This window comes from Aquimarina pacifica (assembly GCF_000520955.1).
Taxonomy (GTDB): Bacteria; Bacteroidota; Bacteroidia; order Flavobacteriales; family Flavobacteriaceae; genus Aquimarina; species Aquimarina pacifica.
Genome location: NZ_JACC01000008.1, coordinates 1 through 57671, shown reverse-complemented (window position 1 = coordinate 57671; position 57671 = coordinate 1). Strand labels below are relative to the sequence as shown.

Sequence of the window (57671 nt, the reverse complement as noted above, 5' to 3'; positions counted from 1 at the left end):
GGGGATGAGGACGCAAAGCGAGTCGGAATGTTTTTGGGGCATGAATTACGAGTAAATAAAATTTCTGTTCTTACTCAGCTTGGTTATTATGTGTATTATCCATATGATTTTGAGGGACGAACATACCTGAGGGCAGGGTTGCAGTGCTATTTTACTAAAAATATTTTTGGTTCATTTACTGTAAGATCACATGCGGCTAAAGCCGAAGTAATGGAGTTTTCTATAGGATATCGATTTTAAAAAAACAATACGATGCACAAAGTCATTTATGTTATTCTGATACTATTCGTTTTTGGTTGTGATTCAGAAAATGCCGCGGATTGCTTTCAAAGGACAGGTAATGTCGTTCAAAAAGAAGTTGAGGTTCCCGATTTTACAAGGATATTAGTAAATTCTAATGTGGCCCTTGTTTTGAGGCAGGGAGAAACAACTTCTGTGCGTATAGAAACTGGTGATAATTTACTAAATGAGGTTACTGCAGTAGTAGAGGGTGATCAACTTGTTCTTAGTGATACAAACGATTGTACATTTTTTAGGGCGATAAATCAAACTAAAATTTTTGTAACTTCTCCTAATATAACAGAAATTAGAAGTGCTACACAATTTGATATTTCATCTGATGGCCTATTAACTTATCCATCATTACTACTGCAATCTGAAGATTTTACAGAAAGTACAGGTACCACTACAGGTACTTTTAGTTTAGAAGTTAACTGTGAAAATTTGCGAATTTCAGGAAATAATATTACTTCCTTTTTTCTTACCGGAGAAGTAAATAATCTGAACGTTGCCTTTTTTTCTGGTACGGGAAGATTTGAAGGCGATAATCTAATTGCAGAAAATGTTCAAATATACCACCGAGGTACTAATAAGATTATTGTAAACCCTCAGCTATCAATTCGAGGAGAGATACGCAGTACGGGAGATGTCATTTCGACAAACAAACCATCTGTGATAGAGGTAGAGGAATTTTTTACGGGTAGTTTACTGTTTTGGTAATACCAATTGTATTAATTACTACTTAATTTGAAATTAGTTTAAAACCCATACATTTTTTTGATAGTTATAAATTCTAAGAATGGATATGAATTTATTTTTGTAGTATTAGCAAGCTTCGAAGAAATAGAATTAAGGGGATTTTAACGTAATTTTTAGTTTTAACACCTTTGTAATCAGGGTGTTATTCCGTAATAATATTGAGGTTTTGTTCCTGTTGTATGTTGTTTAGAATTCTTAAATTGAAATGTTACTTAATCAGTGACTGACTTCCTTTTTTTTATACCCCAAAATATAGAATTATGAAAGAATATACAGGCAGTGATGTGGATTCTACTTTGGAAAATGAAGAGCATTATCTAAAAAAAGAATTGTATGCATTAATAAAAGGTGAAAGTTTAATTTTCGATTTTCTGCAGGAAGCCGCTACAGATGGGTTGTGGTTTTGGGATCTTAATGATCCTGATAATGAATGGATGAGCCCCAAATTTTGGATAACATTGGGATATGATCCAAACAAGAAGCCTCACAAAAGCTCAGCTTGGCAGGATATAATTTTTGAAGAAGATCTCAAGTTAGTATATGCAAATTTTGCCAAACATTCTAAGGATCCTTCATATCCTTATGATCAGATTGTAAGGTACAAACATAAATTAGGGCATACTGTTTGGATCAGATGTAGGGGGCTTATTATTCGAGATGAAAACAGAAAACCAACACGAATGTTAGGGACTCACTTCGACATTACAAAAATCAAAAAAACCAAAAAAAGGTTATTTAGACAAATTAACTATTTTCAGCATATTATTGACGGAACTGATTTAGGTACTTGGCAATGGAATGTGCAGACAGGCGAAATTATTTTCAATGAGCGTTGGGCAGAAATAATAGGGTATACACTTACAGAATTATATCCATTATCCATTGATACTTGGAATAAAAATACGCATCCTGAAGATTTGAAAAAGTCAAATAAACTTCTACAAGATCACTTTGATAAAGTTACTTCGGTATATGAGTGTGAAGCACGAATGAAGCATAAAAATGGGGAATACGTATGGATTTTAGATAAAGGAAAAGTGGTAAGTTGGGATAGCGAGGGGAAACCAGAATGGATGATAGGCTCACATCAGGAAATAACAAAACTAAAAAAAGCATTCGAGAAAAATCGACTTTTTATCGAGCAAGCACCAACTGCAATAGCGATGTTTGATACAAATATGTGTTATTTGGCAACCTCTCTTAAGTGGTTCGAAACTTACAATATTAAAGATAAAGATATTATAGGAAAATCACATTATGATGTTTTTCCAGAAATAAATGATAAGTGGAAAGCAGATCATCAAGAAGGGCTTAAAGGGAAGGTGTTAAAAAGTGATGAATATCGTTTTGAACGATTAGATGGATCAGTACAATGGCTTACTTGGGAGTTACGCCCCTGGTATACTGATGATGATAAAATTGGGGGAGTTATAATATATACAGCAGATATAACTCGAATTAAAGAGGTAGAAACTCGTTTACGAATGAGTGAAGAGGTTTTTAGAAGAAACTTTGAGAATGCTGCAATTGGTATGGCGATGATGGATGATAAAGGTGGGTTTACTAAAGTGAATTATCAACTTTGTAACATGTTAGGGTATACCAGTAGTGAGTTAACAAACATGTCTTTTACAGATATTATTCATTCTGATGATATAAAATTGAGTCATGACTTATACAAAATGCACTTTAAGGGAGAACGACTGTATAGTAATGCAGAAAAAAAATGTATTCATAAGAATGGAGAAATAGTTTATGTAAACTTTTCGACCTCTATTATCAAGGATGAAAATGGTGCGCCCGCATATTGTATAGCCCAAATTTTGGATATTAGTCATAAGATTGTTGCTAGGCAAAAATTAGAGGAAGCGATTACCAAATTAGAAAATATAATAGATGATATTACCAAAGTATCAATTATTGGAGCCGATAAAAGCGGTGTGATTACCACTTTTAATAGAGGGGCAGAAAATTTATTGGGGTATACCAAGGAAGAAGTGATGTTTAAGAAGCCTTTCGAGATATTGTTTAATGCAGATGAATTAAAGGAACGAGAAAAAGAACTATCAATTTTATTAAACCGTCCTGTAAAAGGTTTTGAAGTTTTTATATGCGCAAATGAAAAAGAATATGAGACTAAAGAATGGACTCATATGCGTAAGGATGGTACAGGTTTTCCTGTTCAATTAACAGTATCTACGATAAAAGAAAATGATGAAATTATTGGTTATCTAAGTGTTGCAACTGATATTAGTGAGATTAAAAAAGCAGAAAAAGAATTAAAATCATTATTAGAAGTCGCAGAAGATCAGAACAGAAGACTCAAAAATTTCGCACATATTGTATCTCACAACCTGAAGTCTCATTCTGGTAATTTTGAAATGCTATTGGATCTGTATATTCAGGAAAACCCTGAAATCGAAAATAATGAGATTATGCAGCTTTTTAGAACTGCCTCCAAAAACCTTTCTGAAACCATTTCCCATTTAAATGAGGTTGTCTCAATCAATACCTCTTTAGAACAAAATTTAGTGCCCATCCATTTAAAAAAAGCCATAGATGAAGTTGTACAGAGTATATCGGCGATTGCATTAGAGTCTAATGTGTCTATTGAAAATGAAGTGGATACGGATATCCAGGTTATGGCTATTCCTGCATATCTCGATAGTATATTGCTTAACTTTATTACTAATGGGATTAAGTATCACTCACCCAAAAGAGATAGTTACGTAAAATTAAGGGCTAGCATAAAAAGAGAAGAGGTTGAGCTAAGTATAGAGGATAATGGATTGGGTATTGATTTGAACAAACATGGAGCTAAGTTGTTTGGTATGTATAAAACGTTTCATCCGAATATAGAAAAATCAAGAGGAATAGGATTGTTTATAACCAAAAATCAAGTTGAGGCAATCGATGGTCGAATTGAAGTAGAAAGTAAAGTTGATTTTGGAACTACTTTTAAAATTTATATGCAATATGAGAAAAATTGATACCGCTTGTATCATTGATGATGATTCTATTTATGTTTTTGGTATGACCAAAATAATGGAATTAACAGGTTTTTGTAATAAAACACTTGTTTTTAGAAATGGAAGAGAAGCTTTGAATGAGTTAATAGCAATAATAGAAAATAATCAGGAATTACCAGATGTTATTCTATTAGATCTTAATATGCCAGTGTTGGATGGATGGCAATTTCTTGAAGAGTTTATGAAAGTTGTCTATCAAAAAAAGATAGTAATTTATATTGTCTCTTCGTCTGTTGATTCAGAAGATGTGCTTAGAGCTAAATCTTATGAAAATGTGAGAGACTATATTGTTAAACCAGTTACAGTAGAAAAAATCAAAGAAATTCTTTATGATTTTGAAAATGCAAGTTAACAGCCTTTATGTTGTTAATTCTCTGAATAAACTTTCTAAATTCTTATTTTTTCTTGACAGCTGTAATATCTTTAACTCATGATCATGGGCAAAATCAAATACTTTTGGGCGCATATCAATGGAAGTGCTAAAGGTAATCAGGTACGTAAAGTTATGTGTGTTTTTTACTGCTACAACATTGGGTAGTTTCATAAGAAAAGCGTCTTCAACTCGGTAATCAAATTCTACTTCAATGATTTGTTCAGTCTCTGTGTTTAAAGAAGAAAGATTCTTATCTGCAACAATAGTACCCTTATTAATGATAATTACACGATCACACATCGCTTCTACTTCTTGCAGAATATGAGTAGAAAGAAATACTGTTTTTTCTTTACCTACCGATTTGATGAGTTCTCTTATTTCTACTAATTGGTTAGGATCTAAACCTGTGGTGGGTTCATCTAAAATTAAGATCTGAGGATCATGAAGTAATGCGCAGGCCAAACCGACACGTTGTCGATATCCTTTTGATAGTTGGCTGATTTTTTTATTAGCTTCGAGGGTGAGTCCAGTTAATTCTATAACTTCTTCTATTCTCGGTGCACTAATCTTATATACTTGGGCATTGAATTTTAAATATTCACGAACATACATTTCTAGATATAAAGGATTGTGCTCAGGCAAATACCCAATACTCTTTTGTACATCAATTGGATTGGCATCAATATCAAAATTATTTACTAGGGCCGTGCCTTCTGAAGGAGCAATGTATGTTGTTAGGATTTTCATTAATGTCGACTTACCGGCACCATTTGGACCCAAAAAACCAACAATCTCTCCTTTTGTAATTTCGAATGAAATCGAAGTAAGTGCTTTTTGATCCTTATAAAGCTTAGAAATATTAGAAACTGAAATTGACATACATCATCGAGTAAAAACTATTCATTATCAAAAGTACATAATTCAAAATTTATTGTAGAGTAAAGAAATAAAAATGATTTTAGTCTAAGACGATATGGGGTTGTTTGGGGTTTTTTAATGCTGTTTTTGTTTGCGTAACTATTTGTTTTTAAGTGTTTTATTTATGCATTGAGTTTTTATAGAGGATTGATCAAATAAAAAACTCTGAAGTATGCTTAATTTCTTTAAGGACAAAAGTACTATTCAAAACACCTATATTTTCAATTTTCGAAAGTTTTGTCTTGATAAAATCATGATATTCCTCTAAGCTTTTGGTGTGAATTTTTAATATGAAATCTACTTGGCCTGCCATGTGGTAACATTCTTGTACTTCTTGTAACTTTTGAACTTGCTGCTCAAAGTCTTCGATAAATGCTTCATTGTGGTACCGCATAGAAACTTGACATATAGTGGTTATTGATCTGTCAATTAGTTTTTTGTCGAGGATGGCAACATATTTTTTGATGTACCCCTGTTTTTCTAGACGGCGGATGCGTTCATAGATGGGCGAAGATGTTAAATTGAGAATAGCTGCAATCTCCTTTGCAGTTTTTTTAGCGTCCTCCTGAAGCAATCTTAAGATTGTAATATCGATATGGTCTAATTCTTCCATAATTTAAGGCGTAAAATTTACTGTATTATTGATTTTTTTGGTTTTTAAAAAGTGAATTTAGCTTAAAATTTTATAATATAAAGTAATTATTTCTTAATTAGTCTATTTAATTGGCTTTAAAAGTGGTGTTTTGTAATTTTAGTAGTGAAAAAAGCTTTTTAGTGTTAAAATTTTAAGATGTTATGAAAAATATGGTGTTGGTAATAGGAGCAAATGGTCAATTAGGTTCTGTATTGGTAAAAGCATTAAGGCGCACATTTGGTGTCAAAAACGTGATTTCTTCAGATGTTTATTGCAAAAATAAAAGTGAAGATATTTTTGAAGTAATTGATGCAACAGATATGACAAGAATCCAAGATGTTGTAATAAAGTATAAGGTTACTCAGATTTATCATTTGGCGGCAATACTTTCTGCAAAAGGAGAAGAAAATCCATTGGCAACATGGCAAGTAAATATGAAAACACTATTTAATGTACTAGAGGTTGCGCGAAAAAATAATCTTGATAAAGTTTTTTTTCCTAGTTCTATAGCTGTTTTTGGTCAAGGAGCTCCTGCAGAAAATACGCCAAATAATGTAAGTCTTGATCCTACCACGGTATATGGGATTAGTAAAGTTGCCGGAGAAAACTGGTGCAATTATTATTTTAATAAGTATGGACTTGATGTACGATCTATTCGCTACCCAGGCATTGTGGGGTATCAATCATTACCAGGAGGAGGGACTACGGATTATGCAGTAGATATTTTTCATAAAGCTGTGCTAAACAAAAAGTTTCAATGTTTTCTAAAAAAAGACACAACGCTTCCAATGCTATTTATAGATGATGCTATACGAGCAACTTTAGAAATAATGAGTGTTCCCAAAACTGATATTTCTGTTAGAACTTCATATAATCTTTCCGGAATAAGCTTTTCGCCAGAAGAAGTAGTTCATGAAATTCGTAAATTATATCCTGATTTCGAAGTGACTTACCAACCAGATTTCCGTCAGGAAATAGCGGCAACTTGGCCAAAATCAATAGATGATGATAAGGCCAGAAAGGATTGGGGATGGAAACCTCAATATTCCTTAGAAGAAATAGCAAAAATTATGATCAAAAAATTGAGAAATTACTATCATACAGACATAAGGAGTCTGGAGTCTTTATCGGTATAAAGAATAATGCTATCTCAAAAAAAATAACAATCAAAACAAAAAAAATATGTTTTCAGCTATCAAAGAAAATATGCAAAAAGAGCTTGCAGAAATAAAACAAGCAGGATTGTATAAAACAGAGCGGGTTATTACAACACCTCAAGGAGCCAAAATTGATACTGTTGGTACTAAGGACGTTCTAAATTTTTGTGCAAATAATTATCTAGGACTTTCTACACATCCTGATATTATAGAAGCCGGTAAAAAGGCTATCGACTCTCATGGATTTGGATTGTCATCGGTACGGTTTATTTGTGGTACTCAAGATATCCATAAAGAATTAGAGCACAAGACAGCAGCCTTTTTAGGAATGGAAGATTGTATTCTCTATGCCGCTGCGTTCGACGCAAATGGAGGAGTTTTTGAGCCAATTCTTGGTGCCCAGGATGCTATTATATCTGATGCATTAAATCATGCTTCTATTATTGATGGTGTTAGGTTATGTAAAGCTAAACGGTTTAGGTATGAGCATAATAATATGGTTGACCTTAAGAAACAGTTAGAGATGGCCCAAGGAGCTAGAAGAATACTTATTGTAACTGACGGGTCCTTTTCTATGGATGGAACAATTGCGCAATTAGATAAAATATGCGATCTAGCAGATCAATTTAAAGCTATGGTGATGGTAGATGAGTGCCATTCGACAGGCTTTTTAGGAAAAACAGGGCGAGGTTCACATGAGTTTCGTAATGTAATGGGCCGAATAGATATTATTACCGGAACCTATGGTAAGGCTTTAGGTGGTGCATCAGGAGGCTTTACGGCTGCCAGAAAAGAAATTGTAGCTATGTTGAGGCAACGTTCAAGGCCATATTTGTTTTCTAATACGCTGGCACCATCTATTGTTGGTGCGTCAATTAAAGTATTAGACATGTTAGAGACTTCAACAATACTTAGAGACACTCTCGAAAAAAATACAAAGTATTTTAGGTCAAAAATGACCGAGGCAGGATTTGATATCATTAAAGGGGAGCATCCTATTGTTCCAATAATGCTTTATGATGCTAAAGTAGCGCAGGAGTTTGCGGCAAAATTACTTAAAGAAGGAATTTATGTGATTGGTTTTTTCTTTCCCGTAGTACCACAAGGAAAAGCTAGAATTAGAGTACAACTTTCTGCTGCTCATACTCAAAGTCATTTAGAAAAGGCAATTGCTGCTTTTATAAGCGTAGGTAAATCGATGGGAGTTATATCATAAAGTAATGATTAACCGAAATTAGGGAGGTATATGCTTTAATAAGAAATGTATTGATAAAATATACCCGTATTGCAGATGATTTTCACCTTAGTTTGTCTGTATAAGTGTTTGATATAGAGTTGACAAACGTTTGTTAGTGTTGTGTATTGTAGAAAATTCTTAGTGTTATATGGCTTTTGCTTAGAATATTTTAAGAATTAGACTTAAAATTTAAAAAATCCATGATAATACTTGTTTATTGATGAAAAAGAAATAAAAATTATTTAGAATAGCAATAGTTTTACCTAATTTAGCAGCGTATTAAAAATGCAACAATGATCAATTTATTTGCTTTTAACCGATTTTACTTTTTCTTCTTTTATTTTAAAAGGAAGTAAGGGATCGCTATGTAAGTAAATAAATAGAATTTATAAAATAGAATCCCGATTTAAAAGTCGGGATTTTTTTTTGCCTTTTCTCTGGCAATATTGATTCAAGAGAAAATGAAATGAAAATAGTAAAAGCTTAAATAAAAAATAAAAACAGTTGAAACAAAAAGTAGCTATACAAGGAGTAAGGGGGTCGTATCATCATGGGGTTGCTCAGGCATATTTTGGAGAAGATGTAGTAGTTGATGAGTGTATGTCGTTTTTAGAATTAGTTAATAGCTTAGAGGGGAAAAAGAGTACAGATGCAGTAATGGCGATAGAGAACTCTATTGCAGGGTCAATTATCCCTAATTATGCATACGTAGATGAGCATAACTTGACTATTAGTGGTGAGTATTTTTTGCCAATTCACCACTGTTTAATGGCATTAGCGGGGCAAAAAATTAGTGATATCAAAGAAGTGTATTCTCATCCGATGGCTTTGTTACAATGCAAGGATTTTTTTAGAAAACATCCACATATTAAGTTGGTAGAAGATGCGGATACGGCTGATGTGGCGAAGAGAATTTATGAACAAAAATTATCAGGGGTAGCAGCGGTAGCAGGTGAGACTGCAGCAAATATTTATAATTTGGATGTTTTGGAAAGAGAGATTCAAACCATTAAAACAAATAGTACTCGTTTTTTTATTTTAAATACTCGCGAAGATTCAGGAGTGCCGAAAGAAGAAATAAACAAGGCCTCATTAAAATTTATGGTAGATCATAAAAGAGGGAGTCTTGCAACGGTATTAAATGTTATGAGTGATTGTAATCTTAATTTAACCAAAATTCAATCATTGCCAGTTATTGATATGCCTTGGAAATATTCTTTCTTTGTAGATGTGACTTTTAAGGATTATTCTGAGTACGAAAAAGCCATTTCTATATTAAAAATAATGGCATTAGGATTAAAAATATTGGGTGAATATAAAAACCAAAATGGATGAACATTCAAACCGCAAAAAGACTAGAGACCGTAGAGGAATATTATTTTTCTAAAAAATTAAGAGAAGTTAGAGCACTTGTGGCTTCGGGAAAACCAGTTCTTAATATGGCTATTGGTAGTCCTGATTTAGACCCGCCAAAAGAAGTGTTACAATCTATTCGAGACGCAGTCGGTAAAGAGGGAGCTCATAAGTATCAAAGCTATCAAGGATTGCCAGAACTGAGAAGAGCAATAGCTGATTTTTATAAAGATAAATATCAGGTATCCCTAAATCCCGAAAATGAAATTTTACCATTAATGGGATCAAAAGAAGGGATTATGCATATATCATTGGCATATCTTAATGAAGGAGATGAGGTGTTAGTACCTAACCCTGGATACCCAACATATACTTCTGTTACTAACTTAGTGGGAGCAACCCCTGTTTTTTATGATTTAAAAGAGGATACGAATTGGGAACCCGATTTTCATAGTCTTTCAAAAATGAATTTGAGCAAAGTGAAAATTATGTGGGTCAATTATCCCAATATGCCAACTGGAGCATCAGGTAGTGTTGAGTTGTTTAAAAAAATGATCGATTTTGCTAAAAAACATAGCATTCTATTAGTGCATGACAATCCGTATAGTTTTGTCCTAAATGATAGCCCTTTAAGTATTTTGTCGGTAGAAGGGGCAAAAGACGTAGCCTTAGAGTTAAATTCTTTGAGCAAAACTTTTAATATGGCAGGATGGCGTGTAGGAATGGTTAATGGGAGTGCTGATAAAATAGAAGCCATTCTGAAAGTTAAAAGTAATATGGACAGTGGGATGTTTCAAGGGATTCAGCGGGGAGCGATTTCGGCATTGCATATTTCTGATGATTGGTATGATAAAATGAATGCCATTTATACAAAAAGAAGGGTGTTAATATGGGAGTTAGCTTCTTTATTGGGCTGCACCTATGATGAGAATGCAAAAGGCATGTTTGTATGGGCTAAACTTCCTCGAGGTATAGATGCTATTGAGTTCATCGATGCAATCTTATATCAGCAGGATATATTCATTACACCAGGAGATATTTTCGGAAGTAACGGCAAAGGATATATTAGATTCTCTCTTTGTGTAACAGTAGAAAATATAAATGAAGCAATAAGAAGGTTTAAGCATAAAGAATTGCAGTTTACTAGTAATACTATATCAAAATCGTAAATAAATGAATGTATTCATAACCGGAATAGGATTAATAGGAGGCTCTTTTGCAATAGATATAAAGGCAACATTTAATGAGGCTTCGATCTATGGTATAGATAAAAATGAAGATAATCTTGATGAAGCATTAGCATTAGGTCTTATTGATTATAAGTCGAGTATTGATGATATAAAAAGTGCAGATGTAGTTATTATTGCAATACCCGTAGATGCAACTGTCGAAGTTTTACCTATAATATTGGATAAAATCAATGAAGACTGTTTGGTTTTTGATGTTGGCTCAACGAAAGAAAAGTTATGTCAAACAGTTTCTGATCACGTAAAAAGAAGAAATTATCTTGCAGTACATCCTATTGCAGGTACCGAATTCTCAGGCCCTCAGGCTGCTATTGCAAATTTGTATAGAGGTAAAACTAATATTATTTGTGAAGTAGAAAAAACAGCATTTAAATTGCAAGAACGAGGAATGGAGATTTTCTCGAGATTAGGCATGCGAATTCGATATATGGATCCGGCATCGCACGATAAACATATTGCATATGTTTCTCATTTATCACACATCAGTTCTTTTATGTTAGGTAAAACCGTGATTGATAAAGAAAAAAATGAACGAGATATTTTTGATATGGCAGGTAGTGGTTTTGCATCCACCGTTCGGTTAGCAAAAAGTTCACCAGCCATGTGGGCACCAATTTTTAGGCATAATAAAGATAATGTAATCGAAACATTAGAAGAATATATCGCCAATTTAGAAAAGTTTCGAAGACTGATGAAAGAAGATGCTTTTGATCAGATTTATCAAGAAATGGAAGACACGAACCATATTAAAACTATTTTGAAAGGAATTAATTAAAAAGATATGATATGCAATAAGAAAAATCTAGTATACAATAAACCCAATATATTAACACAGATAAATAATAAAAGAATAAAATAAAAAATGGAAAATAAGAAAGAACTTAGAAATTGGCTTGATGATTATAATCTCGAACACCCATTAGTAATTGGTGGTCCTTGTAGTGCAGAAACTGAAGATCAGGTACTTAAAATAGCGCATCAATTAAAGGATTCTGATGCAACGGTATTACGTGCTGGGATTTGGAAACCAAGAACTCGACCTGGAAATTTTGAAGGTGTTGGAGCATTAGGGTTGAAATGGTTGCAAAGAGCAAAAGAAGAAACAGGGATGAAGATTGCTACAGAAGTCGCAAATCCGCATCATGTAGAATTGGCATTAGAACATGGAGTAGATGTACTTTGGATTGGTGCAAGAAGTACAGTGTCACCTTTTATTGTTCAGGATATTGCTGAAGCATGTAGAGGCATTGATAATCCAGTATTAATTAAAAATCCAATCAATCCAGATTTGTCACTTTGGTTAGGTGCGGTTGAGCGTTTTTATACATGTGATGTCAAAAACCTTGGTGTAATCCATAGAGGATTCTCTACCTATGAGAAAACAAAATATCGTAATATTCCAGAATGGCAAATACCTATCGATTTGCAAAATCGTTTTCCTGATTTACCTCTGATCCTTGATCCGTCGCATATTGCGGGAAGAAGAGATTTGATTTTTGATCTTTCTCAAACAGCATTAGACCTTAACTTTGATGGGCTTATAGTAGAGACTCATTATGATCCTGATAATGCTTGGAGTGATGCAAAACAACAAATTACTCCAGAAACTTTAGTTCAGCACATGAAAGATCTAAAAATTCGAAAGGAAGTAGGTGTTGATGAAGCGTATCAAAAGGCTCTGGGAGAGTTAAGAGCAAAAATTGATATTGCTGATAATCAATTGTTAGAGGTGTTGTCAAAAAGAATGAAAATTTCTGACGAAATAGGTAAAGTAAAAGCAAAACAAAATGTGGCTATTTTACAATCAAAAAGATGGAATGAAATTTTAGGGAAAATGATTCTCGAAGGAGAAGAAAATGGATTAAGCGAAGAGTTTATTCTTAGAATTTACAAAGCCATTCACCAAGAATCAATTAATCATCAAGAAAAAGTAGCCCGAGGATAAAACTCTGAATGTTACTTAGAAAAAAGAAATCCCCTGTTATCTGTATAACAGGGGATTTCTTTGTAATATCAAAAAAATGTTATTGTTTGTTTCTCGAAAAAGTATAACGAGTTACATAGATTCCATTTTTGTCATCTTTTCCTCCAACACTTTCTACACCAGAATTAACAAAGTCTAATGACCAACCTTCGGCTGACATGGCATTAAGCTTAGAAGTGACAATAGCGTCATTTGCTACTATGTTCTGAAAACGAATTCCTCCGATATTGTAGAAGTTTAAAAGTTTAGTTTCATCAAAACCTTTTACACGAATTTCTCCACGATCCGATTTATTTCTTTTATCATCTTCTCCCGTACGAGTAGATGTATACTCTTTGTAATCTCTAGCTTCATTAGAAGATAGCATTCTTGATCTACCTAACCCATTAGGTACAATAGATTCTATGACCGTTATTATTTTGTATTCTTTTTGTGCAAAAGAAGAATTGAAACCAAGAACGATTAGTGCAAGAAATAATAAAGTTTTTTTCATAATGTTTTAGATTTATTAGATTAATTTTTGATTATTCTACAATAGCTGTGCCAAAAAATTGTATATCAAGGTTACGTTTTTTTTAATTAGAAAAAAAATTAACCCTACAAAAATATTAATATTCGCATCTTTGTACTCATGACAGGAATTGTTTATAAATCTACAGGAAGTTGGTATACCGTTAAGAGTACCACAGGAAGAGTGTACGAATGTCGTATTAAGGGGAAATTTCGGATTAAAGGTATTAAGAGTACAAATCCGGTTGCCGTTGGTGATTTGGTGGATTTTAAGGTCGAAACGAATAATGATTCCGAAACGGGAGTGATAGAGTATATTCATGAGCGACAGAATTATATCATAAGAAAATCAGTAAACCTTTCTAAACAGACACATATTATTGCATCTAATATTGATTTAGTGTTTTTATTAGTGACTTTAAACAATCCCACAACATTTACAACATTTATAGATCGTTTTTTGGTTACTGCAGAAGCATACGGAATTAGAGCTGTGTTGCTTTTTAATAAAATCGATTCCTATACAGAAGAGGAATTGTTAGAAATCAAATATCTAGCAGCACTTTATAGAAAAGTAGGATATGAATGTATAGGTATATCGGCTAAAACAGGAAAAAATGTAGATAAAGTAAAAGAGGTAATGCAGGATAAGGTAAGTATGTTTTCTGGACATAGTGGTGTTGGTAAATCTACATTGGTAAATGCCATAGAAGATGGGATGTTTTTAAAAACAGCAGAGATTAGTGATCAACATCAACAAGGTCAGCACACAACCACTTTTGCAGAAATGTATGACCTGAGTTTTGGAGCTAAAATAATTGATACCCCAGGAATTAAGGGGTTTGGAGTGGTTGATATGGAGAAAGAAGAATTAGGAGATTATTTTCCCGAATTTTTTGAATTAAAAAGTGAGTGCAAGTTTAACAACTGTCTTCATATTAATGAACCAAAATGTGCTGTTAAACAAGCTCTGGATAATGAGGAGATAGCCTGGTCTAGATATAAGAGTTATTTGCAGATTCTTGAAGGAGAAGAAGAACACTACAGGAAAAATAATTATACCGAAGAATAATTTTTTTAAGGTTTGATGGTAACAATTTTGAAAGTACTGACACTTACTTTATAGAAACAGGATTTTAATTGTAAAAAAAATAGATGAAAGCGGTAATTCAAAGAGTGTCTGAAGCTTCTGTAACTGTTGATCATAAGGTAATCTCAAAAATAAATCAAGGATTGCTTATTCTTGTTGGTATTGTCAATGAGGATACACAAGAAGATATTGATTGGTTGTCAGGAAAGATAGCGCGTTTAAGAATATTTGGCGACGAAAGCGGTGTTATGAATAAGAATGTGAAAGAGATTAACGGAGGTGTGATTGTTGTTAGTCAATTTACATTGCATGCGAGTACTAAGAAAGGGAATAGGCCAAGTTATATCAGGGCGGCAAAGCCTGATATTGCGATACCTAGATATGAAAGTTTTATAAAACAGTTAGAAATAGATTTGGATAAAAAAGTTGGCACAGGTATCTTTGGCGCCGATATGAAAGTATCCTTGCTTAATGATGGTCCTGTTACGATAGTCATTGACACAAAAAGTAAAGAATAAAAAAGTCCTACCCCCCAAAATAAATTTATATGCAAAGAATACTACTACAAGTCCTTGTAGCTGTTAGTATATTGGTATGTGCCAATGTCTCAGCACAAGAAGAAATGAACATGAAGGTATCTTCAATAGATACTTCTCTTATCAAAAATGCCAATGCGGTTGTTCGATCAGAAAAAATAGTTATAGAAATCAATTCGGTAAGTTCTATGGTCATTAAGACCAAAAGAATTGTTACTGTGTTTAACAAATCTGGTAAAAGATATGCAGATTCGTATGAGGGATATGACCCTTCTACAAAAATACGAAAGTTAGAAGCAGTAGTTTATGATGCTTCGGGAAAAGAGATTAAAAAATATAAAAAGAAAGACTTTATTGATCAAAGTGTATACGATGGTTTTTCGTTAGCACGAGATGATAGAGTTAAGTATTTTAATTATACTCCTACAGTGTATCCATATACGTTGGTTTTTGAGAGTGAAGTAGAGAAATCTTCAACAGCATTTATAAGACCATGGGATCCTTTGATTGCATATAAGTTAGCAGTAGAAAAATCATCGTATGCTATTATTAACCCTAACGAGATTCCTTTTAGAATTAAAGAAAAAAATTTAGAAAACTATGATATAGAAAAGAAGAAAACATCCCAAGGGTTGCATTTTTCTCTTTCTGATATTCCTACAAGAGTGTCAGAAAAGTTAGGTCCATCCTATTCAGAGTTGGTTCCAAAAGTTTTTATAGCCTTAAGTGACTTTTCTTTAGAGGGTATAAGGGGGTCGATACATGATTGGGAGTCAATGGGCAAATGGCAATACTCGAATTTGATTTCGGGTAGAGATAGATTACCCGAATCTACAATTCAAAAAGTTTCTGAATTGGTTGCTGATGCCACAACAAAAAAGGAGAAAGCTAAGCGCATCTATGAATATGTACAAGGTAAGACACGCTATGTGAGTGTGCAATTAGGTATCGGTGGATGGATGCCAATGCCTGCAGCAGATGTAGACCGTTTAGGATATGGGGATTGTAAAGCGCTTACAAATTATACCAAAGCATTACTTAGTAGTCAGGATATAGAATCCTTTTACACCGTTGTATATGCGAATAAGCGAAGAGATATAGATGCGGAATTTGCTTCGATGCAAGGGGATCATGTCATCCTGAATATTCGAGATGAGGAGGAAGATATTTGGTTAGAATGCACAAGTCAAACATTGCCCTTTAATTTTATAGGTGATTTTACTGATAATAGAGATGTTTTAGTTGTAAAACCTTCTGGTGGAGAAATTAGAAGAACAAAAAAATATGAGCCTGAAGAAAATCTGTTGACTACGGAGTCAAAAATTATACTTAATGCGGATAAGTCTATGGTAGCTTATATTAAAAGGGTTTCTAAAGGATTACAATATGATTGGCATTATACAATTCAATACCAAGAACCCAAAGATCAAAAAATGTATTATAAAAAACATTGGAACTATATTAATGGGTTGGACGTAAATGGTCTAAAGTACAGTGACGACAAAGATACAGTCGCATTTACAGAAGAAATTAATGTATCCTGTAATGCTTTTACCAAAAAAGCAGGAAATAGGTTATTGCTCTATCCCAATGCATTTAATTTGGATAAAGTCGAGTTACCAAAATATGCTAGTAGAAAAAACCCATTGGTAATCGATAGAGGATATGTTCATAAAGACGAGTCTATATTAATATTGCCTGATGGATATATAATAACAACACTTCCTGAAAAAAAATCATTAGAATCAGAGTTTGGAACTTATACATATGCGCTAGAAAAAATAAATGAATCTGAACTTAAATTCACAAAGTTTTTAAAAATTTTGGATGGTGTATTTCCCAAAGAAAAATATGAAGAGTATCGCAAGTTTAGAGAAGAAATTAGAAAAATAGATCAAACGAGAATTGTATTAAAACAAGTATAAATATATATATGAAGAGTTTAAGAATAATATTTGGGACTATGATTTTAATGTCCCTGAATGCGTATTGTCAGGATTATAAATATGGTAAAGTATCAAAAGAAGAGTTGTTAGAAAGTTCATGCTCTATTGACAAAGCAGCAAATGCTGCGGTATTGTATGAAAATAAAAAAATAACCTTTGAGTATGATCAAACACTGGGTTTTCAGCTCGTAACTCAAGTGCATAAGCGTATTAAGCTTTATAATAAAAATGGGTTTGATCATGCAAGTGAAGTAGTATATCTCTACCAAAATGGAGGTAGCGAAGAAAAAATCATTGGACTTTCCGGAAAAACTTACATCCTTCAAGGAGATGAAATTGTTGAAACCAAACTCAAAAAAGAAAGTATTTTCAAAGCCGAGGATTCAAAATATTTTAACAAAGTAACTTTTACACTACCTGCTATTAAAGAAGGTGCAATAATCGAATATAAATATAGAATTATTTCTCCTTTTTATCGAAGTATAGATAACATTGCATTACAATACAGAATACCAATAAAAAAGATTGATGTTTCTTTGCAAATACCAGAATATTATCATTTTAAAAAGAGGCATATTGGTTTTTTACCTATTCATCTTAAGGAATCTAGGGGGAATGATAAAATTGTCTTTTCTGGTTCAACTAAGTTCGGGCAATACACTGTGAGACGGCAACAATATCATGAAGAATTACCTTATATTCTGAATAATTATGATATTCAAGAAACTAATGTCCCCGCATTTAAAATAGAACCTCATTCAGGGAATCCAAATAATTATATTACTGGTATTGCATTCGAATTAGAGTATACTAAATTTCCATATAGTACTATTACAAACTATGGAACTACTTGGGGAGCTATTGCTCGAGGAGCATACAAAAGCTCTAATTTTGGTGGGGAGATCGAAAAAACAAAATATTTTAAAGCGGATATAGATGAATTAATTAGAGGTGTTTCAAATCCTTTACAAAAAACAAATCTTATATATGATTATGTAAAAAATAGAATGACATGGAACAAAAGGAATTCGCTAACTCCAAGAAATGGACTTAAGAAGCCATATCAAGAAAAAGTTGGAAACTCTGGGGAAATAAATTTGATGCTTATAGGGATGTTAAAGTATGCTGGCGTAAAAGTAAATCCGGTGCTTGTAACAACTAGTGATAAGCCCTTGTCCATATTTCCGACCATACAGGGATTAGATCATGTTGTTGCTCGAGTACGTATCAATGATGATGTTTTATTTCTTGATGCTACTGATAAATATGGAAAGCCTAATGTATTGCCTAATAGGGTAATCAAGGGGATTGGAAGGTTAATAGCAGAAAAAGGAAATTCTGAAATGATTTTGTTTAGACCCAAAAAAATATCCCAACAAAAAAATATGGTGTTATGCGAAATAAATGAAGAAGGGAGGATTGCTGGAAAGCAGCGAATACAATATAGCTTTTATGAAGCTCGGGACTTTAGAGAAGAAAATGCACTAAAAGAAGAAGATGAGTATATTACCAGATTAAAAGATAAGTATGGTTTAGAAAATGTTGAAGAGTATAAAAATAATAATATTGATGATTTAGAAAAGCCTGTTCTCGAAACTTTTGCCTTTAAAACTATAAATGAAGTTGAAGTTATTGATGGTGAACTGTTTTTTTCTCCTCTTTTATTTTTGAAAAATCAAGAAAATATATTCAAATCGGATGAGCGAAAGTATCCTGTAGATTTTGGATTTGGATTTTCTAGGGATTTTTCTGTTAGTATTAAAATTCCGAAAGGATATGAAGTCGTTTCTAAACCTGAGGATATAGCCTTAGCATTACCAGAAAATATGGGTAAATTTGTATTTCGAACGACAATATCTGGTAATATGATTCAGGTTTCTGTAAATAGAACCCTAAATAGGCCTTTAATATCTTCTAATTATTATTCTGATCTCAAAGAATTCTATAATCAGATTGTAGAAAAAGAAAATGAACAAATAGTTCTCAAAAAAGTATAAAAAATGAATATCGAAAACGCACAACAAGCCGTAGACGAATGGATTAAGAATCATGGTGTTCGTTATTTTAATGAATTGACCAATATGGCTCAACTTACCGAAGAGGTAGGAGAAGTAGCAAGAATTATTGCCCGACGGTACGGAGAACAAAGCGAAAAAGAAAGTGATAAAAATAAAGACCTCGGAGAGGAATTAGCTGATGTGTTATTCGTAGTTTTGTGTCTGGCAAATCAAACAGGTATTAATCTGCAAGAAGCTTTTGATAAAAAGCTGGATATTAAAACCAAAAGGGATCATGACCGCCATCATGCGAATAAAAAATTAAAATAATGCTTAAGGTAATACTCACCTCAAAAAGATATTGGAAAACCACATTGTTTTTAGCACTTGGTTTTATGGTCGTATTTAGCCTTATCGAACATTTTATGAGTTATAGGGCATTGGCAATAGACTCTTTTCTTGAGGATAAAATAGAGGAGGGGCGCTGGATTCGATTTTTAATTTCTCGAATTGTAGGAGGTTTGATTTATGGAATGATTATGGGGTACTATTTTGAATCTAAAAAACAAAAATCAAATCAATAAGATGAATTTGAAACTCGAACAAATATCAAGGGTAGGAAATAATACATTACAGATTACAGGTTCTAAAAGCGAATCTAATAGGCTTTTAATTCTACAAGCCCTATATCCTAATATTAATATCGAAAACTTGTCAAATAGTGACGATTCAGAATTAATGCAAAAAGCTTTACAGAGTAAAGAGACTGTTGTTGATATTCATCATGCGGGGACTGCAATGCGATTTCTTACTGCGTACTTTTCTGTAAAAGAAGGTAGAGAAACCATACTTACAGGAAGCAAAAGAATGCAAGAACGACCAATTAAAATCTTGGTAGATGCATTGCGAGAATTAGGGTGCAATATAACCTATGAAAAAGAAGACGGATATCCACCAATAAAAATCCATGGGGAGCAACCCAATTCGAGTAGCGTTTCTTTAAAAGCAAATGTAAGTAGTCAGTACATTTCTGCTTTAATGTTAATAGCATCATCACTTCCTGATGGATTAGAGATTTCTCTAGAAGGTAAAGTGACTTCTGTGCCTTACATTAATATGACGGTCAGTCTTCTAAAGGATGCTGGGGTCAAAAGTTCTTTTGTGAATAATGTTATTAAGGTTGAATCAGGGGCCGAAGTTTCACCAAAAAATATAGTTGTAGAATCAGATTGGAGTTCAGTGTCCTATTTCTACAGCATAGTAGCACTTTCAGAAAATGCCACTATAACAATAGGTAGTTATAAGAAGCAGAGCTATCAAGGAGATTCTTCTCTTGCAGAAATATATAAATATTTAGGAGTCGAAACTACATTCAATGAAAATACAATAACACTGTCAAAAGTACCAAATAGTAGCAATAAACTTCCTGATGGACTGGATTTATCGAATTCTCCTGATATTGCTCAAACCATTGCTGTTACATGTTTTGGCCTTGGGGTTTCGTGTTATTTAACAGGGCTTCATACTCTAAAAATAAAGGAGACAGATAGATTAGAGGCATTAAAAACGGAAATAGAAAAATTAGGAGGGCAAGTAGACATCACCGAGGATTCCTTAAGATTAGGAGCCAATACGTTGATCAAAAAGGATGTTACGATACAAACATATAACGATCATCGCATGGCAATGGCTTTTGCACCTCTAGCATTAAGAGCTTCTTTGTGTATTGAAGATGCAGGGGTCGTTTCTAAATCATATCCTGATTTTTGGAAAGATCTAGGCATGTTAGGGTTTTCTATGATAGAGGAAGAATAGTAAAAAAATAGAAGAATAACTTTTTTCTTGTCAACTTTTTCACTTTTTCTAGGAATGTCTTTGAGGTTGAGGACTAAGCATGTATAGCTCTTAAGATTTTTAATGTAGATAGTAAACACTCAAAATATATGTTGATTTACTTGACAACCCCTATTGCAAGATCGTATATTTGCTCCTTCAAAAATAAACACCAATGAAGTTATCACATTTTCATTTTGATCTTCCAGCAGAATTGTTGGCAGAGTATCCGGCAGAAAACCGAGATGAATCAAGATTAATGGTTCTTAATAGAAAGGAACAAACCATAGAGCATAAACAGTTTAAAGATCTTATAGATTATTTTGAGCCAAACGATGTTATGGTTGTTAATAATACTAAAGTTTTTCCTGCTAGACTCTATGGAAATAAAGAAAAAACAGGAGCAAGGATAGAAGTGTTTTTACTTCGTGAATTAAATTCTGAAACACGTCTTTGGGATGTTCTTGTAGATCCTGCTAGAAAAATAAGAATAGGAAACAAACTTTATTTTGGAGATGACGAAAGTTTGGTAGCAGAAGTTATAGATAACACAACCTCAAGAGGTCGTACACTGCGTTTTTTGTATGATGGTTCATATGATGAGTTTAGACAGAAGCTTAATGATTTAGGAGAAACACCTTTGCCAAAATATATAAAGAGAGATACAGAGCCAGAAGATGAGGAAAGGTATCAGACTATATATGCTAAGAATGAAGGAGCAGTAGCCGCGCCAACGGCAGGATTACATTTTTCTAAGCATTTAATGAAGCGTTTAGAAATTAAAGGTGTTGATTTTTCGGAGATTACATTGCATGTAGGTTTAGGTACTTTTAATCCGGTAGAAGTAGAAGATCTTTCTAAACATAAAATGGATAGTGAAGAAGCCTATGTTACCGCTCATGCTGCAAATGTAATTAATAACGGAATCGCAAATAAGAGAAGAATTTGTGCTGTCGGTACGACTGTAATGAGAGCTTTAGAAAGTTCAGTGTCATCAGATAATACCTTAAACGAATTTAGAGGGTGGACAAATAAGTTTATCTTTCCTCCATATGACTTTAGTATTGCTAATTGTATGATTACTAATTTTCATACACCGAAATCAACATTGCTAATGATGGTTTCAGCATTTGCAGGACATGATTTTATAAAAGAAGCATATGAAGAAGCTGTGAAAGAAAAGTATAAATTCTATTCTTACGGTGATGCAATGTTAATCATCTAAGAATAAGTGAAATATAATTAAGATTTAGAAAACCTGCTGAGTAGAAATAACAGCAGGTTTTTTTGCTTTTAATAATTTTTTATGAGTGTGAAAATACCAATGAACTCTAAGGTTTTTTGTAAGTTTTTGGATAACTAAAACCATGATATTTTGTAAGTTTCCTATTTTTTGGTACGATTTTTTCTATATAACTGGTTGATAAACGATATTTATTGTGTTTTTATCGAAAAAAAAGTTACTTGTTCATAATAAAATTACTTTTTATAGCTTTGTATCGTTTTTTTGTATGTTACAAATTTTGAAAAATACCCAATCTAGACAATGAAGAAAATTATTTTTTACATGACAATTTTAACTGCGATTTCTTCCTTTGGTCAAACCAAAGTAGGAGATATTCAGTTTAATGATATTGATGTTTTTGGTAAGGAGGAACTAATGCTCAATGGAGCTGGTTCTAGAGATAAAATGTATGCGATGGCGCTCTATTTGGATTTTGAGGTCGACGGTGTCGAAGATGGTGTTATGGTTGCAGAAAAGGATAGGACAATGGCCGTGACCATAAAAGTTATGACGGCGGGAGCCACAAGCGATTTTAGAGAAGTTATCAGAAACGGAATAGAGAGAGCAACAGATGGTAATGCTTATTTATTAGAGGATCAGATTCGTGATTTTCTCAAAATATTGCCAGGAGAAATTAATAAGCATGATATTTTTAAAATCCTTTATGTTAAAGGAGGAGATTTACTTTTGTTTAAACGAAAAGAATTATTAGGTAAAATTAGCAACGGTCTAGAGTTTAAGAAAGCTCTATTTAAAATCTGGTTAGGAGAAAACCCTGTTAATAAAGATTTGAAAAAGGATTTGTTAGCTTCTTTTCAACCAAATCCTGTGTTAGGGAAATGGAAAACATATGATCCAGAAACCGGAATTGCAATCAGTATAGTGCAGTTATATATTATAAAAAATCAAGTGTTTGGTTCTATAGAGAGAATGTTGCGTTTGTCTGAAAGAGATGCTGTTTGTTATGAATGTGCGGGAGACGATAAGAATCAAAAAGTAGAAGGATTAGTAATAATAAAGGATATGGTGCTCAAAAAAGGAAAATATGTTGATGGCAAGTTTACCGATGTTAATAATGGTCGAGTATCTGATTGTCAGTTGTGGGTTGATGTAGAGGAGTTAGATGTACTTAATATAAAATATAAAGGAAGCGGTGGGACCAATAGATGGACCAGAGTAGAAGAATAAAAGTGTATTTGCGCTCTTAGCGTATTGCCCTAAGATATATGTAAAAAACCATGATAGATTTTTATCATGGTTTTTTTATTGGTTTTACTGTTGCATACTGAGGAGTACAGGTGTTAGTGTATAATTTACTTAGTATTGCATTAAGTGGTTTTTGGCATTTATAAAGATGGTATTTGTTCTGTTTTAAAGGATAATGAATTTTCTAATGTACAAAACATGTTAAGTACGATATTATCTTTTTACTTTTGCAGGAGTATGGATGTGAAGAAAAAAGATATACGCGCAATAACAAAAGATCAATTACGACTCTTCTTTGAAGAGAACGGTGATAAAGCGTTTAGAGGGAATCAAGTTTATGAGTGGCTTTGGAGTAAAGGAGCACATAGTTTTGATGATATGACCAATATTTCAAAAGAAACTCGAAAAATGCTAGAGCAAAATTTTGTTATTAATCACATACGTGTTGATCAAATGCAGCGCAGTAGTGATGGGACTATAAAGAATGCCGTAAAATTGCATGATGGATTAATTGTAGAATCCGTATTGATCCCTACCTCTACAAGAACTACTGCATGTGTATCATCTCAGGTTGGGTGTAGTTTAGACTGTAAATTCTGTGCAACTGCACGATTAAAAAGGATGAGGAACCTTAATCCAGATGAGATTTATGATCAGGTAATGGCCATTGATAAAGAGAGTAGACTTTATCATAATCGTCCTTTGTCTAATATTGTTTTTATGGGCATGGGAGAACCTTTAATGAATTATAATAATGTTCTAAAAGCAATTGATAAAATTACATCTTCAGAAGGATTGGGAATGTCTCCCAAACGAATAACATTATCTACTTCTGGTGTACCAAAAATGATTAAGAAAATGGCCGATGATCAAGTAAGATTTAAGTTGGCTGTTTCTCTACACTCTGCAATTGATGAAGTAAGAACAGCTATTATGCCATTTAATGCAACATTTTCATTAGCTGACCTAAAAGAAGCGCTAATATATTGGTATCAAAAAACAAGTAGTAGAATTACCTATGAATATGTAGTTTGGAAAGGGATTAACGATAGAAAAGAAGATATAGATGCACTTGTTACCTTTTGCTCTTATGTGCCATGTAAAGTAAACTTGATAGAATATAACCCTATTGATGATGGCGAGTTTCAGCAGGCATCAGACAAGGCAATTAATAATTATATTACTGCATTAGAATCTAAAGGAATTGTTGTTAATGTAAGACGAAGCAGAGGAAAGGATATTGATGCAGCATGTGGTCAATTAGCAAATAAATCATAATGTATAATCAATGGCTCGCAGAGCTTATTATATTTTATATTACTGTGTTACCCAAAAACTATTTATAGTATCTTCGTAAAAAGATAAGGACAAAGAATCAAGTACGACATATTGAAAGTTGTAGAGCAAATAAAATTACCGATTATCGATGAGATGGAACTTTTTGAACAAAAGTTTTCAGAGTCGATGTCTTCTAAGGTAGCTTTGCTCAATAGAATTACACATTATATTGTTAATAGAAAAGGGAAACAAATGAGGCCTATGTTTGTTTTTCTAGTTGCTAAAATGGTTTCTGGTGGTCAGGTAAACAATCGTACCTATAGAGGAGCTTCTGTAATAGAATTAATTCATACCGCAACTTTAGTACATGATGATGTAGTCGATGATTCAAATCAAAGACGCGGCTTCTTTTCAATAAATGCTCTTTGGAAAAATAAAATTGCGGTTTTGGTGGGAGACTATTTGTTGTCTAAAGGGCTACTTCTGTCCATAGATAATGAGGATTTTGATCTCCTTAAAATTATATCCGTTGCTGTTAGAGAAATGAGTGAAGGAGAGCTGTTACAAATCGAAAAAGCAAGAAGCCTAGATATTACTGAGGAGGTGTATTACGAGATTATTAGACAGAAAACAGCAACATTGATAGCCGCTTGTTGCAGTCTCGGAGCGTGCTCGGTGATGCCAGAAACAGAAGATGTTCTTAAGATGAGAAAGTTTGGAGAACTTATTGGGATGGCTTTTCAAATTAAGGATGATTTGTTTGATTATGGAAATCAGGCAATTGGCAAGCCTACGGGCATTGATATCAAAGAACAAAAAATGACGCTTCCATTAATTTATACCCTAAACAACTGTTCTAAGGGCAAAAAGAAATGGCTTATTAATTCTGTAAAAAATCATAACAAAGATAAAAAGAGAGTTAAGGAAGTTATCGATTTTGTAAAAGAAAGTGGTGGATTAGAATATGCTGTAACAATAATGCACAGATTTAAGGATGATGCACTATCTATTCTTTCAGAATATGCAGACTCGAATTATAAATCTTCTTTAGAGCTTATGGTGAATTATGTAATTGATCGCAAAAAATAAATACCTCTTACGTTTTATTGTGTACTGTGAATCAATGTTTTATTGATAAAACAGAAAATATCGTATTTTTTTTCGCTTTCCAGACAACCATTTAGTTTTGATACGCGTCTATGTAGATAGAGGGTCTAATTAAATTAATCGATTTTTCGAATTTTGAAAGTTATTCAGTTGTATAAAAGTGAAAATCAACTCATCAAGAAAGCTATTAAGGAGCATCGTGATGCACAGCGTCAGTTATATACACGTTATTCACCAAAAATGTTAGGTGTATGCAGAAGGTATATTAAGGATGTGCATTATGCAGAAGAAGTGATGCTTACAGGGTTTTTAAAAGTTTTTACGAATCTTTCAAAATTTAAATTCGAAGGAAGTTTTGAAGGATGGATACGTAGAATAATGATTAATGAATCTATTTCTTTTTTGAGAAAAGAAAAACAAGTCCTTTTTACCGAAGAAATAATGAATTATTCTGAAGAATCCTGGAATAATATTAATGTTGAATTAGAAGTTAACCAAATTCAAGAATTAATAGATGGATTACCTGTGGGATATAGAACAGTGTTTGTATTGTATGCTATAGAAGGGTACAAACATGGTGAGATTGCAAAAACATTAGGAATTTCAGAAAGCACATCAAAAACACAGCTTTTTAAAGCAAGAAAAATGCTTCAGCAGAAGTTGAATTTACAAAACAAAAGTAATCATGGCACCATTAAAATTTGAAGAAAGGATAAAAGAGCAGTTAGAGGAAAGAGTTATAGAGCCATCAGATAACTCTTGGGACCGATTAGAAACAGCTCTCACCAAAACTAAACATAAACAAAAGAGGTTAAAAAAAAATTGGCAATATGGTATTGCTGCAATTTTTGCAGGTCTCATAATCTTTACATCAATTAAGATAAATGAAAATTCTGTTGTAGATAAAGGAGCTCCAAAAATTGTGGATAGTAGCAGGGAGGTTATAGAGAATAAAAACGTGCCAGTTATAGAAAAATTAAGAAGCGACACACTATTAACACCTCATAGTCGCACAGAGTTAGTTGAAATAGAGAGTAAAAAATCATTGCCAAACAGTTTATCGTCTTTTTCGCAGAAAGAGAATATATCATCTATAAAAAAGAAAGGTATTACAGCGGTTATTTCAACAGAAGAGCAAAAGAAAACAGTGACTAGTAATTTTTACTCGCCATTGCCAATAAAAGGTGACTCATTAAATGCTATAGCTCATGAACTATCTGTAGTAGATTCGACATTGATAGAAAATAAATTAAAGGAAATGGCAGCCCAGATAAAAGAAATTGAAGATAAAGAAGGAGGTGTTACAGAAGAAGAAATAAGTCGATTATTATTAGAGGCACAACGAGAAATCACTACAAAGAAATTAATGAAATCTACTACAATAGATGCAACTGCTCTTCTACAAGGGGTAGAAGATGAACTCAGTGAAACTTTTAAACAAAAAGTTTTTGAAGCTCTTAAGTCTGGTTTTCAGAAAGTGAGAACTGCTGTTGTAACGAGAAATAATCAATAACATTCATCAATCAAATCAGGTTTTTAATCTTCCTCCTAGTAGAGGAGGAGGGTTATAACCGCAAAAAAATCAAAGAACATGAAGACACTAGTATGTATTGCCACAGTTGTGGCTATGTCACTCCTTACGCAAATAGTAACTGCTCAAGAAGAAGACAAAGCGAATGGTATAGAGCAATTAAACCAACAAAAAGAGCAAATTGTAGAAGCTGAAAAAAATGCACTTAAGAAAGAAGTAGAGAAGATTAATGATCGATTGATAAATGACGAAATTACTCAAGAAGAAGCACAAAGGTTAAAAGAAGAAATTGCCAAAAAACATGCGCTTAATATAGAAAATAAAATAGCAATTATTGATAATAAAATTGCTCTTGTAGAGCGCAACGGTTGGGAGAATGGTTCAACAAGAAATTCAGGAATATGGATAGGAGAAGTTGTGAAAAATGATGAAGATAAACGTGTTCAGTTTAATATAAGTTTTACCGAAACGAAAGAAAAAGAGATAAAGTATGACATACGAACTAGGTCGAATTTACTTTTTGCAGTCGGACTCAACAATGCTATTGTAGATGGGCAATCATTAGACAACTCTGATTATAAAATTGCAGGTAGTAGGTTTTTTGAACTTGGTTGGGTTTGGAAAACCAGAGTGTTTAAGAATACGAATGTACTAAGGCTTAAGTATGGTATTTCATATACTTCTAATGGACTAAAACCAACAGATAATAGATATTTTGTAGAGAATGATAATGAAACTGTTTTAGAAGATTTTGAGATAGAGTTAGAAAAGTCCAAATTTAGGATGGATAATTTGGTTGTTCCAATACATTTAGAATTAGGAGGGTCAAAATTAGAAAAAACAGAAAAAAGTATTCGTTACCATACCTCGGATCATTTTAAACTTGGTTTTGGAGGGTATCTAGGGGCAAATATTAGCACACGACAAAAACTAAAATATACAGTAGATGGAGAAAAAGTTAAAGATAAAATCAAGCGGAGCTACAATAGTAGTGATTTGATATATGGCTTAAGTGCATATATTGGTTTTGGTGATACCTCGCTTTACGCTAAATATGATATGTCTCCAATATTTAAAAATGCCGAGATAGAACAAAATAATATATCGCTAGGAGTTCGCTTTGATTTGTAATTTACAAACTAAAACGATTTTATTGTTTTCTAAGATTTTTAATTTTTTTTCAGTAAACCTTTTTAAAATGAGCTTTTTTTAGAAAGTCAAGATTTATTAGCCTAACATACTTGTATGTTGGGTTATTTTTTTTAAGAAAAGGTGTTAAGTTTTTCTAAACATGTTTTTTATAAAAACTTTAACAATTACTGGTTTTAATGCATATTCAGGACTAATTTTTTTTTAAAATTCGACAACTATTCTAAAGAGAACAGAGGTATGAAAATTAGAATCAATTACTTAGATTTTGATTTTGTCTCTTATGCAGTTTTTGTTAAATAAAAAACATGTTAAAATAAAAATGTTAAATATATAAAAATCTATACATAAACCGTTAACTAAGTACGGTTTTAACGTAAGACCTTGTTAGCTAGTGTATTATAACATTTTTTTAGTTTTGTTTATTCCTGAAATATTCTATATTTATCGCTGTCAAGTTAGAAATAATTCCTTTCAGAGATTACTATTAATCACGTACTTTTCTAGAAGAAATTCGTAGTTACTCTTCGTCATACCTCAGTGTATGCAAAACAGAACAATTAACTTAATTTCACTAATATGAAAACACAATTCATTTACTTTACATTATTTTTATTTTGCAGCTTTGGGCTAGTTGCGCAAACAGGGGGTTCTATGAAGGCCAGCTCTGTTGGGAAAGCTGCTTATAAAAGAGATATTCCTGCACTTTCTCAAATGAAAAATATTATATCTGCAAAAAGCCATGAGCATGTTGCTCCGCCAAAGCGTAGGGGTAGTAACAAAATGGTGCCAGGAAAAGGTCTTCCTGCTACAGGAGAATCAGATCCTTTGATGATACAGCAAAAGAACGCTGTAAAAATGGCAACCACTGCTCCCGTAGCCTCTTTTGGTGCGCATGCAGGTAATGTGCTTAATGATGCAACTGGGGCTATAGGACCAAACCATTATGTATACGCTTTCAACTCTGGATTTGGTATTCTTGACCGATCAGGTAATCCGCTAATATCTGAGGCTTCATTAGGGACTATATTTCCTGGTGAGACACTTGGGGATCCAATTGTTGTATATGATAATTTTGCAGACAGATTTATTATCATGGAGTTTAGTAATACGCCAAATGGATTTTTGATCGCTGTAGGACAGGGACCAGATCCTGTTAATGATGGATGGTATACATATCGTTTTAATACATCTTCATTTCCGGATTACGAAAAACTTTCAATATGGAGCGATGGGTATTATGTAACAGCTAATAAAGATCAGAATGATCCTTCTGCTAACGATGTTGTATTCGTGGTAGAAAGAGATGAGATGCTTGTAGGTAATCCAGATGCACAATTGATTGGTTTTCCACTTCCAGCTATAGAGAACAACGGATTTTATAGCCCAGGAGGGTTTAATGTTACAGGAACTACATTACCTCCGGTAGGTACGGGTTGTTCAATTGTGTATTTGCAAGATGATAGTTGGTCAGGTATTAGTCAAGATCATCTTAAGATATGGACAACAAGTGTAGACTGGACAACACCTTCTAACTCTACGATTTCTAGTCCTCAAGAATTAATAACATCTCCGTTTGATAGTGTTTTTGATGGCGGATCATTTCAAAACCTTGATGAACCAGGGTCAGGTCCGGATATCGATGCTTTACAGGCAACCATGATGTATATGACTAATTATAGACGTTTTGGAACGCATAATTCTGTAGTAATGAATTTTGTAGTGGATCTTACAGGAGCAGATAGTTTAGCTGGGATTCGTTGGTATGAATTAAGACAAACAGCAGATGGGCAACCTTGGACTGTTTATCAAGAAGGAACATATGTGCAACCAGATGGTCTTAGTGCTTTCTGCGGAAGTATTGCACAAGATGCTGCAGGAAACATAGGATTAGCCTACACCGTTGTGAGCTCAAGTGTGTATACATCTTTAAGATATACAGGAAGATTAGCTAACGACCCTTTGGGAACAATGACGGCAATAGAACAAGTTTCTGCTAATGGAGATCAACAAAATACAAGAAGTGATGGGCGATATGGTGACTATGGTCAGATGACTATAGATCCATTAGATGACACAACTTTTTGGCACATCAGTGAGTATATGCAAGGGACGTCTAATACAAGAAAAAGTCATGTGGTAGCGTTTAGAATAGAACCAGATGTCATCGATGAGGAAGCTCCGACTACACCAACAGGTTTATCGGCTTCAGGAACAACTGCAAGGCAAACTACACTGTCATGGAATGCATCTGCCGATAATATAGGAGTTGTAGGTTATGATATATATCAAGATGGAGTTAACGTAGCAACTTCTACAGGTACAACTTATACTGTTAATGGATTAGCTCCTCTTACTGAATATTCTTTTTATGTAGTAGCAAAGGATGCTTCAGGAAATCTATCAGGAGCAAGTTCTTCTGTAACGATAACAACAGAAGAAAGTACAACCGGACCAGGATGTATAGGAGGAGAACTAGCTCCGTATACAGAAAGTTTTGAAAGCTCATTTGGTTTATGGACTCAGAATTCGGGAGACGATTTGGATTGGTCTAGAGATTCTAACGGAACACCATCAAATAATACAGGACCTTCTAATGCTGCTGCAGGATCCACTTATATATATGTTGAAGCATCAGGAAATGGTACAGGATATCCAAATAAACAAGCGATTCTTACTTCTCCTTGTTTGGACCTTAATGATGTAACGACTGCCTTTTTTACATTTAGCTATCACATGTATGGATCATCTAACTTTGGATCGCTAGATGTTGAAGCAAGTAATGATGAAGGAATAACATGGACAAGTATCTGGAGTTTAAGTGGTAATCAAGGAAATTCTTGGCAATTAGCTACTATTGATTTAGCAGATTATATAGGTAGTGGGCTACAATTAAGATTTAATAGAGTAACTTCAAGTACTTGGCAAGCAGATGCAGCTATTGATGATGTTGCGTTTACAACAAGTGATGGTCCTTCAGAAGATTGTGAACCTGCAGGAGATTTGACATTGAGTATTACACTAGATAACTACCCAGAAGAAACCTCTTGGACAATTACTAATGATGGAGGAACTACAGTAGCTTCTGCAAGTTACTCAAGTTCGAATCCCGATGGATCTACGGTAACAGAAACTATTAGTGGCTTGACTTCTGGTAGTTATGTATTTACACTTTTTGATTCATATGGTGATGGGATATGCTGTAGCTATGGTATTGGTTCTTATACATTATCAAGTACCGATGGCACTATAGTTACCGGAGGAGATTTTGATAGTTCTGAGGAAACCGAATTTTGTATTAATGTTACAAGTGTTCGTATAGATACCTATGAATTGACAGATTTAAATACATCAGACAAAAGATTTGTATTGTCGCCAATGCCTGTGAAAGGAGTGTTGAATATATCTGCGGGTAAAACACCAATTCAAAGTGTTGAAATTTATTCAATGTATGGGCAATTAGTGCGAACTATTCAAGGAGATGAAAATAAGCAAACAATAAATGTTAGCGAATTAGCGGTAGGAACTTATTTTACTAGAATTTCTGCAGAAGAGACTGTTGTAACAAGAAAGTTTGTTATCGAACAGTAATTAGGTGTAAACCTTAAAAAAAAATAATAATAGTATCGAGACTGTCTTTTATAAGGCAGTCTCTTTTTTTATTCAATAGTGATTATGTTGTGTCTCCTGCAATTATGCTATTTTTGTTGCTTTATAAAGTATATACAACCTCATGATTCATAAGTCAACTATAGATGCCGTATTCGAAACCGCTAGATTAGAAGAGGTTATAGGGGATTTTGTGCAGTTAAAAAAAGCAGGGAGTAATTTTAAAGGACTCAGCCCTTTTAGTGATGAGCGTACTCCTTCATTTATGGTGTCCCCTGTAAAACAAATATGGAAAGATTTTTCTAGTGGAAAAGGTGGGAATGTTGTTGCTTTTCTTATGGAGCATGAGCACTTTACATATCCTGAGGCTATAAAGTATTTAGCAAAAAAGTATAATATAGAAGTAGAAGAAACAGAACAGACTGACGAACAAAAACAGGAGGCAGATGAGCGGGAGAGTATGTATTTGGTTAGTGAGTTTGCAAATACTTTTTTTCAGAATTCTTTACATAAAACAGAGCAGGGTAAGGCGATAGGGTTGACTTATTTTAAAGAGAGAGGGTTTACCGAAGAGACGATTAAAAAATTCGGATTAGGGTATTCTCCAGATACTTGGGATGCTTTTACCTCTGAGGCAATTAGAAAAGGTTATAAGTTAGAGTACCTCAGTAAAACAGGTCTTACCATTGTAAAGGAAGAAAAACAATTTGATCGTTTTAAAGGAAGAGTTTTGTTTCCTATTCAATCTATGTCTGGCCGAGTATTGGGTTTCGGAGGACGAATTCTGACAAATGATAAGAAAGCGGCGAAATATCTAAATTCTCCAGAAAGTGATATCTATCATAAAAGTAAAGTGCTTTATGGGATTTATCATGCAAAACAGTCTATTGCCAAAGAAGATAATTGTTATTTGGTAGAAGGCTATACAGATGTTATACAGTTTAACCAAACAGGAGTGACCAATGTGGTTTCATCTTCGGGAACGGCATTAACCGCAGATCAGATAAGACTTATTAGTAGACTTACTAAGAATATTACGGTTTTGTTTGATAGTGATGCAGCAGGGATGAGGGCATCTATCCGAGGTATAGATTTGATCCTCGAACAAGGAATGAATGTTAAAGTGTGTAGCTTTCCAGAAGGAGAAGATCCGGATAGTTTTGCGAAGCAAAATACATTAGAAGAGCTAAAGGAATATTTAGAAAATAATGTTCAGGATTTTATAAGCTTTAAAGCTTCTTTGTTACAGCAACAGTCTAAGGATGATCCTATTAAGAAGGCAGAGTTGGTGCGAGATATGGTGGTGAGTATTTCTAAAATTCCTGATGTTATTAAGCGAGAAATCTATATTCAGGAGTGTTCTAGGATTATGGATATTTCTGAAGATGTTTTGTTTAATACATTAGCTCAAATACTCAATGTCGAGTTAAAAGACCAAAAAAAACAACAGAAACAGGAACAGAAATCATTAGAGGTTGTAAAAACAGAAAAAAAATCTCCAAAAGTTAATGAGCAATATGAGCTAGAACTCAAGATTATTGAAGCATTACTTCTTTACGGAAAAAGAGAAGAAGAATTTGAAGATTTAGTTTTAAAGGAGAATGAAGATGGAGAATTAGTGTTAGAGCCAGAAACACATACTTCAAAAGTATTCGAAAAAATATACCTTGATCTTCAGGATGATGAGATAGAGTTTGCAAATGATGGTTTTAAAAGTATCTATGCTATTTTGATTGAAGAATTACATCAGAACGAAGAGTTTAAGGTCGAAAACTTTATTAATAAAATACCACCTGAAATTGCCGCAGAAATAACAGCTATTTTAATGAATGATGAGCGGTATGAATTGCATAGATGGGTTGATATGGAGATTCATGTTAAGAAGAAAGAATATACAATAGCGCAATATGTAAGCGATATTATTTTGAATTTGAGACGGTTTTTAATTAAGCAGAAAGTAGAAGAGCTTTCACAAGAAATGAAAGCTCATAATACTGTCGATAATCAAGAAATCATGCAAGATATTGTTGATTATTTATCTCTGAGGAAAATACTGTCAAATAAACTAAACAGAGTCGTTTAATTTAGCTAATGTGTAACAATCTGGATTGATGAATAAGATCTGCAAGATTATCTACTTTTAGTTTTTTTAGCAATCTAGTTTTGTAGGTGCTAACTGTTTTTTCATTAATAGATAGCGTTGTAGCTATATCCTTGTTTCGTTTTCCTGAGGATAGTAAATTAAGTACTTCTATTTCTCTAGAAGAAAGTTTTTTATATTTTACAACCATGTTATTTTCATTAGCGTTTCCGCTAGCCAGTTGCTGTGTTAGATTGTCATTTAAATATATGCCTCCTCTTGCTACTCGTTCTATCGCTCTTTTTAGTGTTTTTGTTGGTACAGTTTTGGATAAGTAAGCAGAAGCTCCAGCCTTGATAGCACTCAGGGCATACATCTCCTCTGGATGAGAACTAAAGATAATTACCTTTATACCAGTAAACTCTTTTTTAATTGTTCTCAACGCCATAATTCCATTTATCTGAGGTAAGTCTAGTTCCATGATGAGTACATCAGGAGTGTTTGCTTTTAATACATCATACATTTCGTTTCCGTTACTTACTTTGCTAATAATCTCATAATCTTCTGAGTTGCGAAATAAAGAAACAATCCCCTTCCTAGTAATTGGATGATGATCAGCTATTAATACGGTTGTCATTCTTTTTTACAATTGTTAATGTTAGTTTGATTAATTTTTGGGTTTAACATTTTTTCGTTAGGCTAGGGGTAACTTTTATTTTGTAAAATTACTAAGAACTAATTCGCATGAACTTATTTTTGTTAATTTATCGACAAAATGTTTATTATATTAGATCAACGGGTATATTACAGACAGGAATTGGCATCATTTTATGTTGATTTACCGTATTTAATCGTATAAAAATTTCAAAGACCTCTCGTTTTCTTCCTTCAAAATCATCTTTATTTTTACCTTCATCTTTCATTTTCATTGCCCATTCTAGCTCATCATAACTTGCTCCGATTTGATCTTCATCGCTTCTACTGTCTCCAAATAAGCCATCTGTTGGAGCGGCAATTTGGATAGAATTTGGCACTTTAAGCTCTTTTCCTAAAGCATATACCTGGCTTTTAACTAAATCAGCTATAGGGCTTAAGTCTACCCCGCCATCACCATATTTTGTATAGAAACCAACGCCAAAATCTTCAACTTTATTTCCGGTACCTGCTACTAAGTATTTGTGTAATCCGGCAAAGTAGTATAGTGTAGACATTCTTAGTCGAGCTCTAGTGTTAGCTAGAGAAAGATCAAGTTGAGCACTTTTTTCTACTTTAGGAACAGCTGATTTTAGTTCCTCAAAAACTGGAGTAAGATCGACTCTTTCTTCAGAAACATTAGGAAATCTCTTTTTTAGTTGTGCAATATGTTCTTGTGCTCTATTTACTTGACTTTCTGCTTGGTGAATTGGCATTTCTACACAAATCGTTTTTAAACCCGTTTTTGCACACAAAGAAGAGGTGACGGCACTGTCAATGCCTCCGCTGACTCCAACAACGAATCCTTTAATGTTAGCGCTATTAGCATAATTAGTTAACCAGTTGACGATATGATCAATTACTTTTTCTGTATGCATGTGTTATGATTTAGTTTAATTTTTAGTTCTAAAAAGTGAAATTATGAAAATGTTATTTATAATAAGTTTGCTATTTCGGTTAAAAAAGCTTGTCTCTCATATATTTCTTGATTCGAACTTTGATATAGTATCTTTGCGATTATAAAATTAATAAAAAAAGATGGCGTTCTAGAATAATAGAAGTTATTTAGAGAGATATTATAATTTGATTATGAATATGAGTAAGTTTTTAAAATTTTTAGTTGTTTTTTGGATATTGTCCTCCTGCTCAAGTAAAAGTGCGATAGAAAAAGAAATTTCCCAAATCGATATAAATGTTGAGGTAGAAAGATTTGATCAATTATTCGCAGAAGTAACACCTCAAAAATTAGCAACGCTAAAAAATGATTTTCCATTTTTATTTTCAGCAAAATATCCTGATAGTATTTGGATCAAGAGATCAAGAGATACTATACAACAAGAGGTAAATAGTGAGGTTAGAAAAGTTTTTTCTGATTTCTCTAAAGAAGAAGACGAGTTACATACTCTTTTTCAGCATATCAAGTATTATTTTCCTGAGATCAAAGAGCCTAGAGTTATTACGATTACCAATGATGTAGATTATAGAAACAAAGTTGTGCTTTCTAAAGGCTTGCTTATTATAGCATTAGACACGTACTTAGGAAAGGATCATCATTTTTATGAAAGTATACAAAAATATATAAGACAGAATTTTGAGAAAGATCAAATATTACCCGATGTTGCATCAATGTATGCAAAAAATAAGGTGGGGCCTATTCGTGATAGGACATTTTTAGGAAACCTTGTGTCTTTTGGAAAAGAGTTGTATCTCAAAAATTTGTTCTTACCTACGTATAATAATGCTCAAAAAATGGGATATACCGAAGAGCAATATAATTGGCTCGAGGCTAATGAAGAAGAGATATGGAGGTTTTTTGTAGAGAAACAATTACTGTATAGTACGGATAGCGAGCTATTGTCGAGATTTTTGTATCCAGCTCCTTTTTCTAAATTTTATCTAGAGAAAATAGATCAAGAAGCACCAGATAGAGTAGGTCAGTTTATAGGCTTGCAAATTGTAACTTCGTATATGCAAAATAACGATGTATCTTTGCACCAATTACTTTTGGCAGATGCCGAAACTATTTTTAACAGATCAAAATATAAACCAAAGCGATAATATGGCAATTGAGCATAAATCAGAAATCAAAATTGATATAGAGTTAGATGAAAATCGAATTCCTGAGAAGCTAAAATGGACAGCAAAAGACGGAGGAGTAGAAAATGAAGAAACTAAAGCATTGCTTTTGTCGGTTTGGGACAGTAAAAGTAAAGAGAGTCTTCGAATTGATTTATGGACAAAGGATATGCCTGTCGATGAAATGAAAGTGTTTTTTCATCAGACATTAGTGGCTATGAGTGATACATTCTATCGTGCAACTCAGGATGATAAAATGTCGGCTACGATGAAAGATTTTTGTGATTACTTTGCAGAGAAATTAGAGCTAAAACAAAAATGATCCAATAAGTTTTTATATGTACTAGGGGTTAGTCGTCTAAACTAATGATTGTAAAATATTTTTGCATACAATGTGCAATCAAATTTTTGCAGTAAAGATTTTGATGGGATGTATTGTGTGGATAACTAATATTGATTTTATGAGCTGTAAAATCTAAGATTTTTTTAGTTGAGTATTGATGTCAGATATATAAGAGAGTACCTCTTCTTTTCCTAAACCAGAAGAAGAAGATGTGACAAAATAAGTAGGCATTTCTTCCCAGTAGTTAAGCATTTCTTTGATGTAATTCTCAATTTGAATAGGTAGTTTGGTCTTGGTAAGTTTGTCAGCTTTTGTGAAAATAATAGAAAACGGAATTTCATTTTCACCGAGCCATTGCATGAATTCAAGATCTATTTTTTGTGGTTCATGTCGGCAATCAATAAGGACGAAGGCACTTACTAGTTGAATTCTTTTTGAAAAGTATGAAGTGATAAACTTTTGAAACACTTTTTTAGAGGACTTTGATACTCTTGCATAACCATAACCAGGTAAATCCACCAAAAACCAATTTTTGTTAATAATAAAATGATTGATTAATTGTGTTTTTCCGGGTCTTCCGGATGTTTTGGCAAGACTTTTCCTATCGGTTAACATGTTGATTAAGGATGATTTACCAACATTTGACCGTCCTATAAAAGCATATTCAGGTAGTTTGTCTTTAGGGCATTTGGCAACATCGCTGTTACTCATTACAAATTCAGCGCTGCTAATCTTCATAGCATATATAATTAGAAGTTGCGTTCTTGCAACCAGTTGTGAAATAATCGATTAAACTCTACAGGGTGCTCCATCATCGCTGCATGACCACATTTGTCTATCCAGTATAGATCAGAATCAGGTAATAGTCTGTTAAAGTCATCAGCCACTTCTGGCGGAGTAACTGTATCATTCTTTCCCCAAATAATGCATGTAGGAGTTGTCATTTTTGGAAGGTCTTTTGCCATATTATGCCGAATAGCACTTTTGGCAATAGCAAGAGTTCGAATTAATTTATTTCGGTCATTAACCGTTTCATAAACTTCATCTACAATTTCTTTGGTAGCTATCTCAGGATCGTAAAATACGTTTTCAGCTTTGGCTTTTATATAGTCATAATCTCCTCGTTTTGGATAGCTTTCTCCCATGGCACTTTCATATAGTCCAGAGCTTCCTGTTATTACAAGAGCTTTTACTTTTTCAGGAAACATTTTTGTGCATAAAAGTGCAATATGACCACCGAGAGAATTGCCTAAGAGAATAACTTCTTTGTTACCATATCCCATATGGTCAATAAAGTCTTTTAGGAATCCTGCATAGGTGCTAACTTTAGTTTTTATTAAGGGTAATGTGTATACCGGAAGTTCAGGAATTAAAACTTTGTATCCATGCTTTGGAAAATAGGAGCCAACACCTTCGAAGTTACTCAAGCCCCCCATTAAGCCATGTAAAATTATAATAGGCGTGCCTTCTCCTAACTCTAGATAACTGAATTTTCCGTCTTTTTTTAATTCGTGATTCATTAATGTTTTAATACAAGAATTAAAAGCAAATATAGCATTTTCATAATTAGTTTCGAGATTTTTTATTAATACTACAGAATGATTTTTCATATTTTTTTTTGACGTCTATTAATTGTCTTATGAATCGGTAGAAGTCAAGAATTTACATGCCTTCCCGTAGAGTCTTGATATCCAAAATTTTGAATTTTTTGTAGAGACTAAGTGCTTAATATAGGAGATAACTTATTAACAATGTGGTAAATTGTGGTAAAAGGTGGAGATATTTTCAATATATTTGACTAATTAAACGTTTAAGGAAAGAAAGTGGTAAATCTGATCGGCACATACGAATGTAAGGCAGATGCAAAAGGGCGTCTTATGATGCCTGTTGCTTTTAAGAAGCAATTGTCGTCTGTATTGCAAGATGGATTTGTGTTAAAAAGATCAGTTTTTCAAACATGTCTTGAGCTGTATCCTATGGCAGAGTGGAATTTGTTAATGCAAAAATTGAATAAGCTCAATCGTTTCAAAAAGAAAAACAATGACTTTATCAGGAGGTTTACTGCAGGAGTCAAAGTTGTAGAAGTTGATTCTGCAGGTCGTCTTTTGATTGCGAAAGATCTTATTGGTTTTGCGGGAATAACTAAGGATTTGGTGCTGTCATCAGCGGTAAATATCATAGAAATTTGGGATAAGGACCAGTATGAAAAAGCAATTGATGATGTGGCTGATGATTTTGCGGATTTGGCAGAAGAGGTAATGGGTTTTGATGATGAGATGAATTCAGAAAATTGATGCAACAGAAAATCATGTTAAGTGATAAATGTTTGTAGATAGATGTCGTAGTAGTGCCGCGATTGATCGTAAAAAAGAATATAGATGGAACAGATGGAGTATCATAATCCTGTTTTGCTTAATGAAACAGTTGATGGATTAGCGATTAAAAAAAATGGGATATATGTTGATGTGACCTTTGGGGGAGGGGGACATTCTAGAGAGATATTAAAACGATTAGGGCCAGAAGGTAAATTGTTCGCCTTTGATCAGGATAAAGATGCATTGAGTAATGCTTTGGATGATTCAAGGTTTACATTGATCAATGAAAACTTTAGATTCATTAAACGGTTTCTAAGATTTTATGGAGTCAAGAAAGTTGATGGTATTCTCGGGGATTTTGGAGTTTCTTCACACCAGTTTGATGTTGCTGACAGAGGGTTTTCTACACGGTTTGAAGCAGATCTGGATATGAGGATGGATCAGAGTAAAAAAATATCAGCGTATCATGTGATTAACGAATATGATGAGTCTGATTTAAGAAAGATGTTTTTGCAGTATGGAGAGTTGCGAAATGCTCCTAAGCTGGCAAGAGCAATTGTAGGAGCAAGAAAGGATGAGCCACTTAAAACAAGTGTTGAATTAAAAGATGTGTTAAGTGCATTTTTGCCAAAACATCGAGAGCATAAAATATTAGCTCAGATTTATCAGGCAATTCGTATTGAGGTAAATCAAGAGATAGAGGTTCTTAAAGAGTTTTTGTTACAAACATCAGATTTGTTGGATGTAGGAGGGAGAATTAGTTTCATATCCTATCATTCTTTAGAAGATCGTTTGGTAAAACGATTTATACGAAGTGGGTTGTTTGAGGGGGAACCCGAAAAAGATATGTATGGTAATATATCGGTGCCATTCAAAAAAGTAAATGGTTTGATTGTTCCTGATGATGAAGAAATAAAAAGGAATAATAGGGCAAGGAGTGCAAAATTAAGAGTAGCTCAGAAACTATAATTTGATATACTAAAGATAGTAGTGTAGTGTACAATGAAACAGAGGATTTATGACATACTAAAAGGAGAGTTCCTAATTGCTGATGATGCAATGAAGAATTGGCGAATGTTGTTGTTTCTATCTTTTTTGGCAATTATTATGATTGCAAGTTCTCATAATGCAGAGAAAAAGGTGCATGATATTGCAAGATTGAATAATGAAGTAAGAGAGTTAAGAACACAATTTGTAGATGGTAAAACAGAATTAATGAGGTTAAAAATGGAATCTTCAATAATAAAAAAGATGACCCAAAAAGGGCTGAAGAGACCAGCAACACCTCCGAGAAAAATAATTGTAAAAAATTAAGCAGTTTGGCAATAAAAGAAAAAAACATATTAAACCGGTTGTACTTTATAGCAGCATGTATGTTTGTTTTTGCAGTTGTTGTATTGGTAAAACTCGTGAATATACAGTTTGTAGAGGGCGATATGTATCGGGCAAAAGCACAGGAGCGGGTTTTTAAAACTTTTGATATTCCGGCGAATAGAGGGAATTTATATGATAGTAAAGGAAATTTGTTAGCAACTTCTGTTCCTAAGTATGATATACGATTTGATGCACTTACCGTTACCGACAAAGATTTTAGAAAATACATTAAGCCTCTTTGTGAGGCATTATCCAAAGAATTCGGAAAACCGGTTTCTTATTATGATAAGATTATAAGAACTGCAAGAGCAAATAAGAATAGGTATTTATTACTTCGTAGAAATTTGGGATATTCTCAGTATATGAGGGTGAAGCAGTTTCCTTTATTTGAGTTCGGAGCAAATCGAGGAGGGCTGATTGTAGAGCAACGTACAGTAAGAGAGCATCCTATTGGTAAAATTGCAGAACGTACTGTTGGGTATGAAAGAAGAGATGATCAGGGGTATTATACTCGAGTAGGTTTAGAGGGAGCTTATGGAGCTTTTTTGAGAGGGAAAGATGGGAAGCGTAAGAAACAAAAAATTGCTAAAAATCAATGGAAACCAATAGGTGATGCCAACGAAGTAGAGCCTCAAGATGGGTATGATGTGGTTTCGACTATCGATGTGAATATTCAGGATATTACGCACCACGCCTTATTAGCTCAGTTAGAGAAATTTGAAGCAGAACATGGAACCATTGTGGTTATGGAAACGAAAACAGGAGAGATAAAAGCAATTTCTAATCTTGGACGTACAAAATCAGGCAAATACTACGAGAAGCTTAATTATGCAGTAGGCGAATCTCATGAACCGGGTTCTACGTTTAAATTGATGACAATGGTTGCAGCTTTAGAAGATAGAGCGATTGATTCAAGTTATATTGTAGATACCGAAAATGGACGTGTGAAATTTTATGATAGAATTGTAAAAGATTCCAGGTGGGGAGGATATGGTAAAATTTCTGCAGCAAAGGCTTTTGAATTATCTTCTAATACTGCTTTTGCTAAAATTATAGACGAAAAATATAAGGATCATCCTAGAAAATTCGTGGATCGACTTATTAATATGGGGTTAGGAGAGCCATTAGGTTTGGCGATTAAAGGAGAGGGAGTTCCTAAAATACCATACCCTGGAGATGATGATTGGTATGGTACTACGTTGCCATGGATGGCTCACGGATATGGAGTTTCTATTACTCCTTTGCAGACTCTTGCTTTTTATAATGCAATTGCCAATGATGGTGAAATGGTAAAACCCAGATTTATCAAAGAAGTAAAAACTTGGGATAAGACTAGAGAACGATTTGATAAAGAAATTCTAAATCCTACTATTTGCTCTAAAAACACTGCAAAAGTTGTACAAGAGATGATGAAAAATGTTGTAAAAAGAGGAACAGCAGATAATATACATACAGATAATTTCGGGATTGCTGGTAAGACAGGTACATGCTGGGGTAATTACGGAAAAGATAAGGAACGCGAGTATATATCTTCTTTTGCAGGATACTTTCCTGCAGATAAACCCATCTATTCTTGTATTGTAGTTATTCATAAGCCAAATAAGGAAAAAGGATATTATGGAAATACGGTTGCGGCACCGGTTTTCAAAACAGTTGCTACCAAAATATATAATGACATACCAGTTATAGATGAGGTTTCTTACGCTGTAAATGATAATAAGCAGGTTCTTGATAGTTATAATAAATACTATCAAAATGCTCAGAAGTATAAAACGATTATGCCCAATGTTACAGGTATGCCAGCAATGGATGTTATCTCTCTTTTAGAGAACATGGGCCTTAAGGTAGAGTTAATAGGTTCTGGTGTCGTGGCGAAACAATCTGTAGCACCAGGAACCAAAGTAAAGATAGATCAAACAATAAGATTAGAATTATCGTGAAAGAGCTAAAAGATATCTTGTATAAAGTAGCTATAGATGCAGTGGTTGGTAATACAATGATTGGGATCAATGCGATTCAATTTGATTCAAGGAAGGTTGTCTCTGATGATTTGTTTGTGGCGATAAAAGGATTGGCTTCTGACGGGCATAACTTTATATCAAAAGCTATTGATCAGGGTGCTGTCGCTATTATTTGCGAAACAATGCCAGATATAAAAGTAGAAGGAGTAACCTATGTAACTGTAGTCGATGCGCAATCAGCATTAGCGGTAATGGCATCCAATTATTATGATTCTCCCTCAGAAAATCTAAAACTTGTTGGGGTAACGGGAACGAACGGAAAAACTACGATAGCTACCTTGTTGTATCAGCTTTTTAAGAAAGCAGGGTTTAAAGTAGGTTTGTTGTCTACCGTTAAGATTTTGGTAGATGATAAAGAGTATAAAACAACACATACTACACCAGATTCATTAACTATTAATTCATATCTCAAAGAAATGAATGACAAGGGGGTAGAGTATTGTTTTATGGAGGTAAGTTCACATGGGATTCATCAAAAAAGGACCAAGGGATTGGTGTTCGAAGGAGGTATTTTTACCAATTTATCTCATGACCATCTTGATTATCATAATACATTCAAGGAGTATCGAGATGTAAAGAAGTTATTTTTTGATGAACTACCTAAAAAAGCATTCGCTTTAGTTAATAAAGATGATAAGAATGGAGTTTTCATGCTTCAGAATACAAAAGCAAAGAAATATGATTATGCGTTAAAATCTTACGCAGATTATCGTGGTCAAATTTTAGAAAGTAGTCTTGAAGGATTGTTATTAAGGATTAATGATCACGAAGTATGGGTGAAATTGATAGGGAGTTTTAATGCCTATAATTTATTAGCAATTTTTGGGACCGCAGAATTACTAGGGTTAGAGACATTAGAAACCCTTCAGTTGTTAAGTGATTTGCAGAGTGTGAGTGGCAGGTTTCAGTATCTTATTTCAGAAACAAAGATTACAGCAATAGTAGATTATGCCCATACACCAGATGCTCTTAAAAATGTCTTAGAAACTATAAACGATATTCGAACAAACAACGAAAACCTTATTACGGTTGTTGGTTGTGGTGGTGATAGGGATAAAATGAAGCGGCCTGTGATGGGTAATATTGCAGCTAAGCTAAGTAACAAAGCAATTTTTACCAGTGATAATCCCAGGACCGAGAATCCAGGACAGATTATTGAAGATATAGAAAAAGGAGTAGAGCCTTTAGATTATAAAAAAACATTATCAATTACAGATAGAAAACAAGCAATTAAAACAGCTTGTCAGTTGGCCGATAAAGATGATATTATACTTATCGCAGGAAAAGGACATGAAACGTATCAAGAAATTAATGGAGAAAGAATTGATTTTGATGATTACGAAATTGTAAAACAAGAATTGAAAAAATTAAATAAATAAAACCCTATAGTGCTTTAATACAGTGCGGTGGATAAAAAGTAACTTATGTTATACTATGTATTCGAATATTTAGAAAGCGTTTATCAGTTCCCGGGAGCAACGCTATTCCAATTTATAACATTTCGTGCTGCGTTGGCTATTATAGTTTCGTTATTGATATCCACAATCTATGGGAAACGTATCATTGATTTTCTGAGAAGAAAGCAAATGGGTGAAAGTATTCGTGATTTAGGTCTAGAAGGGCAATCTGAGAAGGCAGGTACTCCGACAATGGGTGGTGTTATTATTATTCTGTCAACTTTAATTCCAGTACTGTTATTTGCGAAGCTCGATAATATATATGTAATACTGTTGATTATTACAACTTTATGGATGGGGGTTATTGGTTTTACAGATGATTATTTGAAAATTAAGAAAAAGAATAAAGAAGGATTAGCAGGTAAGTTTAAGGTGATCGGTCAAATAGGATTAGGAGTAATTGTAGGGTGTACGATGTACTTTCATGATGATATAACTATCAAAGAAGAGAAAGTCCAATCTATGATAGAAGAAGTGGCTGCGACAGAAGATGCTTCTGACTTTAATCCCGCTATAAAATCAACAAAAACTACCATCCCATTCCTTAAAAATAATGAGTTTGATTATTCAAGTTTGATAACTTGGATTAGCCCTGAACTAGAGAAATACGCGTGGTTAATCTTTATTCCTATTGTAATTTTTATAGTTACTGCTGTATCTAACGGGGCAAATCTTACAGATGGAATTGATGGTTTAGCAGCAGGCTCATCTGCTATAATGGTATTGACTTTGGCGTTATTTGCTTGGGTGTCGGGAAATATAATTTTTTCTGATTATCTCAATGTTATGTATATCCCTAATTCGGGTGAAATAACGATTTACATTACTGCTTTTGCTGGGGCGTTAGTTGGTTTTTTATGGTATAATACATATCCGGCTCAAGTGTTTATGGGGGATACAGGTAGTTTGACTATTGGGGGTATAATAGCGGTCATAGCTATTGCAATACGAAAAGAGTTTTTGATTCCTATTGTATGCGGAATATTTTTTATTGAAACGGTTTCTGTAATGATGCAAGTAAGTTGGTTTAAATATACAAGAAAAAAATATGGAGAAGGTAGAAGGATATTTCTGATGTCTCCTTTGCATCATCATTATCAAAAGAAAGGTATACATGAGAGTAAGATCGTTGCAAGATTTTGGATTGTAGGGATATTGCTAGCCATAATTGCTGTGATTACTTTAAAAGTAAGGTGAGTTTTATTGCAAAAGGAATAGATAATGAAGGTTGATATAATAAAAGATTGTGAGTACTAAAACAAACATAAAAAGACTAGTTGTCTTAGGGGCAGGAGAAAGTGGAGTGGGGACAGCTATTTTGGCAAAAAAAGAGGGATTTAATGTATTTGTGTCTGATAAAGGTGCAATAGCAAATCAATATAAAGAAGTTCTTATAAATTCTGAAATCGAATGGGAAGAACAACAGCATACAGCATCTAAAATTATGAATGCTGATGTTGTTATGAAGAGTCCAGGTATACCAGAAACTGTGGCAATAGTAAAGGAATTGAAGCAACAAGATATTCCTGTGGTTTCTGAAATTGAATTTGCGGCTGGATATACCAATGCGCAAATTATCGGTATCACAGGTAGTAATGGAAAAACAACGACTACAATGTTAACGCATCATGTGTTGCGAGAAGGAGGGCTTGATGTAAATATGGCGGGTAATATTGGAGACAGTTTTGCATTGCAGGTCGCAGAGAAAGATGCTCCGGTATACGTACTAGAACTTAGTAGTTTTCAATTAGATGGGGTAAGGAGTTTTGCTCCCCATATAGCCGTTCTTACTAATATAACACCCGATCATTTGGATCGGTATGAGTATAAATTTGAGAAGTATATAGCATCAAAGTTTAGGATTGCGATGAATCAAACTCCTAATGATTACTTTATTTATGATGCAGATGATGCTGTCATAACAGAGTACTTAACGCAGCACCCTATTCGATCAAGATTACTACCCTTTTCGTTAAAAAAAAAGGTAGAAAACGGAGCATATTTAAAAGAAGATAATATAATAATAACCATAGATAACAACGAAATAATCATGTCTGCAGATAACTTAGCACTAAAGGGGAACCATAATGTAAAAAATGCGATGGCTGCCTCTACGGTGTCGCATTTACTGAAAATTAGAAAGGCAACTATTCGAGAAAGTTTAGAGAATTTTCACGGAGTAGAGCATAGATTAGAGAGCGTGCTGAAAATAAATAACGTGCAATATATCAATGATTCTAAAGCCACAAATGTAAATGCAACATTTTATGCTCTTGATGCTATGAAAACGGCTACGGTTTGGATTGTTGGGGGAGTAGATAAAGGGAATGATTATACCGAATTGTATCCGTTGGTAAACGAAAAAGTAAAGGCGATTATTTGCTTAGGAGTTGATAATTCGAAAATAGTGAATGCTTTTGGGAATTGTATTGATACGATTTTAGAGACACAGTCAATGAAAGAAGCTGTAGGTATGGCATATAAGATTGCAGAAAGAAATGAGAATGTATTGCTTTCTCCTGCATGTGCTAGTTTTGATTTATTTAAAAACTACGAAGAAAGAGGAAGACAGTTTAAAGAAGCGGTGAGAGAGCTGTAATTGCTACTCTCGATAAAGCAATAGATAAGATTTGTAAATGACAAAAGTTTTAGAAAATATAAAAGGAGATAAGGTGATTTGGGCTGTAGCGGCACTATTAGCTTTGTTTTCATTTTTACCTGTATATAGTGCTAGTAGTAACTTAGCGTATTTATACGGTGATGGAAATACTTTTGTCTTTTTGGTAAAGCACTTCGCACATTTAGTTTTAGGGTTTTTGATCATGTATGGTGTGCATAAAATACCATATCATTATTTTAAGGGGTTGTCTATTATTATGATTCCGGTGGTTTTAATATTGTTGTTAGTTACAATGGCTCAAAATACAACAATAGAAGGTGCAAATGCCAGTAGATGGATTCGAGTACCATTTGTGGGAGTGACATTTCAGACATCAACCTTGGCTGCTGTTGTGCTAATGGCTTATGTGGCCAGATATCTGTCAAAAATAAAAGATAAAGTAATCTCGTTCAAAGAAACCCTATTGCCTCTTTGGGCACCTGTATTTCTGATATTGATGCTCATATTACCTGCTAACTTTTCTACGGCAGCAATGATGTTTTCGATGGTTATTATGTTGGTTTTTTTAGGGGGATATCCTATGAAATACATCGCTGTGATTCTAGGATCAGGAATCTTAATTCTTACCTTTTTTATTCTGTTTGCAAAAGCTTTTCCTGGGGTGTTTCCTAATAGGGTAGATACTTGGGTAAGTAGGATAGAGAACTTTACAGATGATAAAGAAACACAAGAAGATTACCAGATCGAAAGGGCCAAAATTGCAATTGCTAGAGGAGGTATAATAGGAACGGGTCCGGGAAAAAGTGTACAGCGTAATTTTTTACCACAATCATCCTCAGATTTTATCTATGCTATTATTATTGAAGAATGGGGGTTTGTAGGAGCTGTCTTTTTAATGTTGTTGTATTTGTTGTTGCTATTTAGATTAGTGATTTCTGCCCATAAGAGTGAAGATGTTTTTGGTAAGCTTTTGGTGATTGGAGTAGGGCTTCCTATTGTATTTCAGGCATTAATTAATATGGCTGTAGCGGTAGAGTTGTTTCCGGTTACGGGACAAACATTGCCTCTTATAAGTAGTGGAGGTACGTCAATTTGGATGACCTGTTTGGCTATTGGTATTGTGTTAAGTGTGAGTAGCAAAAGACAAGCTATTATAGAAAGAAAAAGTGAGAAAGAAATAAATGAAAATGAACAAGACCCTTTAGAAGTTTTGAGCGAGGTTTTATGAGTAAAGGTATAAAAGTTATCATATCAGGAGGAGGAACAGGAGGACATATTTATCCTGCAATAGCCATTGCTAATGAGATTAGTGATAGGTATGCTAATGCTACTATTTTATTTGTAGGGGCAAAGGATCGAATGGAAATGCAAAAAGTACCCCAGGCGGGATATAAAATTGAAGGGTTATGGATTAGTGGGATTCAGCGCAAATTAACTTTGAGCAACCTTTTATTTCCTGTAAAGCTAATAAGTAGTCTTTTAAGGTCTATGAAAATTCTAAGAAGTTTTAACCCTGATATTGTTATTGGTACAGGGGGATTTGCAAGCGGTCCGTTACTAAAAGCTGCAAATATGAAAAAGATTCCTACTGTAATTCAAGAGCAAAACTCTTTTCCGGGGATCACCAATAAATGGCTGTCAAAAGGGGCTGATAAGATATGTGTAGCTTATGATGGTATGCAACGATTTTTTCCGAAAGAGAAAATTATTAAAACTGGAAATCCTATTCGTCAGGATGTTTTGAAAATTGAAGGTAAGCGTGAGCAGGCTATCACTAAATTTGGTTTGGAGGCAGATAAAAAAACGATTTTAATATTAGGAGGAAGTTTGGGGGCCAGAAGAGTGAATCAATTGATAGAAAAAGAGCTCTCTTTTTTTCAGGAAAAAGATATTCAGATTATTTGGCAATGTGGTAAGTTATACTACGATGAGTATGCAAAATATTCTAAACAGGACTATGTACAGGTGCATCAATTTTTGGATACAATGGATTTAGCTTATGCTGCTGCTGATATAATTATATCCAGGGCAGGAGCAAGTTCGGTTTCAGAATTATGTGTAATAGGGAAACCAACGATATTTATACCTTCTCCCAATGTAGCAGAAGATCACCAGACTAAAAATGCTTTGTCAATTGCAGATAAGCACGGTGCGGTCTTAATAAAAGAAAACCAGCTCGAAGAACAATTTGAGGATGTAGTTTCTAAAATAATAGTATCAGAAGAATTTAGAAACAAGTTGTCTATTGGTATAAAGGCATTGGCTTTGCCAAATGCCACTGCTGATATAGTAGATGAAATTGAAAAATTAGTAAAACATAAAATACCATTGAAGTAAGTGTGGAAATGAAAAAGCGTTTAGAGGACATACAGAATATTTATTTCGTTGGTATCGGCGGGATCGGTATGAGCGCACTTGCCAGATATTTTAAGTTTCTGGGTAAACATGTAGCAGGATATGATAAAACACCTACGCAGATAACTGCTGACTTAGAGTCATTGGGGGTTTTGATTCATTTTGAGGACAGTGTGGCTAATATACCCGAGTCATTCCTTGCTATTGAAGAAACATTAGTGATTTATACACCCGCAATCCCTGAGGATCATAAAGAACTTACATATTTGCAATCTGCAGGTTTTAATATCAAGAAGAGAGCCGAAGTTTTGGGTGTCATAACTAATAATGTGTATACACTTGCTGTAGCCGGAACACATGGTAAAACTACAACAACAGCAATTCTAGCTCATTTGCTAAAAGAAAGTGGAGCAAAAGTGACTGCTTTCTTAGGTGGGATTAGTGAAAATTATAATTCGAATCTTGTTCTAGAAGGAAATGAAGTTGTTGTAGTAGAAGCAGATGAGTTTGATCGATCCTTTTTGCAGTTGTATCCTGATATAGCAGCCGTGACTTCGATGGATGCAGATCATCTTGATATTTATGAAAAAGAAGATGCATTAGAGGCATCATTCAAAGAGTTTTCGTCAAGAGCCAAGGATCATCTTTTGGTTTGTAATGGATTGCCTCTTTCTGGCATTACATATGGTATAGAAGACGACTCAGACTATTGTGCGCAAAATATAAGAATAGAGAACGGAACCTATATTTTTGATTTAAGGACTCCAGAGAAAATTATTGCCGATTTGCATTTAAGCCTACCAGGTAAACACAACTTGTTAAATGCTATTACAGCCTTTGCTATAGCATCGCTTTACGGCTCCCCAACCGAACTTTTGGCAAAGGCTTTATTTTCTTTTAAAGGCGTTAAAAGAAGGTTTAGTTATCAGATTAAAACAGATGATTTGGTTTATGTAGACGATTATGCACATCATCCAACAGAAATTAATGCGCTTTATCAGGCAGTCAGAGAAATGCATCCTGATAAAAAGGTGTTGGCAATTTTTCAACCGCACTTATACAGTCGAACACGAGATTTTGCCGCAGATTTTGCAAAGAGCCTGAGTCAATTTGATGAATTGTTGTTGTTAGATATTTACCCTGCAAGAGAAGTCCCCATAGAAGGAGTAACATCAGATTGGTTATTAAATATGATTGATAGTACTGATAAAAAAGTAATTGAGAAGGGGGCGTTGATTAAGGCAATTAATGATAGCAATGCAGAAGTAGTTTTAACAATTGGAGCAGGAGATATAGGAGAAGAAGTGCAGCGTATAAAAGAGGCTTTAGAGATATGAAAAGGAGTTTGATAATATATATAAAATGTAGTGCTCTCTTAATTTTAATAGGGGTGCTTTTTGCATTTACAGGTAAGCGTAATGAAGAACGAAAAATAGATAAAGTACATGTAGAATTTATCAAAGAACAGAATCCATATGTAAATGAAGCCGTGGTTAATAAATTGTTAATACAAAATCAACAAAAGACGACGAGCGTGGGCAAAGAAATTTTAGTTTTGAATAAAGTAGAGAAAAAACTAGATGCACACAAAATGATTCAGCATTCTGATGTGTATTTAACTGTAAATGGAGAGCTTAGGGCAAGAATAAAACAGCGGACCCCAATTGCTAGGGTGAATGCAATGACTCCTTTTTATGTTGACATTACTGGAAAAATGATGCCTTTGTCCAAAAGTTATTCGGCACATGTGCCAATTGTGCATAATGTTTCAGAGAGAGAAGTCTTAGAAGTTTTTCCTTTGCTTAAAAAAATTCAGGAGGATGAGTTTTTAAAAAGACATGTTGTGGGAGTACATCGAGATGTCAAAGGAGTGTATAATTTAGAATTAAGGATATATACGTTTTCATTGGTTTTTGGAAAAGTAGAGAATTTAGAAAGTAAGATTAGGAATTTTAAAGCCTTTTATCAAAAAGCCATAAAAGATAAAAGTCTGAATACATATAAAAAAGTCAGTTTGCAGTATAGTAATCAAGTAGTGTGTACAAAAAAATAATACCAATATGGAACGAGAAGTAAATGAAATAGCGGTAGGATTAGATATAGGGACAACCAAAATTGTAGCCATGGTTGGAGCGTACAACGAATATGGGAAAATGAAAGTGTTGGGAGTTGGCAAGTCCAAAAGTTTGGGAGTACATCGAGGAGTAGTCAATAATATAACGCAAACAATTCAATCAATACAGCAAGCCATACAGGAGGCAGAAGGTATTGCAGGAATAAAAATTAATGATGTAACCGTTGGGATTGCTGGTCAGCATATAAGAAGTTTACAGCATAGTGATTATATCACTAGACCTAACGCTGATGCAGTTATTGACGAAGATGATATCGAGAAGTTGTGCAACCAAGTTCATAAGTTGGTGATGCTACCAGGAGAAGAAATTTTGCATGTACTGCCACAAGAATATAAAGTAGATGGTCAAGCCGAAATAAAAGAACCTGTAGGAATGTATGGGGGTAGGTTAGAAGCTAATTTTCATGTTGTAGTGGGGCAGGTAACATCTATTCGTAACATAGGACGGTGCGTAAAAAGTTCTGGTTTAGAATTGTCAGACGTAACCTTAGAACCATTAGCATCTGCAAATGCAGTGCTGAGTCAGGAAGAAAAAGAAGCAGGAGTTGCTTTAATTGATATAGGAGGAGGAACCACGGATTTAGCGATTTTTAAAGATGGTATTATTCGTCATACAGCAGTAATCCCATTTGGAGGAAATGTTATTACTGAGGATATAAAAGAAGGCTGTTCGATCATAGAAAAACAAGCAGAGCTGTTAAAAATAAAATTTGGATCTGCGTGGCCGGGAGAAAATAAGGATAACGAAATTGTTTCTATTCCTGGACTAAGAGGACGAGAGCCCAAAGAAATTACCTTAAAAAACCTTTCAAAGATTATTCATGCTAGAGTAGTAGAGATTATTGAGCAGGTTTTTTTAGAAATTAAAAACTATGGGCATGAATCTCCTAAGAAAAAATTGATCGCTGGTATTGTTTTGACAGGAGGAGGATCACAACTTAAGCACCTTAAGCAGCTTGTAGAGTATATTACCGGTATGGATACACGAATAGGATATCCTAATGAACATCTGGCAGGTAATAGTGATTCAGAAACAACGAGCCCCATGTATGCAACTGCAGTTGGATTAGTGATGGATGGACTTGTTCATATGAAAAAGCGACAGAAAGTTCAAGATATGCAGCAAGTTGCCGCAACTAGTATAGCAGAGCAAGAAGTATCAACAAGTGATGAGGCTACTGGTGTTAAAGAAGAAAATAATCAAGTAGAAGAAAGCCAGGTAAATACAAAGCCTAGAAGAAATATCCTTGAGAAATGGACCGAGAAGTTTAAAGAATTTCTCGATAATGCAGAATAGGATCGAGCGTTAAGAAATTGTCCTGTGGACAATTTTAGCGAGATGCCAGCGCTGAGGGGTTGGAATAGTTAAGAAATTGCCCAGTAAGCAATTTTAGTGAGATGATAGATTTGACCGGTAGGAAAAGTTAAGAAATGGCTTTGGGGAATAGTTAAATAGTAAGCTAATAAACCAACATAGATAAAATAAAGTTCTTTTTGAACGACACACACAATATTAAAAAATAGGAGAACCAGAAAATTAGCAATTATGAGTAATAACGAGGAGTTTGGAAATATTTCTTTTGATTTGCCCAAAAATCAATCCAATGTTATCAAGGTGATAGGAGTAGGTGGGGGTGGTAGCAATGCCATCAATCATATGTTTCAACAGGGGATAAAAGGAGTTGATTTTGTAATTTGTAATACAGATGCTCAGGCATTAGAAAACAGTTCGATTCCGAACAAAATACAATTAGGGGTATCATTAACAGAAGGGCTAGGAGCAGGAGCAAACCCAGAGGTGGGAGAGCAGTCTGCGGTAGAAAGTTATGAAGATATAAAAACCATGTTGGATACGAATACCAAAATGATTTTTATAACTGCTGGTATGGGAGGCGGAACAGGTACTGGAGCCGCTCCTATTATTGCAAAAATGGCAAAAGAGTTAGATATTCTTACGGTAGGGATAGTAACAATTCCTTTTCAGTTCGAAGGGCGTATGCGTAATGAACAAGCTCAGTTAGGAGTAGAGAGATTGCGTGCACATGTAGATTCTCTAATCGTAATTAATAATAACAAATTACGAGAGGTATATGGTAATTTAGGATTCAAAGCTGGTTTCTCCAAAGCAGACGAAGTTCTTGCCACCGCCTCTAGAGGTATTGCCGAAGTAATAACACACCATTATACACAAAATATTGATTTACGTGATGCTAAGACAGTACTTAGTAATAGTGGGACTGCGATTATGGGCTCTGCAAGTGCTTCAGGAAATAAACGTGCGCATGATGCCATTGTAAAATCATTAGATTCTCCTCTACTTAATGATAACAAGATTACAGGTGCTAAGAATGTGTTGCTACTAATTGTATCGGGTAAAGAAGAAATTACAATAGATGAGATCGGAGAGATCAATGATCACATTCAACAAGAAGCTGGTCATGGTGCTAATATAATAATGGGGGTAGGAGAAGATGAGTCTTTAGAAGATGCCATTTCTGTTACTGTTATTGCAACAGGTTTTGATGTAGAACAGCAAGATGAGATTGTAAATACAGAAACAAAAAAAATAATCCATACGCTAGAAGATGAGCAGAGATCAACAGCACAAGACTTATCACCCAAATCAACAGGTGGTGCAGGCTCATTGAAAGTACCACAGCCAAAAAAGGAAGAAGAAAAGGTAATAAGACACGAATTGGTAGAAGATGAGGAGGTAATTGAGCATGATATGCAATTAATACCAACTACAGATGTACTAAAAAATATAAATGTATCCTATGAGATTGTAGATCCATTAGCTGATGAAAATACAGAATCTTTTTCTTCGGATAATGATTTTGTGATCATTAATGCTCAGGATATTATGAAACAAATAGAGGTTAATGATGCAGAAGAATTAGAAGCACAAGAAGAAAAGCAAGATCAGTTTTCTTTGGCATTTGATTTGCCTATGGATAGCGATGAAAAAGAAGCTCCGAATGTGCAGACTCCTTCTATGGATACTATAGATAAAAAAGAAATTATAGAAGATGAGCAGCCTATAATTTTTGATTTGAGTGATGATATTCTTGATTTAGAGGTCAATGATCCTATAGAAGTGGTACCAGTCGGTGATTCTATTTCGGGAGGGGGGCGTAAGTATAGTCTCGAAGATTATATGGAAGAGGAAAAGCGATTATCAGAGGCACAGCCAACAGAGGTAATACAGGAAGAAGAAGAAGTCGTTTTTGAGAAAAAAACGATCGCTCCGGCACCAGAAACCGAGATTGCCGAAGATGTAGATCCTGTAGACCAGCCTATTTCTGAAATCTTAAAAGCTAGAGCAGCTGAGCGTCGGGCTAAGATGAAGGAGTTTAACTATAAATTCAAAAATAATGCATCTAATATTGATGATATAGAAAAAGAACCAGCATATAAAAGAGCAGGAATAGATGTAGAGGCAAAACCTGATGAGTCAAGTCTGTCGAGAACATCACTAGGTACAGATACGAATGATGACATTCAATTACGTAAGAATAATTCGTTTTTACATGATAATGTAGACTAATCAATAAATTTTGGATCATCTGATCTTTAGATGATCCAAAATAATACTTAAAATCAATTTTTGTTGCAGTTAAAAAAAGCGGTATAAACTGATAATCCACAACAAGAATATCGGTTTATTTTTTATCTTCGCAATCCAAAAGATCAAACATTTAATATCATGAGTTTAGAGCAAAAAGTAATGACCGCAATGAAAGAGGCTATGAAAGCCAAGGATACCAATGCCTTAACATCATTACGAGCTATAAAATCAGCTATTTTATTAGCCAAAACAGAGAGCGGTGTAAAAGAAGAGCTTTCTGAAGAACAAGAGCTAAAACTATTACAAAAACAAGTAAAGCAGCGCAAAGATAGTGCGGCTATATTTACAGAGCAAGGGCGTAATGATCTTGCAGAGCCTGAGTTAGCACAAGCCCAAGTAATTGAGCAGTTTTTGCCAGAGCAGTTAGGTGCAGAAGAAATCGAAAAGATAGTTGTTGATATTATATCAAAAACAGGCGCGACTGGTATGAAAGATATGGGTAAGGTAATGGGTATGGCCAATGCAGCACTAACAGGTAAAGCAGACGGAAAAACAATTTCTACCATTGTAAAGAGTAAATTGTCTTAACAATCATTAAGTTGGGTTGTAAATATTAAGTAACTATAAAAATACTAGGCCTCGTGGCGCAACTGAATAGCGCATCAGATTTCGGCTCTGAGGGTTGCAGGTTTGAATCCTGCCGGGGTCACATCAAGCAAGAAACCACGCCATTTGGCGTGGTTCTTTATTTTATGAAAAACCAAACGTAGTTTGAAGCTTTGGAGTAAAATGAAGAGCTAGAGCGATAGCTTGTGGTTTCTTATTTAGTAGTGAGTTTAATGGGATCAACGCTAGTTAATCCTGCTGGGGTCACTTTTAAGACTAATTTTACCGAAGCAAGACAATATTGTCTTGCTTTTTTGTTGGGGATTATTACATTTATACTCCAAGGATATAGTTAATAAGGTAACTATATATCCAGATATTAATGAATATAGTTATCTTGGTGTTTATATAACATTGTTAGTCGCAATTAAAACCAACAGAAATATATGATTCGAGTTTACTTAGATTGGAATGTAATAAGTAATCTTAAAAAACCTCAATTTAAGGATCTCAAAGATTTTATTTCTAAGCATAAAAAACACTTGCAATTTCCATATACACCAGCTCATTTCAACGACTTAATGAAAAGCTATAGTCCAAGTAATGAGCTTTTCAAAGAGGATTTGGAAACTTTAGAATTCCTTTCTGATAAACACTTATTGAGATGGGAAAAGGATAGAGTTAAGCCATTGTTTGGAACTCCAACTGAATATTTCGAAGGCGAAAAGGATAAAGAGGACATATCCGAACTAATGAACATCGAAAAAGTATTTCAAGACCTTGATGAATCACTCGATGAAATAGGGTTGGGAAAAATGGGTGGTTTAATGAAATCTCTTTTTCAATTGCAGCCTTCTGGGATTGACATTACAGAAGAAAACAAAGATATTTTGAAAAAGATGTTTCCAAACCTTAAACCCAACTCAACGATGTGGGATTTAATGAAAGAAGTTGGACCTTTTTCTCAAAATCTCCTGCAAGATGGTGAGTATTATAAAGATTTCAGAAAATCAATGGCTGACTATGGTTTCAAACTTGAATCTAATTCTGGTAATTGGAGTTACAATGAAGTAATTAAAAACATTGATGATTTCTTATTGAAGTTAGGAACCAAAATGACATATCTTGAATATGTAGAAACTACGTTCAAACACAAGAAAGAGCCCACAAATCAATATGAATATTATACTACAGCATATCTGATGTTAGATATGATTGGGTATAAGATGGATAAACTGCCTAAGCCAACTGACAATATGCAAAATATTCAAGCAGATGGTGAACATTCGTTTTATGGTGCGTACTGTGATTATTTCGTTGCAATGGACAAGAAACTAAGAATTAAGTCAAAAGTCCTCTACAACGAGTTTAATATTCCAACCAAAATTATTGAGCCAAAAGATTTGATCTCAGAATTAACTATAGTGCTTGATGACATCGAAAATAAGAAGAATTTTCTTGATGAAGCAATTGGTTTTTGCAATAAGGACTCATTAGTCGAATCATACCCAATAAAAGATGGAGAGACTATCAAAACATATGCGTTTAAATTGCCTAAATTTTATTTTAACTATTTCAACTACGTAATCTATACAAACTACCCTGAACAAGAAGGATTCGTTTTGACTTTCAGAAAAGTATTCAAGAATTTTTCAAGATTTATTTATTACACCGAATCTGAGAATCTTATTGATTCTATTGCGCAATACTTTGGGTACAATAATCAAGACGAATTGAAATCAAAGCAAAAGGAATTTGTTTATGGCGATAAAGAAGTATCTTTTGACTGGACATTTGAAGGCGGTTTAATTCGTTTAGAAAAAGAAGAAGATACCAAAAGACCTATTTTGAATTATATAATATCAACAAGAAAAGAAAAAAGCGACTAAAACGGTATATGAAATCATAGCCGCCTAACGGCAGGCTACGCTTCATATACTAAACGTTAGGTTTAATTAGGTACGTTAAACAAACATCCTTTA

General features: G+C 33.9%; 50 protein-coding genes and 1 tRNA gene (1 of these 51 running past the window's edge). 44 read left to right on the top strand and 7 right to left on the bottom strand.

The window, feature by feature from the left end; translation table 11 throughout:
• The 4 genes from DZ60_RS0105710 to DZ60_RS0105695 all read left to right on the top strand — a co-directional run.
• Window positions 1-240, top strand: partial view of an acyloxyacyl hydrolase gene (locus DZ60_RS0105710; RefSeq protein ID WP_034228827.1) — the 3' portion only. 858 nt of this gene lie to the left of the window's left edge; only the last 240 of its 1098 coding nucleotides appear in the window; its start codon lies beyond the left edge, outside the window; it ends in the stop codon at window positions 238-240.
• Between the two features lie 12 nt (window positions 241-252).
• The gene (locus tag DZ60_RS0105705; RefSeq protein ID WP_025741130.1) at window positions 253-999 is read left to right on the top strand and encodes a head GIN domain-containing protein; all 747 of its coding nucleotides are present in this window, start codon (window positions 253-255) and stop codon (window positions 997-999) included.
• Window positions 1000-1298: 299 nt separating this feature from the next.
• Window positions 1299-4028: a PAS domain S-box protein gene (locus tag DZ60_RS24050; RefSeq protein WP_025741129.1), complete on the top strand. Its 2730-nt coding sequence runs from the start codon at window positions 1299-1301 to the stop codon at window positions 4026-4028.
• Window positions 4015-4419, top strand: a complete 405-nt coding sequence (locus tag DZ60_RS0105695) for a response regulator (protein ID WP_025741128.1) — start codon at window positions 4015-4017, stop codon at window positions 4417-4419. Before DZ60_RS24050 ends, DZ60_RS0105695 begins: the two co-directional genes overlap by 14 nt.
• 6 nt (window positions 4420-4425) lie before the next feature.
• Here DZ60_RS0105695 and gldA read toward each other — a convergent pair whose 3' ends face one another.
• Together gldA and DZ60_RS0105685 are read right to left on the bottom strand one after the other, a co-directional pair.
• Window positions 4426-5319 carry a gliding motility-associated ABC transporter ATP-binding subunit GldA gene (gldA, locus tag DZ60_RS0105690; RefSeq protein WP_025741127.1) on the bottom strand — a complete coding sequence of 298 codons (894 nt, stop codon included), beginning with the start codon at window positions 5317-5319 and terminating at the stop codon, window positions 4426-4428.
• Between the two features lie 190 nt (window positions 5320-5509).
• The gene (locus DZ60_RS0105685) at window positions 5510-5971 is read right to left on the bottom strand and encodes an Lrp/AsnC family transcriptional regulator (RefSeq protein WP_025741126.1); all 462 of its coding nucleotides are present in this window, start codon (window positions 5969-5971) and stop codon (window positions 5510-5512) included.
• 182 nt (window positions 5972-6153) lie between these two features.
• On the opposite strand from DZ60_RS0105685, the gene DZ60_RS0105680 reads away from it, so the two are divergent.
• From DZ60_RS0105680 to DZ60_RS0105655, 6 genes are all read left to right on the top strand, one after another.
• Complete coding sequence (locus DZ60_RS0105680; protein WP_025741125.1) at window positions 6154-7128, top strand: NAD-dependent epimerase/dehydratase family protein; 975 nt, start codon at window positions 6154-6156, stop codon at window positions 7126-7128.
• Between the two features lie 46 nt (window positions 7129-7174).
• On the top strand, window positions 7175-8365 hold the full coding sequence (gene kbl, locus DZ60_RS0105675; protein ID WP_025741124.1) for a glycine C-acetyltransferase: 1191 nt from the start codon (window positions 7175-7177) through the stop codon (window positions 8363-8365).
• Between the two features lie 525 nt (window positions 8366-8890).
• Window positions 8891-9721: a prephenate dehydratase gene (locus tag DZ60_RS0105670; protein ID WP_025741123.1), complete on the top strand. Its 831-nt coding sequence runs from the start codon at window positions 8891-8893 to the stop codon at window positions 9719-9721.
• Window positions 9718-10908, top strand: coding sequence for a pyridoxal phosphate-dependent aminotransferase (locus DZ60_RS0105665; protein WP_025741122.1), 1191 nt, complete (start codon window positions 9718-9720; stop codon window positions 10906-10908). The genes DZ60_RS0105670 and DZ60_RS0105665 overlap by 4 nt, the downstream gene beginning before the upstream one ends.
• Before the next feature lie 4 nt (window positions 10909-10912).
• Window positions 10913-11761: a prephenate dehydrogenase gene (locus tag DZ60_RS0105660; protein ID WP_025741121.1), complete on the top strand. Its 849-nt coding sequence runs from the start codon at window positions 10913-10915 to the stop codon at window positions 11759-11761.
• 87 nt (window positions 11762-11848) lie between these two features.
• Window positions 11849-12931, top strand: coding sequence for a bifunctional 3-deoxy-7-phosphoheptulonate synthase/chorismate mutase type II (locus DZ60_RS0105655; protein ID WP_025741120.1), 1083 nt, complete (start codon window positions 11849-11851; stop codon window positions 12929-12931).
• A 79-nt stretch (window positions 12932-13010) separates the two neighbouring features.
• On the opposite strand, the gene DZ60_RS0105650 is transcribed toward DZ60_RS0105655, so the two are convergent.
• Entirely contained in the window at window positions 13011-13463 is a 453-nt protein-coding gene (locus DZ60_RS0105650) for a hypothetical protein (RefSeq protein WP_025741119.1), read from the bottom strand.
• A 138-nt stretch (window positions 13464-13601) separates the two neighbouring features.
• On the opposite strand from DZ60_RS0105650, the gene rsgA reads away from it, so the two are divergent.
• The 16 genes from rsgA to dnaG all read left to right on the top strand — a co-directional run bounded on the left by rsgA (window position 13602) and on the right by dnaG (window position 34130).
• A complete protein-coding gene (gene rsgA, locus DZ60_RS0105645) occupies window positions 13602-14552 on the top strand; it encodes a ribosome small subunit-dependent GTPase A (RefSeq protein ID WP_025741118.1) in 951 nt (316 codons plus the stop codon).
• Window positions 14553-14635: 83 nt separating this feature from the next.
• A complete protein-coding gene (gene dtd / locus DZ60_RS0105640) occupies window positions 14636-15088 on the top strand; it encodes a D-aminoacyl-tRNA deacylase (RefSeq protein ID WP_025741117.1) in 453 nt (150 codons plus the stop codon).
• A 29-nt stretch (window positions 15089-15117) separates the two neighbouring features.
• A complete protein-coding gene (locus tag DZ60_RS0105635) occupies window positions 15118-17031 on the top strand; it encodes a DUF3857 domain-containing protein (RefSeq protein WP_025741116.1) in 1914 nt (637 codons plus the stop codon).
• Window positions 17032-17039: 8 nt separating this feature from the next.
• Window positions 17040-19049, top strand: a complete 2010-nt coding sequence (locus DZ60_RS0105630; RefSeq protein ID WP_025741115.1) for a transglutaminase domain-containing protein — start codon at window positions 17040-17042, stop codon at window positions 19047-19049.
• A gap of 3 nt (window positions 19050-19052) precedes the next feature.
• On the top strand, window positions 19053-19379 hold the full coding sequence (locus DZ60_RS0105625) for a nucleotide pyrophosphohydrolase (protein WP_025741114.1): 327 nt from the start codon (window positions 19053-19055) through the stop codon (window positions 19377-19379).
• Window positions 19379-19633 (top strand): hypothetical protein, encoded by a 255-nt coding sequence (locus DZ60_RS0105620; protein ID WP_025741113.1) that lies wholly within the window; start codon window positions 19379-19381, stop codon window positions 19631-19633. Before DZ60_RS0105625 ends, DZ60_RS0105620 begins: the two co-directional genes overlap by 1 nt.
• Before the next feature lies 1 nt (window position 19634).
• On the top strand, window positions 19635-20864 hold the full coding sequence (locus tag DZ60_RS0105615; RefSeq protein ID WP_025741112.1) for a 3-phosphoshikimate 1-carboxyvinyltransferase: 1230 nt from the start codon (window positions 19635-19637) through the stop codon (window positions 20862-20864).
• A 193-nt stretch (window positions 20865-21057) separates the two neighbouring features.
• On the top strand, window positions 21058-22107 hold the full coding sequence (queA, locus tag DZ60_RS0105610; protein WP_025741111.1) for a tRNA preQ1(34) S-adenosylmethionine ribosyltransferase-isomerase QueA: 1050 nt from the start codon (window positions 21058-21060) through the stop codon (window positions 22105-22107).
• A gap of 342 nt (window positions 22108-22449) precedes the next feature.
• On the top strand, window positions 22450-23355 hold the full coding sequence (locus DZ60_RS24045) for a chalcone isomerase family protein (protein WP_025741110.1): 906 nt from the start codon (window positions 22450-22452) through the stop codon (window positions 23353-23355).
• A 255-nt stretch (window positions 23356-23610) separates the two neighbouring features.
• Entirely contained in the window at window positions 23611-24651 is a 1041-nt protein-coding gene (gene rlmN, locus DZ60_RS0105595; RefSeq protein ID WP_025741109.1) for a 23S rRNA (adenine(2503)-C(2))-methyltransferase RlmN, read from the top strand.
• 111 nt (window positions 24652-24762) lie between these two features.
• The gene (locus DZ60_RS0105590) at window positions 24763-25740 is read left to right on the top strand and encodes a polyprenyl synthetase family protein (RefSeq protein WP_025741108.1); all 978 of its coding nucleotides are present in this window, start codon (window positions 24763-24765) and stop codon (window positions 25738-25740) included.
• Between the two features lie 153 nt (window positions 25741-25893).
• On the top strand, window positions 25894-26463 hold the full coding sequence (locus DZ60_RS0105585; protein WP_025741107.1) for an RNA polymerase sigma factor: 570 nt from the start codon (window positions 25894-25896) through the stop codon (window positions 26461-26463).
• Window positions 26444-27271 carry a hypothetical protein gene (locus tag DZ60_RS0105580; protein ID WP_025741106.1) on the top strand — a complete coding sequence of 276 codons (828 nt, stop codon included), beginning with the start codon at window positions 26444-26446 and terminating at the stop codon, window positions 27269-27271. Before DZ60_RS0105585 ends, DZ60_RS0105580 begins: the two co-directional genes overlap by 20 nt.
• Before the next feature lie 78 nt (window positions 27272-27349).
• Window positions 27350-28420, top strand: coding sequence for a coiled-coil domain-containing protein (locus tag DZ60_RS0105575; RefSeq protein WP_025741105.1), 1071 nt, complete (start codon window positions 27350-27352; stop codon window positions 28418-28420).
• Between the two features lie 672 nt (window positions 28421-29092).
• Window positions 29093-32029, top strand: a complete 2937-nt coding sequence (locus tag DZ60_RS0105570) for a T9SS type A sorting domain-containing protein (RefSeq protein ID WP_206538651.1) — start codon at window positions 29093-29095, stop codon at window positions 32027-32029.
• Between the two features lie 142 nt (window positions 32030-32171).
• On the top strand, window positions 32172-34130 hold the full coding sequence (gene dnaG / locus DZ60_RS0105565) for a DNA primase (protein WP_025741103.1): 1959 nt from the start codon (window positions 32172-32174) through the stop codon (window positions 34128-34130).
• 1 nt (window position 34131) lies between these two features.
• Here dnaG and DZ60_RS0105560 read toward each other — a convergent pair whose 3' ends face one another.
• Window positions 34132-34764, bottom strand: a complete 633-nt coding sequence (locus DZ60_RS0105560) for a response regulator (RefSeq protein WP_025741102.1) — start codon at window positions 34762-34764, stop codon at window positions 34132-34134.
• 145 nt (window positions 34765-34909) lie between these two features.
• Entirely contained in the window at window positions 34910-35698 is a 789-nt protein-coding gene (nadE, locus tag DZ60_RS0105555; RefSeq protein ID WP_025741101.1) for an NAD(+) synthase, read from the bottom strand.
• Window positions 35699-35915: 217 nt separating this feature from the next.
• Here nadE and gldB point away from each other — a divergent pair, with 217 nt between their 5' ends.
• Together gldB and gldC are read left to right on the top strand one after the other, a co-directional pair.
• A complete protein-coding gene (gldB, locus tag DZ60_RS0105550; protein WP_025741100.1) occupies window positions 35916-36878 on the top strand; it encodes a gliding motility lipoprotein GldB in 963 nt (320 codons plus the stop codon).
• A gap of 1 nt (window position 36879) precedes the next feature.
• Window positions 36880-37218: a gliding motility protein GldC gene (gldC, locus tag DZ60_RS0105545; protein WP_025741099.1), complete on the top strand. Its 339-nt coding sequence runs from the start codon at window positions 36880-36882 to the stop codon at window positions 37216-37218.
• 153 nt (window positions 37219-37371) lie between these two features.
• Here gldC and yihA read toward each other — a convergent pair whose 3' ends face one another.
• The gene (gene yihA / locus DZ60_RS0105540; protein WP_025741098.1) at window positions 37372-37977 is read right to left on the bottom strand and encodes a ribosome biogenesis GTP-binding protein YihA/YsxC; all 606 of its coding nucleotides are present in this window, start codon (window positions 37975-37977) and stop codon (window positions 37372-37374) included.
• 11 nt (window positions 37978-37988) lie between these two features.
• Window positions 37989-38759: an alpha/beta fold hydrolase gene (locus tag DZ60_RS0105535; RefSeq protein ID WP_025741097.1), complete on the bottom strand. Its 771-nt coding sequence runs from the start codon at window positions 38757-38759 to the stop codon at window positions 37989-37991.
• Window positions 38760-39062: 303 nt separating this feature from the next.
• On the opposite strand from DZ60_RS0105535, the gene mraZ reads away from it, so the two are divergent.
• The 16 genes from mraZ to DZ60_RS0105455 all read left to right on the top strand — a co-directional run bounded on the left by mraZ (window position 39063) and on the right by DZ60_RS0105455 (window position 57578).
• Entirely contained in the window at window positions 39063-39533 is a 471-nt protein-coding gene (gene mraZ, locus DZ60_RS0105530; RefSeq protein WP_025741096.1) for a division/cell wall cluster transcriptional repressor MraZ, read from the top strand.
• 93 nt (window positions 39534-39626) lie between these two features.
• Window positions 39627-40523 carry a 16S rRNA (cytosine(1402)-N(4))-methyltransferase RsmH gene (gene rsmH / locus DZ60_RS0105525; RefSeq protein WP_025741095.1) on the top strand — a complete coding sequence of 299 codons (897 nt, stop codon included), beginning with the start codon at window positions 39627-39629 and terminating at the stop codon, window positions 40521-40523.
• A gap of 33 nt (window positions 40524-40556) precedes the next feature.
• Window positions 40557-40868 (top strand): FtsL-like putative cell division protein, encoded by a 312-nt coding sequence (locus DZ60_RS0105520; protein WP_025741094.1) that lies wholly within the window; start codon window positions 40557-40559, stop codon window positions 40866-40868.
• A 5-nt stretch (window positions 40869-40873) separates the two neighbouring features.
• A complete protein-coding gene (locus tag DZ60_RS0105515) occupies window positions 40874-42868 on the top strand; it encodes a penicillin-binding protein (RefSeq protein ID WP_025741093.1) in 1995 nt (664 codons plus the stop codon).
• Window positions 42865-44328, top strand: a complete 1464-nt coding sequence (locus DZ60_RS0105510) for a UDP-N-acetylmuramoyl-L-alanyl-D-glutamate--2,6-diaminopimelate ligase (RefSeq protein ID WP_025741092.1) — start codon at window positions 42865-42867, stop codon at window positions 44326-44328. The genes DZ60_RS0105515 and DZ60_RS0105510 overlap by 4 nt, the downstream gene beginning before the upstream one ends.
• 45 nt (window positions 44329-44373) lie before the next feature.
• Window positions 44374-45603 carry a phospho-N-acetylmuramoyl-pentapeptide-transferase gene (mraY, locus tag DZ60_RS0105505; protein WP_025741091.1) on the top strand — a complete coding sequence of 410 codons (1230 nt, stop codon included), beginning with the start codon at window positions 44374-44376 and terminating at the stop codon, window positions 45601-45603.
• 49 nt (window positions 45604-45652) lie between these two features.
• Window positions 45653-47005, top strand: a complete 1353-nt coding sequence (gene murD, locus DZ60_RS0105500) for a UDP-N-acetylmuramoyl-L-alanine--D-glutamate ligase (RefSeq protein ID WP_241448725.1) — start codon at window positions 45653-45655, stop codon at window positions 47003-47005.
• 37 nt (window positions 47006-47042) lie between these two features.
• Entirely contained in the window at window positions 47043-48254 is a 1212-nt protein-coding gene (locus DZ60_RS0105495) for an FtsW/RodA/SpoVE family cell cycle protein (protein WP_025741089.1), read from the top strand.
• Window positions 48251-49363 carry an undecaprenyldiphospho-muramoylpentapeptide beta-N-acetylglucosaminyltransferase gene (gene murG / locus DZ60_RS0105490; protein ID WP_025741088.1) on the top strand — a complete coding sequence of 371 codons (1113 nt, stop codon included), beginning with the start codon at window positions 48251-48253 and terminating at the stop codon, window positions 49361-49363. Before DZ60_RS0105495 ends, murG begins: the two co-directional genes overlap by 4 nt.
• Before the next feature lie 8 nt (window positions 49364-49371).
• Window positions 49372-50718, top strand: coding sequence for a UDP-N-acetylmuramate--L-alanine ligase (gene murC, locus DZ60_RS0105485; RefSeq protein WP_025741087.1), 1347 nt, complete (start codon window positions 49372-49374; stop codon window positions 50716-50718).
• Complete coding sequence (locus DZ60_RS0105480) at window positions 50715-51434, top strand: cell division protein FtsQ/DivIB (protein WP_025741086.1); 720 nt, start codon at window positions 50715-50717, stop codon at window positions 51432-51434. Before murC ends, DZ60_RS0105480 begins: the two co-directional genes overlap by 4 nt.
• 7 nt (window positions 51435-51441) lie before the next feature.
• Window positions 51442-52812, top strand: coding sequence for a cell division protein FtsA (gene ftsA / locus DZ60_RS0105475; protein WP_025741085.1), 1371 nt, complete (start codon window positions 51442-51444; stop codon window positions 52810-52812).
• A 249-nt stretch (window positions 52813-53061) separates the two neighbouring features.
• Complete coding sequence (gene ftsZ / locus DZ60_RS0105470; protein ID WP_025741084.1) at window positions 53062-55062, top strand: cell division protein FtsZ; 2001 nt, start codon at window positions 53062-53064, stop codon at window positions 55060-55062.
• Window positions 55063-55221: 159 nt separating this feature from the next.
• Complete coding sequence (locus DZ60_RS0105465; RefSeq protein ID WP_025741083.1) at window positions 55222-55671, top strand: GatB/YqeY domain-containing protein; 450 nt, start codon at window positions 55222-55224, stop codon at window positions 55669-55671.
• A 47-nt stretch (window positions 55672-55718) separates the two neighbouring features.
• Window positions 55719-55792, top strand: a tRNA-Arg gene (locus DZ60_RS0105460).
• Between the two features lie 343 nt (window positions 55793-56135).
• Window positions 56136-57578: a hypothetical protein gene (locus DZ60_RS0105455; protein ID WP_025741082.1), complete on the top strand. Its 1443-nt coding sequence runs from the start codon at window positions 56136-56138 to the stop codon at window positions 57576-57578.
• Window positions 57579-57671 lie beyond the last annotated feature (93 nt).

Coding starts and splice junctions, on each gene's coding strand:
- gldB (WP_025741100.1), top strand. CDS start 35,916: ATGAGTAAGTTTTTAAAATTTTTAGTTGTTTTTTGGATATTGTCCTCC.
- DZ60_RS0105480 (WP_025741086.1), top strand. CDS start 50,715: ATGAAAAGGAGTTTGATAATATATATAAAATGTAGTGCTCTCTTAATT.
- DZ60_RS0105570 (WP_206538651.1), top strand. CDS start 29,093: ATGAAGGCCAGCTCTGTTGGGAAAGCTGCTTATAAAAGAGATATTCCT.
- gldC (WP_025741099.1), top strand. CDS start 36,880: ATGGCAATTGAGCATAAATCAGAAATCAAAATTGATATAGAGTTAGAT.
- DZ60_RS24050 (WP_025741129.1), top strand. CDS start 1,299: ATGAAAGAATATACAGGCAGTGATGTGGATTCTACTTTGGAAAATGAA.
- dnaG (WP_025741103.1), top strand. CDS start 32,172: ATGATTCATAAGTCAACTATAGATGCCGTATTCGAAACCGCTAGATTA.
- gldA (WP_025741127.1), bottom strand. CDS start 5,319: ATGTCAATTTCAGTTTCTAATATTTCTAAGCTTTATAAGGATCAAAAA.
- DZ60_RS0105705 (WP_025741130.1), top strand. CDS start 253: ATGCACAAAGTCATTTATGTTATTCTGATACTATTCGTTTTTGGTTGT.
- DZ60_RS0105680 (WP_025741125.1), top strand. CDS start 6,154: ATGAAAAATATGGTGTTGGTAATAGGAGCAAATGGTCAATTAGGTTCT.
- ftsA (WP_025741085.1), top strand. CDS start 51,442: ATGGAACGAGAAGTAAATGAAATAGCGGTAGGATTAGATATAGGGACA.
- murC (WP_025741087.1), top strand. CDS start 49,372: ATGAAAAAGCGTTTAGAGGACATACAGAATATTTATTTCGTTGGTATC.
- murG (WP_025741088.1), top strand. CDS start 48,251: ATGAGTAAAGGTATAAAAGTTATCATATCAGGAGGAGGAACAGGAGGA.
- rlmN (WP_025741109.1), top strand. CDS start 23,611: ATGGATGTGAAGAAAAAAGATATACGCGCAATAACAAAAGATCAATTA.
- DZ60_RS0105520 (WP_025741094.1), top strand. CDS start 40,557: ATGAAACAGAGGATTTATGACATACTAAAAGGAGAGTTCCTAATTGCT.
- DZ60_RS0105635 (WP_025741116.1), top strand. CDS start 15,118: ATGCAAAGAATACTACTACAAGTCCTTGTAGCTGTTAGTATATTGGTA.
- kbl (WP_025741124.1), top strand. CDS start 7,175: ATGTTTTCAGCTATCAAAGAAAATATGCAAAAAGAGCTTGCAGAAATA.
- mraY (WP_025741091.1), top strand. CDS start 44,374: ATGTTATACTATGTATTCGAATATTTAGAAAGCGTTTATCAGTTCCCG.
- nadE (WP_025741101.1), bottom strand. CDS start 35,698: ATGCATACAGAAAAAGTAATTGATCATATCGTCAACTGGTTAACTAAT.
- DZ60_RS0105455 (WP_025741082.1), top strand. CDS start 56,136: ATGATTCGAGTTTACTTAGATTGGAATGTAATAAGTAATCTTAAAAAA.
- dtd (WP_025741117.1), top strand. CDS start 14,636: ATGAAAGCGGTAATTCAAAGAGTGTCTGAAGCTTCTGTAACTGTTGAT.
- DZ60_RS0105630 (WP_025741115.1), top strand. CDS start 17,040: ATGAAGAGTTTAAGAATAATATTTGGGACTATGATTTTAATGTCCCTG.
- DZ60_RS0105495 (WP_025741089.1), top strand. CDS start 47,043: ATGACAAAAGTTTTAGAAAATATAAAAGGAGATAAGGTGATTTGGGCT.
- DZ60_RS0105580 (WP_025741106.1), top strand. CDS start 26,444: ATGGCACCATTAAAATTTGAAGAAAGGATAAAAGAGCAGTTAGAGGAA.
- DZ60_RS0105625 (WP_025741114.1), top strand. CDS start 19,053: ATGAATATCGAAAACGCACAACAAGCCGTAGACGAATGGATTAAGAAT.
- DZ60_RS0105560 (WP_025741102.1), bottom strand. CDS start 34,764: ATGACAACCGTATTAATAGCTGATCATCATCCAATTACTAGGAAGGGG.
- DZ60_RS0105685 (WP_025741126.1), bottom strand. CDS start 5,971: ATGGAAGAATTAGACCATATCGATATTACAATCTTAAGATTGCTTCAG.
- rsmH (WP_025741095.1), top strand. CDS start 39,627: ATGGAGTATCATAATCCTGTTTTGCTTAATGAAACAGTTGATGGATTA.
- DZ60_RS0105465 (WP_025741083.1), top strand. CDS start 55,222: ATGAGTTTAGAGCAAAAAGTAATGACCGCAATGAAAGAGGCTATGAAA.
- DZ60_RS0105665 (WP_025741122.1), top strand. CDS start 9,718: ATGAACATTCAAACCGCAAAAAGACTAGAGACCGTAGAGGAATATTAT.
- DZ60_RS0105695 (WP_025741128.1), top strand. CDS start 4,015: ATGAGAAAAATTGATACCGCTTGTATCATTGATGATGATTCTATTTAT.
- DZ60_RS0105620 (WP_025741113.1), top strand. CDS start 19,379: ATGCTTAAGGTAATACTCACCTCAAAAAGATATTGGAAAACCACATTG.
- DZ60_RS0105650 (WP_025741119.1), bottom strand. CDS start 13,463: ATGAAAAAAACTTTATTATTTCTTGCACTAATCGTTCTTGGTTTCAAT.
- DZ60_RS24045 (WP_025741110.1), top strand. CDS start 22,450: ATGACAATTTTAACTGCGATTTCTTCCTTTGGTCAAACCAAAGTAGGA.
- rsgA (WP_025741118.1), top strand. CDS start 13,602: ATGACAGGAATTGTTTATAAATCTACAGGAAGTTGGTATACCGTTAAG.
- DZ60_RS0105535 (WP_025741097.1), bottom strand. CDS start 38,759: ATGAATCACGAATTAAAAAAAGACGGAAAATTCAGTTATCTAGAGTTA.
- yihA (WP_025741098.1), bottom strand. CDS start 37,977: ATGAAGATTAGCAGCGCTGAATTTGTAATGAGTAACAGCGATGTTGCC.
- DZ60_RS0105575 (WP_025741105.1), top strand. CDS start 27,350: ATGAAGACACTAGTATGTATTGCCACAGTTGTGGCTATGTCACTCCTT.
- queA (WP_025741111.1), top strand. CDS start 21,058: ATGAAGTTATCACATTTTCATTTTGATCTTCCAGCAGAATTGTTGGCA.
- DZ60_RS0105655 (WP_025741120.1), top strand. CDS start 11,849: ATGGAAAATAAGAAAGAACTTAGAAATTGGCTTGATGATTATAATCTC.
- DZ60_RS0105615 (WP_025741112.1), top strand. CDS start 19,635: ATGAATTTGAAACTCGAACAAATATCAAGGGTAGGAAATAATACATTA.
- ftsZ (WP_025741084.1), top strand. CDS start 53,062: ATGAGTAATAACGAGGAGTTTGGAAATATTTCTTTTGATTTGCCCAAA.
- DZ60_RS0105660 (WP_025741121.1), top strand. CDS start 10,913: ATGAATGTATTCATAACCGGAATAGGATTAATAGGAGGCTCTTTTGCA.